This window comes from Streptomyces griseosporeus (assembly GCF_014656055.1).
Taxonomy (GTDB): domain Bacteria; phylum Actinomycetota; class Actinomycetes; order Streptomycetales; family Streptomycetaceae; genus Streptomyces; species Streptomyces griseosporeus.
Map to the genome: position 1 here is coordinate 1,697,807 of NZ_BNBR01000001.1, position 56,549 is coordinate 1,754,355.

At 73.6% G+C, this 56,549-nt stretch carries 51 protein-coding genes and 1 pseudogene (2 of these 52 running past the window's edge); 29 read left to right on the forward strand and 23 right to left on the reverse strand.

Annotated elements, in window-relative coordinates; genetic code table 11:
• From IE308_RS07465 to IE308_RS07535, 15 genes are all read left to right on the forward strand, one after another.
• Positions 1–7: the end of an acyl-CoA dehydrogenase family protein gene (locus IE308_RS07465; protein ID WP_190217087.1), read on the forward strand. The gene continues 1,628 nt to the left of window position 1, outside the view; only the last 7 of its 1,635 coding nucleotides appear in the window; the start codon falls outside the window, past its left edge; it ends in the stop codon at positions 5–7.
• A 286-nt stretch (positions 8–293) separates the two neighbouring features.
• A complete protein-coding gene (locus IE308_RS07470; protein WP_190217088.1) occupies positions 294–1,592 on the forward strand; it encodes a helix-turn-helix domain-containing protein in 1,299 nt (432 codons plus the stop codon).
• A gap of 178 nt (positions 1,593–1,770) precedes the next feature.
• Positions 1,771–3,063, forward strand: a complete 1,293-nt coding sequence (locus IE308_RS07475) for a hypothetical protein (protein WP_190217089.1) — start codon at positions 1,771–1,773, stop codon at positions 3,061–3,063.
• A 17-nt stretch (positions 3,064–3,080) separates the two neighbouring features.
• A complete protein-coding gene (locus IE308_RS07480; protein ID WP_110632199.1) occupies positions 3,081–3,653 on the forward strand; it encodes a GNAT family N-acetyltransferase in 573 nt (190 codons plus the stop codon).
• A 157-nt stretch (positions 3,654–3,810) separates the two neighbouring features.
• Complete coding sequence (locus tag IE308_RS37420; protein ID WP_343234115.1) at positions 3,811–3,894, forward strand: putative leader peptide; 84 nt, start codon at positions 3,811–3,813, stop codon at positions 3,892–3,894.
• Positions 3,895–4,020: 126 nt separating this feature from the next.
• Positions 4,021–5,721: a nitrite/sulfite reductase gene (locus tag IE308_RS07485; protein WP_190217090.1), complete on the forward strand. Its 1,701-nt coding sequence runs from the start codon at positions 4,021–4,023 to the stop codon at positions 5,719–5,721.
• Entirely contained in the window at positions 5,718–5,897 is a 180-nt protein-coding gene (locus tag IE308_RS07490; RefSeq protein ID WP_110632194.1) for a hypothetical protein, read from the forward strand. The genes IE308_RS07485 and IE308_RS07490 overlap by 4 nt, the downstream gene beginning before the upstream one ends.
• Complete coding sequence (locus IE308_RS07495; protein WP_190217091.1) at positions 5,894–6,604, forward strand: phosphoadenylyl-sulfate reductase; 711 nt, start codon at positions 5,894–5,896, stop codon at positions 6,602–6,604. The genes IE308_RS07490 and IE308_RS07495 overlap by 4 nt, the downstream gene beginning before the upstream one ends.
• Entirely contained in the window at positions 6,601–7,173 is a 573-nt protein-coding gene (cysC, locus tag IE308_RS07500) for an adenylyl-sulfate kinase (RefSeq protein WP_190217092.1), read from the forward strand. The genes IE308_RS07495 and cysC overlap by 4 nt, the downstream gene beginning before the upstream one ends.
• Positions 7,170–8,105, forward strand: coding sequence for a sulfate adenylyltransferase subunit CysD (cysD, locus tag IE308_RS07505; RefSeq protein ID WP_110632184.1), 936 nt, complete (start codon positions 7,170–7,172; stop codon positions 8,103–8,105). Before cysC ends, cysD begins: the two co-directional genes overlap by 4 nt.
• A 2-nt stretch (positions 8,106–8,107) precedes the next feature.
• Entirely contained in the window at positions 8,108–9,442 is a 1,335-nt protein-coding gene (locus tag IE308_RS07510; protein ID WP_190217093.1) for a sulfate adenylyltransferase subunit 1, read from the forward strand.
• A gap of 223 nt (positions 9,443–9,665) precedes the next feature.
• Positions 9,666–10,775 carry an aliphatic sulfonate ABC transporter substrate-binding protein gene (locus tag IE308_RS07520; RefSeq protein ID WP_190217094.1) on the forward strand — a complete coding sequence of 370 codons (1,110 nt, stop codon included), beginning with the start codon at positions 9,666–9,668 and terminating at the stop codon, positions 10,773–10,775.
• A gap of 36 nt (positions 10,776–10,811) precedes the next feature.
• Positions 10,812–11,597, forward strand: a complete 786-nt coding sequence (locus tag IE308_RS07525) for an ABC transporter ATP-binding protein (RefSeq protein WP_110632174.1) — start codon at positions 10,812–10,814, stop codon at positions 11,595–11,597.
• Positions 11,584–12,492 (forward strand): ABC transporter permease, encoded by a 909-nt coding sequence (locus IE308_RS07530; RefSeq protein ID WP_110632171.1) that lies wholly within the window; start codon positions 11,584–11,586, stop codon positions 12,490–12,492. The genes IE308_RS07525 and IE308_RS07530 overlap by 14 nt, the downstream gene beginning before the upstream one ends.
• A gap of 5 nt (positions 12,493–12,497) precedes the next feature.
• Positions 12,498–13,238 (forward strand): sirohydrochlorin chelatase, encoded by a 741-nt coding sequence (locus tag IE308_RS07535; RefSeq protein WP_190217095.1) that lies wholly within the window; start codon positions 12,498–12,500, stop codon positions 13,236–13,238.
• A 19-nt stretch (positions 13,239–13,257) separates the two neighbouring features.
• On the opposite strand, the gene IE308_RS07540 is transcribed toward IE308_RS07535, so the two are convergent.
• Positions 13,258–14,241, reverse strand: coding sequence for a helix-turn-helix domain-containing protein (locus IE308_RS07540; protein WP_229908726.1), 984 nt, complete (start codon positions 14,239–14,241; stop codon positions 13,258–13,260).
• A 56-nt stretch (positions 14,242–14,297) separates the two neighbouring features.
• Here IE308_RS07540 and IE308_RS07545 point away from each other — a divergent pair, with 56 nt between their 5' ends.
• Positions 14,298–15,617, forward strand: a complete 1,320-nt coding sequence (locus IE308_RS07545; protein WP_190217096.1) for an MFS transporter — start codon at positions 14,298–14,300, stop codon at positions 15,615–15,617.
• Positions 15,618–15,627: 10 nt separating this feature from the next.
• Here the strand turns inward: IE308_RS07545 and IE308_RS07550 are convergent, their stop codons facing one another.
• The 3 genes from IE308_RS07550 to IE308_RS07560 all read right to left on the reverse strand — a co-directional run bounded on the left by IE308_RS07550 (position 15,628) and on the right by IE308_RS07560 (position 17,514).
• On the reverse strand, positions 15,628–16,251 hold the full coding sequence (locus tag IE308_RS07550) for a mycothiol-dependent nitroreductase Rv2466c family protein (protein WP_190217097.1): 624 nt from the start codon (positions 16,249–16,251) through the stop codon (positions 15,628–15,630).
• 55 nt (positions 16,252–16,306) lie between these two features.
• Positions 16,307–16,903, reverse strand: a complete 597-nt coding sequence (locus IE308_RS07555) for a TIGR03086 family metal-binding protein (protein WP_110632159.1) — start codon at positions 16,901–16,903, stop codon at positions 16,307–16,309.
• A gap of 62 nt (positions 16,904–16,965) precedes the next feature.
• Positions 16,966–17,514: a DUF1697 domain-containing protein gene (locus tag IE308_RS07560; RefSeq protein ID WP_190217098.1), complete on the reverse strand. Its 549-nt coding sequence runs from the start codon at positions 17,512–17,514 to the stop codon at positions 16,966–16,968.
• 230 nt (positions 17,515–17,744) lie between these two features.
• Between IE308_RS07560 and IE308_RS07565 the strand changes: the two genes are divergently transcribed.
• Positions 17,745–19,997 (forward strand): MMPL family transporter, encoded by a 2,253-nt coding sequence (locus IE308_RS07565; protein WP_110632154.1) that lies wholly within the window; start codon positions 17,745–17,747, stop codon positions 19,995–19,997.
• 118 nt (positions 19,998–20,115) lie between these two features.
• Positions 20,116–21,096 (forward strand): hypothetical protein, encoded by a 981-nt coding sequence (locus tag IE308_RS07570; protein ID WP_190217099.1) that lies wholly within the window; start codon positions 20,116–20,118, stop codon positions 21,094–21,096.
• A 6-nt stretch (positions 21,097–21,102) separates the two neighbouring features.
• On the opposite strand, the pseudogene mgt reads toward IE308_RS07570, so the two are convergent.
• The 4 genes and pseudogenes from mgt to IE308_RS07590 all read right to left on the reverse strand — a co-directional run bounded on the left by mgt (position 21,103) and on the right by IE308_RS07590 (position 25,418).
• Positions 21,103–22,336: pseudogene (gene mgt / locus IE308_RS07575) on the reverse strand (macrolide-inactivating glycosyltransferase).
• A 45-nt stretch (positions 22,337–22,381) separates the two neighbouring features.
• Entirely contained in the window at positions 22,382–23,653 is a 1,272-nt protein-coding gene (locus IE308_RS07580; protein ID WP_190217100.1) for an ABC transporter substrate-binding protein, read from the reverse strand.
• The gene (locus tag IE308_RS07585; RefSeq protein ID WP_190217101.1) at positions 23,653–24,486 is read right to left on the reverse strand and encodes a carbohydrate ABC transporter permease; all 834 of its coding nucleotides are present in this window, start codon (positions 24,484–24,486) and stop codon (positions 23,653–23,655) included. Before IE308_RS07585 ends, IE308_RS07580 begins: the two co-directional genes overlap by 1 nt.
• Entirely contained in the window at positions 24,483–25,418 is a 936-nt protein-coding gene (locus IE308_RS07590; RefSeq protein ID WP_190217102.1) for a carbohydrate ABC transporter permease, read from the reverse strand. The genes IE308_RS07585 and IE308_RS07590 overlap by 4 nt, the downstream gene beginning before the upstream one ends.
• Before the next feature lie 167 nt (positions 25,419–25,585).
• On the opposite strand from IE308_RS07590, the gene IE308_RS07595 reads away from it, so the two are divergent.
• The gene (locus tag IE308_RS07595; RefSeq protein WP_190217103.1) at positions 25,586–26,449 is read left to right on the forward strand and encodes a phosphotransferase enzyme family protein; all 864 of its coding nucleotides are present in this window, start codon (positions 25,586–25,588) and stop codon (positions 26,447–26,449) included.
• A gap of 1 nt (position 26,450) precedes the next feature.
• On the opposite strand, the gene IE308_RS07600 is transcribed toward IE308_RS07595, so the two are convergent.
• On the reverse strand, positions 26,451–27,389 hold the full coding sequence (locus tag IE308_RS07600; RefSeq protein ID WP_190217104.1) for a LysR family transcriptional regulator: 939 nt from the start codon (positions 27,387–27,389) through the stop codon (positions 26,451–26,453).
• 94 nt (positions 27,390–27,483) lie between these two features.
• Here IE308_RS07600 and IE308_RS07605 point away from each other — a divergent pair, with 94 nt between their 5' ends.
• Positions 27,484–28,467, forward strand: coding sequence for a DMT family transporter (locus IE308_RS07605; RefSeq protein WP_190217105.1), 984 nt, complete (start codon positions 27,484–27,486; stop codon positions 28,465–28,467).
• Positions 28,468–28,512: 45 nt separating this feature from the next.
• Here the strand turns inward: IE308_RS07605 and IE308_RS07610 are convergent, their stop codons facing one another.
• The 4 genes from IE308_RS07610 to IE308_RS07625 all read right to left on the reverse strand — a co-directional run bounded on the left by IE308_RS07610 (position 28,513) and on the right by IE308_RS07625 (position 32,903).
• Entirely contained in the window at positions 28,513–29,235 is a 723-nt protein-coding gene (locus IE308_RS07610; RefSeq protein WP_190217106.1) for a 3'-5' exonuclease, read from the reverse strand.
• A gap of 107 nt (positions 29,236–29,342) precedes the next feature.
• Positions 29,343–30,581, reverse strand: a complete 1,239-nt coding sequence (locus IE308_RS07615; RefSeq protein ID WP_110632127.1) for a DUF5919 domain-containing protein — start codon at positions 30,579–30,581, stop codon at positions 29,343–29,345.
• 101 nt (positions 30,582–30,682) lie between these two features.
• Positions 30,683–32,002, reverse strand: a complete 1,320-nt coding sequence (locus IE308_RS07620) for a copper amine oxidase (protein WP_190217107.1) — start codon at positions 32,000–32,002, stop codon at positions 30,683–30,685.
• Positions 32,003–32,063: 61 nt separating this feature from the next.
• On the reverse strand, positions 32,064–32,903 hold the full coding sequence (locus tag IE308_RS07625) for a Tat pathway signal sequence domain protein (protein ID WP_190217108.1): 840 nt from the start codon (positions 32,901–32,903) through the stop codon (positions 32,064–32,066).
• Between the two features lie 193 nt (positions 32,904–33,096).
• On the opposite strand from IE308_RS07625, the gene glgX reads away from it, so the two are divergent.
• Positions 33,097–35,205: a glycogen debranching protein GlgX gene (glgX, locus tag IE308_RS07630; RefSeq protein WP_110632118.1), complete on the forward strand. Its 2,109-nt coding sequence runs from the start codon at positions 33,097–33,099 to the stop codon at positions 35,203–35,205.
• Between the two features lie 114 nt (positions 35,206–35,319).
• Positions 35,320–37,683 carry a malto-oligosyltrehalose synthase gene (treY, locus tag IE308_RS07635; protein WP_190217109.1) on the forward strand — a complete coding sequence of 788 codons (2,364 nt, stop codon included), beginning with the start codon at positions 35,320–35,322 and terminating at the stop codon, positions 37,681–37,683.
• Between the two features lie 138 nt (positions 37,684–37,821).
• Here the strand turns inward: treY and IE308_RS07640 are convergent, their stop codons facing one another.
• Positions 37,822–38,721, reverse strand: coding sequence for a LysR family transcriptional regulator (locus tag IE308_RS07640; protein ID WP_190217110.1), 900 nt, complete (start codon positions 38,719–38,721; stop codon positions 37,822–37,824).
• Between the two features lie 94 nt (positions 38,722–38,815).
• Between IE308_RS07640 and lpdA the strand changes: the two genes are divergently transcribed.
• Positions 38,816–40,309, forward strand: a complete 1,494-nt coding sequence (gene lpdA / locus IE308_RS07645; RefSeq protein WP_190217111.1) for a dihydrolipoyl dehydrogenase — start codon at positions 38,816–38,818, stop codon at positions 40,307–40,309.
• A gap of 106 nt (positions 40,310–40,415) precedes the next feature.
• Positions 40,416–41,666 carry a M14 family zinc carboxypeptidase gene (locus IE308_RS07650; RefSeq protein WP_190217112.1) on the forward strand — a complete coding sequence of 417 codons (1,251 nt, stop codon included), beginning with the start codon at positions 40,416–40,418 and terminating at the stop codon, positions 41,664–41,666.
• Positions 41,667–41,697: 31 nt separating this feature from the next.
• Here the strand turns inward: IE308_RS07650 and IE308_RS07655 are convergent, their stop codons facing one another.
• The 3 genes from IE308_RS07655 to IE308_RS07665 all read right to left on the reverse strand — a co-directional run bounded on the left by IE308_RS07655 (position 41,698) and on the right by IE308_RS07665 (position 44,202).
• On the reverse strand, positions 41,698–42,186 hold the full coding sequence (locus tag IE308_RS07655; RefSeq protein ID WP_190217113.1) for an SSI family serine proteinase inhibitor: 489 nt from the start codon (positions 42,184–42,186) through the stop codon (positions 41,698–41,700).
• Positions 42,183–43,505 carry a M14 family zinc carboxypeptidase gene (locus IE308_RS07660; protein ID WP_190217114.1) on the reverse strand — a complete coding sequence of 441 codons (1,323 nt, stop codon included), beginning with the start codon at positions 43,503–43,505 and terminating at the stop codon, positions 42,183–42,185. The genes IE308_RS07655 and IE308_RS07660 overlap by 4 nt, the downstream gene beginning before the upstream one ends.
• Before the next feature lie 145 nt (positions 43,506–43,650).
• Positions 43,651–44,202 (reverse strand): FHA domain-containing protein, encoded by a 552-nt coding sequence (locus IE308_RS07665; RefSeq protein ID WP_110632097.1) that lies wholly within the window; start codon positions 44,200–44,202, stop codon positions 43,651–43,653.
• 174 nt (positions 44,203–44,376) lie between these two features.
• Here IE308_RS07665 and treZ point away from each other — a divergent pair, with 174 nt between their 5' ends.
• On the forward strand, positions 44,377–46,122 hold the full coding sequence (treZ, locus tag IE308_RS07670; RefSeq protein WP_190217115.1) for a malto-oligosyltrehalose trehalohydrolase: 1,746 nt from the start codon (positions 44,377–44,379) through the stop codon (positions 46,120–46,122).
• A 68-nt stretch (positions 46,123–46,190) separates the two neighbouring features.
• Here the strand turns inward: treZ and IE308_RS07675 are convergent, their stop codons facing one another.
• Both IE308_RS07675 and IE308_RS07680 read right to left on the reverse strand, forming a co-directional pair.
• Positions 46,191–47,141, reverse strand: coding sequence for an aminoglycoside phosphotransferase family protein (locus IE308_RS07675; RefSeq protein ID WP_190217116.1), 951 nt, complete (start codon positions 47,139–47,141; stop codon positions 46,191–46,193).
• 47 nt (positions 47,142–47,188) lie between these two features.
• A complete protein-coding gene (locus IE308_RS07680; RefSeq protein WP_190217117.1) occupies positions 47,189–48,316 on the reverse strand; it encodes an aminopeptidase P family protein in 1,128 nt (375 codons plus the stop codon).
• 266 nt (positions 48,317–48,582) lie between these two features.
• Between IE308_RS07680 and IE308_RS07685 the strand changes: the two genes are divergently transcribed.
• Positions 48,583–49,347, forward strand: a complete 765-nt coding sequence (locus tag IE308_RS07685; protein ID WP_190217118.1) for a metallophosphoesterase — start codon at positions 48,583–48,585, stop codon at positions 49,345–49,347.
• Positions 49,348–49,392: 45 nt separating this feature from the next.
• Here the strand turns inward: IE308_RS07685 and IE308_RS07690 are convergent, their stop codons facing one another.
• Together IE308_RS07690 and IE308_RS07695 are read right to left on the reverse strand one after the other, a co-directional pair.
• Entirely contained in the window at positions 49,393–49,974 is a 582-nt protein-coding gene (locus IE308_RS07690) for a PDZ domain-containing protein (protein ID WP_190217119.1), read from the reverse strand.
• Positions 49,975–50,102: 128 nt separating this feature from the next.
• Positions 50,103–50,969, reverse strand: coding sequence for a LysR family transcriptional regulator (locus tag IE308_RS07695; protein WP_190217120.1), 867 nt, complete (start codon positions 50,967–50,969; stop codon positions 50,103–50,105).
• 95 nt (positions 50,970–51,064) lie between these two features.
• Between IE308_RS07695 and IE308_RS07700 the strand changes: the two genes are divergently transcribed.
• Both IE308_RS07700 and IE308_RS07705 read left to right on the forward strand, forming a co-directional pair.
• Positions 51,065–51,799 carry a CTP synthase C-terminal region-related (seleno)protein gene (locus IE308_RS07700; RefSeq protein ID WP_190217121.1) on the forward strand — a complete coding sequence of 245 codons (735 nt, stop codon included), beginning with the start codon at positions 51,065–51,067 and terminating at the stop codon, positions 51,797–51,799.
• The gene (locus tag IE308_RS07705; protein WP_190217122.1) at positions 51,796–51,981 is read left to right on the forward strand and encodes a hypothetical protein; all 186 of its coding nucleotides are present in this window, start codon (positions 51,796–51,798) and stop codon (positions 51,979–51,981) included. Before IE308_RS07700 ends, IE308_RS07705 begins: the two co-directional genes overlap by 4 nt.
• Here IE308_RS07705 and cyc2 read toward each other — a convergent pair.
• A complete protein-coding gene (gene cyc2, locus IE308_RS07710) occupies positions 51,968–54,127 on the reverse strand; it encodes a germacradienol/geosmin synthase Cyc2 (RefSeq protein WP_190217123.1) in 2,160 nt (719 codons plus the stop codon). The two genes, IE308_RS07705 and cyc2, sit on opposite strands and share 14 nt — an antisense overlap.
• Before the next feature lie 151 nt (positions 54,128–54,278).
• Here cyc2 and IE308_RS07715 point away from each other — a divergent pair, with 151 nt between their 5' ends.
• Positions 54,279–55,523 carry a cytochrome P450 gene (locus IE308_RS07715; RefSeq protein WP_190217124.1) on the forward strand — a complete coding sequence of 415 codons (1,245 nt, stop codon included), beginning with the start codon at positions 54,279–54,281 and terminating at the stop codon, positions 55,521–55,523.
• Positions 55,524–55,530: 7 nt separating this feature from the next.
• On the opposite strand, the gene IE308_RS07720 is transcribed toward IE308_RS07715, so the two are convergent.
• On the reverse strand, positions 55,531–56,549 hold the 3' portion of the coding sequence (locus IE308_RS07720) for a damage-control phosphatase ARMT1 family protein (protein ID WP_190217125.1). The gene runs 208 nt beyond the window's last position; 1,019 of the gene's 1,227 nt are visible here — the last part of the coding sequence; its start codon lies beyond the right edge, outside the window; the stop codon is at positions 55,531–55,533.

The following is a 56,549-nucleotide window of genomic DNA, read 5'->3' on the forward strand; positions in this document are numbered from 1 at the left end:
GGAGTGACGCGGGGGTGGTGCTGCGCCGACACGGCACCACCCCCGCCGCGTTGGCCCTTCGAGGCCAGTGACGCCGCTCGGGACGGCGTGCATCAAGTTTCAACCACCGCACGAACGTCCCACCAGGGTTGCAGGGGGTTGCAACTGAACGGTCCGTTGTGACCGGACTGTGCCCCTCCGTCACCAGCGGGCGGCAGTATGGGGGCACACACCGAAACCAGTGGAACAGGACCGGAAAGCGTCGGCCGCAGGGCTTGACATCCGGGTGGTACGGCCCCTCTCGGGAGGACCCAGTGGCGAACCCGCCGATCAACGTGACGCAGCTCGCCGCCGTCGACGCGGCACGCGCCGCGCGGGTGCTCAGCAAGATGCGCGACGCGGCGCTGGCCGGGCGGCGCACACCGATCGCGCCCCGGCCGGTGATCGAGGAGTCCTGGGGGCGGATGCTGCGCAGCGGGGTCGATCCGGACCACGACTTCCGGTCGGGGCTGCTGTCCGACGAGGAGCTGCGCCGGCGGCGGGAGGAGTCGCCGCTGCGCCATGTGCTGCCGGTGCTGCGCCAGGGGCTGCTGTCGGTGGCGGACGTCGCCCAGCACATCATGGTCGTCGCGGACGCCGACGGGCGGGTGCTGTGGCGGGAGGGTTCGCCGACGGTGCTGCGCAAGGCGGACGGCCTCGGTTTCGAGCTGGGCGCGGACTGGCGGGAGGACGTGGTCGGCACCAACGGGGTGGGGACGCCCGCGGTGGTGCGGCGGCCCGTGCAGGTGTTCGCGGCGGAGCACTTCGTGCGCTCGCACGCCTCGTGGACGTGCGCGGGGGCGCCGATCACCGACCCGCGGGACGGCCGGATGCTGGGCGTGGTCGATGTGAGCGGGCCGCTGGAGACAATGCATCCGGCCACGCTGGCCTGGGTGGACACGGTGGCCCGGCTGGCCGAGGCGCGGCTGCGGGAGATGCATGTGCAGTCCCTGGAGCGGCTGCGGGCGACGGCGGCGCCGCTGCTGGCCCGGGTGGGCGGCCGGGCGGTGGCGGTGGACCGGGACGGCTGGACGGCGGCCGTCACGGGGATGCCGTACACGAACCGGGTGGGGCTGCCCAAGTCGCTGGCGCCGGGCCGCCGGTGGCTGCCCTCGCTGGGGGTGTGCGCGGTGGAGCCGCTGGCCGAGGGCTGGCTGCTGCGGCCGGTGGACGCGCCCGACGGGGGACAGCCGGAGGGGGGCACGCGGATCGTGCTGGACGTCTCGCAGCCGCGGCGCTGGACCGTGACGGTGTCCGGCGGCGCGGGCTCGTGGACGCACGAACTGAGCCCGCGGCACGCGGAGTTGCTGTACCTGCTGGCCGTGCACCGGGCGGGGCGCAGCGCGGCCGACCTGGCCGAGGACATGTTCGGGGACCCGGCGCGGACGGTGACCGTACGGGCCGAGATGTCCAGGGTCCGGCGGTACCTCGGGGGGTTTCTGGACCACCGGCCGTATCGTTTCTGCGAGGGTGCGGAGGTCGAGGTGCTCCTTCCGGACCAGCCGGGCGCGCTGCTGCCGCACTCCACCGCGCCCGGGGTGATCAGGCGGCGGAATTCCGCCGTCGTACCGTGACCTGGATCGGACATCTTGCACCGAACGGGCCCTACGGTGGCATCTTCCGCATCTTTGCGGGGTCTTCGTCCCGCGCGGCACCCGACTGCCGTAGCATCCCGTGCTACGGGCCGCCCCATCTGCTCCTGCAGCCAACCTACGGATCACCGGGCGCAGTTGGCTCGCCTCGGGAGGAACGATGAAGCATCGCGGGAGACATCGCCGGCGCAGGCGGGGCAGGGCGCTGCGCGCGTTCCTGGCCGGAACGGCCTTCGCGCTGACCGCGGCCGCCACCATGATCAGCGCCTCCCAGGCCACGGTCACCGATACCCCGGGCCGGCCCATACCCCTCACCTCCGCCGCCGACCTGGCGGAACTGCGGCTGGAGCGGGAGCCGGTCGCCCCGGCCGACCTCGACCGGCTCGCCGCGGCGATGGGCCGGCCCGTGGACGTCGGCGCGGTCCTCGCCGGCGCCGACCACACACTGCGCGGTGCGGACGCGTGCACCGCCGACGAGAAGCGGGCGCTGCCCGCGGCGCCGGCCGCCACACGCGCGTACTGCTTCGGCGCCGCCGACACCGCCTCCCTGCGGCCGGGCGCGGTCACCGCGCCGGGCGACTCCCCCGACGGCCGCTGGCAGGGCGAGCGGGTCCTGCTGTCGGCCTGGTCGGGCCCCCCGTCCGACGGCGACGAGGCGTCCGGCGAGGCCGGAGCGGCCCGGGTCGCCTTCGTCGACGCCGACGACCCCGACCACCTCGCCTACACCTGGGCGCTGCTCGCCGTGCCGGCCGACGGCGGCCGCGACTACCGGGCGCTGGCCTCGGCGGTCACCGGCATGGTCTGGTACGGCAGCACGCTGCTGGTCACCGCTGACGGGGCGGACGGCCGGGCGCTGTACGTGTACGACGTCGGCCGGATCCAGCGCGCGGACGTGGAGAGCGCGGCCGTGGGCCGGGTGCCGGGCGGCTGGTCGGCGGCGGGGGCCCGGTTCGTGCTGCCGGCCGTGGGCGCGTACCGGATGCCCGGTGACGTGCGGATCGGCAGCATCTCGCTGGACCGCAGCACCTTCCCCGACGGCCTGGTGGCGAGCGAGGCGGTGCCCGCCGGCAGCGACCGGCCGACCCGGCTGTGGCGCTACCCGGTCGGCCTCGACGCGGCCCGCACGGGGCTGCCGGCGCTCGACGCGCGAGGGCGCGCGCTGCCGGACGCGGCGTACGAGACGAAGGTCACCGGGGTGCGCGGGGTGCTGGCCCGCGGCTCCGACTGGTACGTCGCCCGGGCGGCGGGCGACGCGGACGGGCGCGGCCTGCTCGGGCGGCTGGGCGACGGCGGCACCGCGTCGGCGAAGTGCGGCCCGGACGGCTCGCACCAGTGCTGGAGCGCCCCGGCCGGCCCGCTGTCCGTCACGGACGGCACCGGGGCGGTGTGGTCGCAGGCAGGGCGGATGCTGTTTTCGCTGGGACTGAACACGATCGACAGGTCGCTGGGGTAGATGGTTCCCTGGCCGGTATGGCCAACATCCCCGTGACCACCTGGTCCCTCGAACAGACGTCCCCGTCCGACCTCCTCCCGGCCGCCGCGCCCGAGGGTGACGTGCGGATCGTCCGCGCCGAGGTGCCCTCCCCCGAGTTCAGCCGTTTTCTGTACGCCTCCGTGGGCGGGGACATCCGCTGGACCGACCGGCTCGGCTGGAGCCACGCCCGCTGGCAGGAGTACCTGGACCGGCCCGGGGTGGAGACGTGGGTGGCCTACGACCGGGGCACGCCCGCCGGGTACGTGGAGCTGGAGCCGCAGGACGACGGTGCGGTCGAGATCGTCTACTTCGGTCTGATCCCGGCCTTCCGCGGCCGGCGGATCGGCGGCCATCTGCTGTCGTACGGCGTCGCCCGCGCCTGGGACCTCGCGGACCGCTGGCCGGGGCTGGCCGGGACCAAGCGGGTGTGGCTGCACACGTGCAGCAAGGACGGCGAGTTCGCCATGGACAACTACCTGCGCCGCGGCTTCAGGCTCTTCGACACCAAGGTCGAGGAGGAGCCCGAGGTGGCCACGCCCGGCCCGTGGCCCGGCGCCTTCCCGGCCTGACCGCTCGCGGTCTCGCCATACCCCGGCTGACCTGCGTCGACAAGGTCCCGTGCGGCGGGTGTGACCGACGACACCCTTGTCCCACATAGCGGGACAAGGGTGTCCGCATGATGGACGAAGCTGGACTGTGTCCAGATCGCCGTGACACGCTTCCGTCATGTCTGGAACTGGAATCGCCTTGGTGAGTCGGCGGCACGTCGACCTCGGCCGCATGTCCAGCGCCATCTGTCCGATGCGCTGACCGCCCGCAGCATCCCCGGTTCCCTCCCCTTCTGTCTGCCCTGCGCAACGACGCGCACGCATGCCCGCACGCGCCCGAAAGCGCAGATCAGAGCCGCATTCCGCCTGTCCGAAGGACGTATCCACCATGGCCGCCACCCCGCAGAACCCTGCCGCCTCAGCGCCCCGCCGCAAGGTGAGCCGTCACCGCGGCGAGGGTCAGTGGGCCGCGGGTCACTTCACCCCGCTCAACGGCAACGAACAGTTCAAGAAGGACGACGACGGTCTCAATGTGCGGACACGCATTGAGACGATCTACTCGAAGCGCGGATTCGACTCGATCGACCCCAACGACCTGCGCGGCCGGATGCGTTGGTGGGGCCTGTACACCCAGCGCAAGCCCGGGATCGACGGCGGCAAGACCGCGATCCTGGAGCCGGAGGAGCTGGACGACAGCTACTTCATGCTGCGCGTGCGCATCGACGGCGGTGCGCTGACGACCCGGCAGCTGCGCGTCATCGGCGAGATCTCGCAGGAGTTCGCGCGCGGCACGGCGGACATCACCGACCGGCAGAACGTGCAGTACCACTGGATCCGGATCGAGGACGTGCCCGAGATCTGGAACCGCCTGGAGGCCGTGGGCCTGTCCACCGTCACCGCCTGCGGTGACACCCCCCGCGTGATGATCGGCTCCCCCGTCGCGGGCATCGCCGAGGACGAGATCATCGACGCGACGCCGGCGCTGGAGGAGATGAAGCGCCGCGTCCTGAACAACCCGGCGTACTCGAACCTCCCCCGCAAGTTCAAGACGGCGATCTCCGGCTCGCCGCTGCTGGACGTGGTGCACGAGATCAACGACGTCGCGTTCGTCGGCGTCCGCCACCCCGAGCACGGCCCCGGCTTCGACGTGTGGGTCGGCGGCGGCCTGTCCACCAACCCCAAGCTGGGCGTGCGGCTCGGCGCCTGGGTGCCGATCGACGAGGTGCCGGACGTCTACGAGGGCGTCATCTCCATCTTCCGCGACTACGGCTACCGCCGGCTGCGCAACCGCGCCCGGCTGAAGTTCCTGGTCGCCGACTGGGGCGCGGAGAAGTTCCGCCAGGTGCTGGAGGACGAGTACCTCGGCGGCCGCAAGCTCGTCGACGGGCCCGCCCCCGAGCAGCCCGTGCAGCAGTGGCGCGACCACATCGGCGTCCACCGCCAGAAGGACGGCCGCTTCTACGTCGGCTTCGCGCCGCGCGTCGGCCGGGTCGACGGTTCCACCCTGACGAAGATCGCCGACCTGGCGGAGGCGCACGGCTCGGGCCGGGTGCGCACCACGGTCGAGCAGAAGATGATCATCCTGGACGTCGAGCAGGACCAGGTCGACTCGCTCGTCGACGGCCTGGAGGCCCTCGACCTCACCGCGCGTCCGTCCTCCTTCCGGCGCGGCACCATGGCCTGCACCGGCATCGAGTTCTGCAAGCTCGCCATCGTCGAGACCAAGCAGCGCGGCTCCACCCTGATCGACGAACTGGAGCGCCGCCTGCCGGAGTTCGACGAGCCGCTCACCATCAACCTCAACGGCTGCCCCAACGCCTGCGCCCGTATCCAGGTCGCGGACATCGGTCTCAAGGGCCAGCTGGTCCTCAACGACCAGGGCGAGCAGGTCGAGGGTTACCAGGTGCACCTGGGCGGCGCGCTCGGCCTGGAGGCCGGCTTCGGCCGCAAGGTGCGCGGTCTGAAGGTCACGGCGGACGAGCTGCCCGACTACATCGAGCGCGTCCTAAAGCGGTTCCAGGCCGAGCGCCAGGACGGCGAGCGGTTCGCCGCCTGGGCGGCCCGCGCCTCCGAGGAGGCCCTGTCGTGAGCGAGCGTGCGGCGCCCTTCTACTGCCCGTACTGCGGCGAGGAGGACCTGCGCCCCAGCGAGGAAGGTCACGGGGCCTGGGAATGCGCGGCCTGCAACCGCGCATTCCAGCTGAAGTTCCTCGGGCTGCTGGCCCGGGGGCTGAAGCAGGCCGACAACGGAGGGGACCCGACATGACGACGGCTCAGCGAGAGCGCACGGCAGACGAGTTGAAGGCACTGGCCGAGCAGGCGGGACGCGACCTGGAGGACGCCTCCGCGCTGGAGATCCTCCAGTGGGCGGTCGACACCTTCGGCAAGGGCTTCTGCGTCACCTCCTCCATGGAGGACGCGGTGGTCGCGCACCTGGCGTCCCGCGTGCTGAAGGGCGTGGACGTCGTCTTCCTCGACACCGGCTACCACTTCGAGGAGACCATCGGCACCCGCGACGCGGTGGAGGCCGTGATGGACGTCAACGTCATCACGCTCACCCCGCGGCAGACGGTCGCCGAGCAGGACGCCCAGTACGGGCCGAAGCTGCACGACCGCGACCCCGACCTGTGCTGCAAGCTGCGCAAGGTGCAGCCGCTGGAGGAGGGCCTGAAGGGCTACCAGGCGTGGGCGACAGGCCTGCGCCGCGACGAGTCCCCGACCCGGGCGAACACCCCGGTCGTCGGCTGGGACGAGAAGCGGCAGAAGGTCAAGATCTCCCCGATCGCCCGCTGGACCCAGGACGACGTGGACGCCTACGTCACCGAGCACGGCGTGCTGACCAACCCGCTGCTCATGGACGGCTACGCCTCCGTCGGCTGCGCCCCCTGCACCCGGCGGGTGCTGGAGGGCGAGGACGCGCGCGCCGGCCGCTGGGCGGGCCGTGCCAAGACCGAGTGCGGGCTGCACGGATGACGACGAACCACCAGGACGATCAGGAGAGCGACGTGACGAGCGGAGCCACCGTCTGGCTCACGGGTCTGCCGAGCGCCGGCAAGACCACCATCGCCTACGAGCTGGCCGGCCGGCTGCGTGCCGAGGGCCAGCGGGTGGAGGTGCTCGACGGCGACGAGATCCGCGAGTTCATCTCCGCGGGCCTCGGCTTCTCCCGCGAGGACCGGCACACCAACGTGCAGCGCATCGGCTTCGTCGCCGAACTGCTCGCCCGCAACGGCGTGAAGGTCCTCGTCCCGGTCATCGCGCCGTACGCCGACAGCCGTGACGCGGTGCGCAAGCGGCACGAGGCGAACGGCACGACGTACCTGGAGATCCACGTGGCCACGCCGGTCGAGGTGTGCTCCGTGCGGGACGTCAAGGGCCTGTACGCCAAGCAGGCCGCGGGCGAGCTGACCGGCCTGACCGGGGTCGACGACCCGTACGAGGAGCCCGAGGCGCCCGATCTTCGGATCGAGTCGCAGAACCAGACCGTGCAGGAGTCCGCGGCCGCCGTGCACAGCCTGCTGACCGAAAGGGGACTGGCATGACGACCGTCGCCACCGCCCAGGAGGGCACGGACACCCCGTACGCCCTCTCCCACCTGGACGCCCTCGAGTCCGAGGCCGTGCACATCTTCCGCGAGGTCGCGGGCGAGTTCGAGAACCCGGTGATCCTGTTCTCCGGTGGCAAGGACTCCATCGTCATGCTGCACCTGGCGCTGAAGGCGTTCCGGCCGGCGCCGGTGCCGTTCGCGCTGCTGCACGTGGACACCGGGCACAACTTCCCCGAGGTCCTGGAGTACCGCGACCGCACGGTGGAGAAGCACGGGCTGCGGCTGCACGTGGCCTCCGTGCAGGACTACATCGACCGTGGTGTCCTCAAGGAGCGCCCGGACGGCACCCGCAACCCGCTGCAGACGCTGCCGCTGACGGAGAAGATCCAGGCGGAGAAGTTCGACGCGGTCTTCGGCGGCGGCCGGCGCGACGAGGAGAAGGCCCGCGCCAAGGAGCGGGTGTTCTCGCTGCGCGACGAGTTCTCCCAGTGGGACCCGCGCCGCCAGCGGCCCGAGCTGTGGAACCTGTACAACGGCCGGCACGCCCCCGGCGAGCACGTGCGCGTCTTCCCGCTGTCCAACTGGACCGAGCTGGACGTGTGGCAGTACATCGCCCGCGAGGGCATCGAGCTGCCCGAGATCTACTACGCGCACGAGCGCGAGGTGTTCCAGCGCTCCGGCATGTGGCTGACCGCCGGCGAGTGGGGCGGCCCCAAGGAGGGCGAGACGGTCGAGAAGCGGATCGTCCGCTACCGGACCGTCGGTGACATGTCCTGCACCGGTGCCGTCGACTCGGACGCCGACACCATCGAGAAGGTGATCGCGGAGATCGCCGCGTCCCGGCTGACCGAGCGGGGCGCCACCCGCGCCGACGACAAGCTGTCCGAGGCCGCGATGGAAGACCGCAAGCGCGAGGGGTACTTCTAGAGATGAGCACGACCACGACCGAGGAGCTCTCGGCCACCACCCTGCTGCGGTTCGCCACGGCCGGTTCCGTCGACGACGGCAAGTCCACGCTGGTGGGCCGGCTGCTGCACGACTCCAAGTCGGTCCTCGCCGACCAGCTGGAGGCCGTGGAGCGCGTCTCCGCGAGCCGCGGCCAGGAGGGCCCGGACCTCGCGCTGCTCACCGACGGCCTGCGGGCCGAGCGGGAGCAGGGCATCACCATCGACGTCGCCTACCGCTACTTCGCCACGCCCCGGCGCCGGTTCATCCTGGCCGACACCCCGGGCCACGTGCAGTACACGCGGAACATGGTCACCGGCGCCTCCACCGCCGAGCTGACGGTGATCCTCGTCGACGCCCGCAACGGCGTCGTGGAGCAGACCCGCCGGCACGCCGCGATCGCCGCGCTGCTGCGCGTCCCGCACGTCGTGCTCGCCGTGAACAAGATGGACCTCGTCGGCTACGCGGAGTCGGTGTTCGCCGCGATCGCCGAGGAGTTCACCGCGTACGCCACCGAGCTGGGCGTGCCCGAGGTGACCGCGATCCCGATCTCGGCGCTCGAGGGCGACAACGTCGTGGAGCCCAGCGCCCACATGGACTGGTACGGCGGGCCGACCGTCCTGGAGCACCTGGAGACCGTCCCGGTCGCCCACGACCTGCGGCACTGCCACGCGCGGCTGCCCGTGCAGTACGTGATCCGGCCGCAGAGCGCCGAGCACCCCGACTACCGCGGCTACGCGGGCCAGATCGCCGCCGGCACCTTCCGCGTCGGCGAGTCCGTGACGGTGCTGCCGTCCGGGCGGGCCACGAAGATCGCCGCAATCGACCTGCTGGGCGAGTCCGTCGACGTGGCCTGGACCCCGCAGTCGGTGACCCTCCTGCTGGAGGACGACATCGACATCTCCCGCGGCGACCTGATCGTGCCCAGCAAGGACGCCCCGCCGACCACGCAGGACATCGAGGCGACGGTCTGCCATGTGGCGGACGAGCCGCTGCGGGTCGGGCACCGGGTGCTGCTCAAGCACGGCACGCGCACGGTCAAGGCGATCGTGAAGGACATCCCGTCCCGGCTCACGCTGGACGACCTGTCGCTGCACCCGCACCCGGGGCAGCTCGCCGCCAACGACATCGGCCGGGTGAAGATCCGCACCGCCGAGCCGCTGCCGGTCGACTCCTACGCCGACTCGCGGCGCACCGGCTCGTTCATCCTGATCGACCCGAACGACGGCACCACCCTGACCGCGGGCATGGTCGGCGAGTCGTTCGCCGCGCCGGAGCCGGTCAAGGACGAGTCCGACGACGACGGCTGGGACTTCTGAGCATGAACTCCAACGGTTTCTACGGCACGTTCGCGAAGGAGGGCGGCCGCGTCGGCAGCGGCGCCCTCGGCAGCGGACAGGGCGGGGTGGCGCGATGTGTGCGCTGACGTACGCGCACTGCCTGCGCGCCCTCACCCCCCACCTGCGTGAACGAAGACCTGCCGACCTCCCGGCCACGGCCTGAGAGACCGTGACCGCCGGGCCAACGAGAGGAACACCTCCCGTGCCTGCCAGCTCCGTGCTTGTCCGCCGCGGCATCGCCGCCGTCGCCGCACTTCCCCTCCTCGCCCTCGCCGCCTGCGGCTACGGCTCCAACGCCAAGGACGACTCGTCCGAGCAGAAGGTCGCCGCCGGCGCCGAGAAGATCGACGGCCTCGACTCCGTCAAGATCGGCTACTTCGGCAACCTCACCCACGCCACCGCCCTGGTCGGCAAGCAGAAGGGCTTCTTCCAGAAGGAGCTGGGCGCCACCCGGGCCAAGTACCAGGTGTTCAACGCCGGCCCCTCGGAGATCGAGGCGCTGAACTCCGGCTCCATCGACATCGGCTGGATCGGCCCCTCCCCCGCGATCAACGGCTACACCAAGTCCGAGGGCAAGAGCCTGCGGATCATCTCCGGGTCGGCCTCCGGCGGCGTGAAGCTCGTCGTGAACCCGGAGAAGATCAAGACGCTGGACGACGTCAAGGGCAAGAAGATCGCGACCCCGCAGCTCGGCAACACCCAGGACGTGGCGTTCCTCAACTGGATCGCCGGCAAGGGCTGGAAGGTCGACGCGCAGAGCGGCAAGGGTGACGTCTCGGTCGTCCGCACCGACAACAAGGTCACCCCGGACGCCTACAAGTCCGGGTCCATCGACGGCGCGTGGGTGCCGGAGCCGACCGCGTCGAAGCTGGTCGCCGAGGGCGCGAAGGTGCTGCTGGACGAGGCCGACCTGTGGCCGGACAAGAAGTTCGTGATCACGAACGTGATCGTGTCGCAGAAGTTCCTCAAGGAGCACCCGAAGGCGGTCGAGGCGGTGCTGCGGGCCTCGGTCGGGGCCAACAAGTGGATCAACGCCAACCCGGAGCAGGCGAAGGCCGCGGCCAACGCGCAGCTGAAGGAGGACTCCGGCAAGGCCCTGCCGGCCAAGGTCCTCGACCCGGCGTGGAAGTCCGTGCAGTTCATCGACGACCCGCTGGCCGCGACGCTGAACACCGAGGCCGAGCACGCGGTGAAGGCGGGGCTGCTGAAGCAGCCGAAGCTGGACGGCATCTACGACCTGACGCTGCTGAACAAGGTCCTCGCCGCGCAGGGCGCGAGCCCGGTCGACGACGCTGGCCTCGGCACCAAGTAAGCCCGTAATCCCGAGAGTTCCCAGGAGGTGACGACCATGGCCACCGCGATCGCCAAGGCCGTAGGCGTCGAGTCGGTCGAGCACGCCGCGCGCATCGAGAACGTCTCGAAGTCCTTCGCCGGGCCCGCCGGGCAGCAGCTCGTCCTGGACGACATCACCCTCGATGTCGCGCCGGGCGAGTTCGTCACCCTCCTGGGTGCCTCGGGCTGCGGCAAGTCCACCCTGCTGAACCTGGTGGCGGGCCTGGACCGGCCCACCGCCGGCAGCATCACCACCGACGGGCGTCCGGCTCTGATGTTCCAGGAGCACGCCCTGTTCCCGTGGCTGACCGCGGGCAAGAACATCGAACTGGCCCTGAAGCTCCGGGGCGTGCCCAAGGGCGAGCGGCGCTCCCGCGCCGAGGAGCTGCTCGAACTGGTCCGGCTGAACGGGTCGTACGGCAAGCGGGTGCACGAGCTGTCCGGCGGTATGCGCCAGCGCGTGGCGATGGCCCGGGCGCTCGCCCAGGACAGCCGGCTGCTGCTGATGGACGAGCCGTTCGCGGCGCTGGACGCGATCACCCGGGACGTGCTGCACGACGAGCTGACCCGGATCTGGGCGGAGACGGGCGTGTCGGTGCTGTTCGTCACGCACAACGTGCGCGAGGCCGTCCGGCTCGCCCAGCGGGTCGTGCTGCTGTCGTCGCGGCCGGGCCGGGTGGCGCGCGAGTGGCGGGTCGACATCCCGCAGCCGCGCCGGATCGAGGACGCCCCGGTGGCGGAACTGTCCCGGGAGATCACCGAAGTACTGCGTGGGGAGATCCGCCGACATGGCCAGCACTGAGACGACCGACACGACGGCGGACACTCCGCCCGTCAAGGACAGCCTCGGCGGGCTGGAGGCCGGGCTCGACGCGCTGGAGACCTCGGCCGCCGGCCGTCCCCCGCTGAAGCAGACGCTGCTCAACAAGGTTCTGCCGCCGGTCGTCGCCGTCGCCGTGGTGCTGGTGATCTGGCAGGCACTGATCTCGTTGAAGATCGTCGACGATCCGACGAAGCTGCCCTCGCCCGCGGACGTCGGCAACGAGTTCAAGGACGCCTGGCTCGCCGGCACCCTGCTCGACTACATCTGGACCAGCGTCTCGCGCGGTCTGCTCGGCTTCCTGTTCGCGCTCGCCATCGGCACGCCGCTGGGGCTGCTGGTGGCGCGGGTGAAGTTCGTGCGGGCGGCGATCGGGCCGATCCTGTCCGGGCTGCAGTCGCTGCCGAGCGTGGCGTGGGTGCCGCCGGCGGTGATCTGGCTGGGTCTGAACAACTCGATGATGTACGCGGTGATCCTGCTCGGCGCGGTGCCGTCGATCGCCAACGGGCTGGTCTCCGGCATCGACCAGGTGCCGCCGCTGTTCCTGCGGGCGGGCCGCACGATGGGCGCGACGGGGCTGCGGGGTGCCTGGCACATCGTCATGCCGGCCGCGCTGCCGGGCTATCTGGCCGGTCTGAAGCAGGGCTGGGCGTTCTCCTGGCGGTCGCTGATGGCCGCCGAGATCATCGCCTCCTCCCCCGACCTGGGCATCGGTCTGGGCGCGCTGCTGGAGAACGGCCGCAACGCCAGCTCCATGTCGATGGTGTTCGAGGCGATCATCCTGATCCTGTTCGTCGGTATCGCGATCGATCTGCTGATCTTCAGCCCGCTGGAGCGGTGGGTGCTGCGCAGCCGCGGTCTGCTGGTGAGGAACTGATCCGTATGTCCCCGAACCCGGTCCTCCTGGTCATCGCCCACGGCAGCCGCGATCCGCGGCATGCCGCGACCGTGCACGCCCTGGTGGAGCGGGTGCGGGCGCTGCGGCCGGGGCTGCGGGTGGAGACCGGGTTCCTGGACTTCAACATCCCGTCCGTGCACGGGGTGCTGGAGTCCCTGGCGGCACAGGGCGTGCGGGACGTCGTCGCCCTGCCGCTGCTGCTGACGCGCGCCTTCCACGCCAAGGCGGACATCCCGGCGGTGCTGCGGGACGCGCCGCCGCGGCTGCGGATCCGGCAGGCCGAGGTGCTCGGCCCGTCCCCGCTGCTGCTGTCCGCGCTGGACCGGCGCCTGTACGAGGCGGGGCTGTCCCCCGCCGACAAGTCCTCGACCGGGGTCGTGCTGGCCTCGGCGGGGTCCTCCGACCCGGAGGCGATCGCAGTGATCGCTGATATCGCGCGGGAGTGGCGGCACACCGGTTGGTGCGCCGTGCGGCCTGCGTTCGCCTCCGCATCCCTTCCCCGCACCGAGGACGCGGTACGCCGGCTGCGCGCCCTCGGCTGCGCGCGCGTCGCCGTCGCCCCGTACGTGCTGGCCCCCGGCTTCCTGCCGGACCGCATCGCCCGGGGCGCGGCGGACGCGGACGTCCTCGCGGACGTCCTCGGCCCGGCGCCGGAGGTGGCGCGGCTGCTGCTGGAACGGTACGACGGGGCGCGGGTGCCGCTGGTCGCGGCGGTGGGGGCCTGACCGTCCCCGGCGGACGGCATCAACGGCACAGTCCGTCGCCGAGTGCCGTGCGGGCGTAGCGGACGATGCGGCCGCTGCGGGTGCGGGTGAGCAGGCCCGCGTCGTAGAGGACCGCCAGGTGCTGGCTGACGGCGCCCGGGGTGACGTCGAGGCGGTGGGCCAGTTCGGTGGTGGAGGCCGGCTCGGCCAGCAGGAGCAGCAGGCGGGCGCGGGGGCGGCCGAGGAGGCGGACGAGGGCCTCGCCGGTGACCGGGGGCGGCTCCTCGGAGAGGGTGGCCCGGCCGCGCGCCGGATACATCATGACCGGGGGCCGGCTGGGGTCGATCAGCGGCTGGGCGCCGCGGGCGAACAGCGTCGGCAGCAACACCATGCCGCGTCCCTCGATGCTGACACCGGTCCAGGGCGCGGGCACGTTGAAGTCCCGGGTGGACAGCCGCAGTCGGCCGTCGGTCCAGCTGAGCCGGTGGTCGAGCCCGGCGAACAGTGCCACGGCGCCCTGCTCGGCCAGGGTCCGGCCGCGGTGGGCGAGGTCGGCCTCCAGGATGGTCCGCACCCTGGGCCACCAGTCGGCGGCCAGGCAGGTGTGCCAGTAGGCGTCCAGGGCGCGGACGATCCGGTCCAGGAAGGCGGCCGGGTCGGCGAGTCCGCGGGCGACGACCGGGGGCAGCGACTGCGGGGTGCGGTAGGTGGCGCGGAAGTCGGCGTCGACGACGTCCGGCGGGGTGGCGGCGAGCCGGTCGAGTTCCTCGGCGAAGCCCGGGCGGGCGCGTTGGGGGCGCGGGGTGAGGAAGTCCGGCACCCACAGCCAGGGCGCGACGAGCGCGGTGAGCAGGTCGCGGTCCAGGCCGTCGAGGTGCGGGCGGATCCGGCGCAGCCAGGGCCGGTGGTGCGGGTAGCGGGCCGGGTCGTGCAGGCAGCGCAGCGAGAACACCGCCTCCTGGAGCGGGGAGTAGGCGAAGGAGGTGGTGGCGAGGTCACCGATGGCGAACCGGAACTCGATCATTGAGCGCCACGCTAAATCATTGTCGGCGCCATGGGGAGGCCGGGTTGGCTTGTCGCATGACCACGACACCCGTGTCCCCCGCCCCCGGCCAGAGCGGCCCCGACACCCCCCGCCCCGACACCCCGCGCCGCGCCACCCGCGCGGCCGGACTGCTTCCCGCCGATCCGGCACTGCGGCTGGCGAGCGTCCTGACGCTCGTCAACGCCCTGGGCAACGGTCTCTACTTCCCGCTGGGCGTCCTGTACTTCACGCGCGTCGTCGGACTGGACGCGACCGCGGTCGGCATCGGCCTGACCGTCGCGGGCCTGACGGGCGTGGCGGCCGGGGTGCCGGCCGGGCGGGCGGCGGACCGGTGGGGCGCGCGGCGGGTGGGGGCGCTGCTGTGGGGCGGCACCGGGGTGGCCACGGCGGCGTACGCGCTGGTGGACTCCTACGCCGGTTTCCTGCTCGCCGTGGTGTGCGCGACGGGGCTGCAGATGGCGAGCCGGGGTGTGCAGGGCGCGCTGTACGCCGATGTGCTGCCGGCGGCGACGCGGGTGGAGGCGCGGGCGTACCTGCGGATGGTGGTGAACGTCGGCATGGGCATCGGCGGCGTGTTCGGCGCGGTCGCGCTGCAGATCGACACCGAGTCGGCGTACGTGACGGTGATCATGGTGAACGCGGTGTCGTTCGCGGGTCCGGCACTGCTGCTGCCGCGGCTGCCGCTGGCACCGCACGTGGCCGAGCGGGCGCCGCTGGACGCGGACGCGCCTGCGGCGGAGCGCTGGCGGGCGGTGCGGGACCTGCCGTTCCTCGCGGTGACCGTCCTCAACGCCGTGCTGGTCGTGCAGTACTCGCTGTCCGAGGTGGGGCTGCCGCTGTGGATCGTGGAGCGCACGGACGCGCCGCGCTGGACGGCGGCCCTGCTGATGATCGTCAACTGTGTGCTGGTGGCGCTGCTGCAGGTGCGGGTGGCCCGCCGCGCCTCGCAAGTCCCCTCCGCGGTACGGGCGATGGGTTGGGCGGGGCTGCTGCTCGCGGCGTCCTGCGCGGTGTACGCGCTGTCGGCCGGCCTGTCCCCGGTGTGGGCGGTGGTGGCGCTGACCGTCGGCGCGGTGGTGCAGGTCTTCGCCGAGGTGCTGTCGGCGGCCGGCGGCTGGACGCTCGGCTACGAACTGGCCGACGCCCGCGCCCACGGCGTCTACCAGGGCGTCTTCGGGGCGGGCATGTCGGCGGGCATGATGTCCGGCCCGGCCCTGGTGACCGTCACCGCGATCGCCCACGGCTCGGTGGGCTGGGCGGCATTGGGCGTGCTGTTCGCGGTGGCGGGCCTGGCGGTGGCCCCGGCGGTGCGGTGGGCCCGCCGGGACGGGGCGTGGCGGGGCGAGCCGGCCTGATCCCGGCCCGTCAGGCGAACGACAGTCCTCCGGTCCGGGTCCGCTTCACCTCGAAGACGTCCGGGTCGGCCGCCAGTACCCGGAAGCCGTCGAAGAGGCGGGCGGCGCGCTCGCCGCGTGGGACGGCCCGCAGCACCGGCCCGAACCAGACCGTGCCGTCGACGTGGAGGGTCGGCGTGCCGACGTAGCCGCCGGATTCCGGCTCGGCGCCGGCCTCGTGGCTGCGGCGCACGGCGTCGTCGTACGCCGGGTCGTGCGCGGCGGCGGCCAGCTCGGCGGGGAGGCCGAGTTCGGCGAGGGACTCGGCGACCACGGTGTCGTAGTCCTCCTGCCGCTGCTCGTGGATGCGGGTGCCGAACGCCGTGTACAGGTCGCGCAGCACCTTCTCCCCGTGGCGTTCGGCGGCGGCCACGGCGACCCGGACCGGGCCGATCGACTTGTCGACCAGCTCGCGGTACCAGTCGGGCAGGTCGTTGCCGGTGTTGTGCAGGTAGAGGCTCATCGCCCGGAAGCGCAGGTCGAGCGGTCGCTGCCGTTCGACCTCCAGCAGCCAGCGGGAAGTGATCCAGGCGAAGGGGCAGGCGGGGTCGAAGTAGAGGTCCACGCGGGTGGGCGAGGTGGTCGGCGTCGTCATACCGCCGACGTTAGGCGGTGATTGGGGCGGTGTCCCGGTCCACTGATGCACCTTTTCATTGGTCCATTCGGGCCGGCTGCCGGGGGTCGCGTCCGCTGGCCGCGAGCGCCCGGGCGAAGGCGGGGGCGTCCTCGGGGACGGGGACCGGGTCGGCGAAGCCGTCGTAGCGGCGGTAGATCTCGGCGTGCCGCTCGACGACGCCGAGGAGGAACCGGGCGGCGTCCTCGGAGACGCGGAACTCCTGGCCGGTTGCGGTGGCCACGTCCCAGCCGTGCACCGCCAGCTCCTTGACGATCAGCGCGGCGATCTCGGCGGCGGGCAGCGCCATGGAGCCGAGGTCGATCTCGCCCTCCCACACGGCCGGATCGCGCCAGGCGTCGAGCGCGCGCTCCAGTTGGCCGGCGTAGGCCTCGGCCCAGTCGGGGTCGGCGGTGAAGTCGCGGGCCGTCAGCTCCTCGGGCAGCGGGATACGGCGGGCGCGGTGCTCCAGGCCGTGGGAGGTGTACAGGACCCAGTGGTTGACCAGGGTGCGCACGTCCCAGCCGGCGCAGTGGGTCGGCTCGTCCAGCCGGCCGGCCGGGACACCGCGCGCGACGCGGGCCGCCTCGGCGGCGCACTCGGTCAGGAGGGGGAAGGTCGTGTCGTACGTCATGCCCCCACGCTAGGCAGCGGCGGCCGCGGGTTCTTGAACAAACGCGACGGCGGCGGCCGGGCTCACTCCTCGGTCAACTCCACCAGTTTCCGTACGGTGTTCCAGTTCCGGCTGGTCGCGATCAGGCCCTTGGTGACGCGGGGCCGGGAGAGCACCTCGGCGAGCTTGGAGCGGCCGAGGCCGTCGGGGACGTACAGGTACAGCGCGCGGTCGCCGAGGCGGAACTCCTCGGGCCGGAAGGCCACCTGGTCGATCTCCGTGAACCGCTCGGGGGTGACGGGCGCGGAGAAGTAGGTGACGTGGAGCTGCTTGGGCTCCAGCGTGTCGGCCGGGAACGGGCAGGCGTCGGCGACCGCCGCGAGGTAGGCGTGGTCGCGCACGAGCACGTCGACGGCGAAGCCGAACCGCTTCTCGATCGCCCGGGCCAGCCCGGCGGCGAGGGACTCCTCGTCACCCCGCTCGGCCCCGAAGGCGGCCTGCCCGCTCTGGAGGTAGGTGCGGACGCGCGTGTGGCCCAGCCCTTCCAGCAGGGCACGCAGGTCGGCCATCGGGACCTTGCGGCTGCCGCCCACGTTGATCCCGCGCAGCAGGGCGGCGTACATCGTCGTCATGTCCCCACCCTAGGCGGTCGACCGTCCCCGATCACCGTCCCCGAGGGCCGCCGGTAGGTGTAGGGGGCAGGGTCCTCCTCAGTGCGGAGGGCGCGGGGGGCCGAGCGGAGGAGCCGGGTCGGCGACAGGTCACCGGGCAGCACGACGAGATGGCTTTATCCGGCCCCTACCGTCGATGTGAAGGGTGGCGGCAGGGGGTCGCCACCGAAGTCAAGGGGGGCAGGCCCGTCATGGCAAGTTCACAGGCGCGGGTACGGGGACTCGCCGCGCGGGCCGGCGGATGGAGCGCCCGGCACCGGTGGGCGGCGGTCGGCATCTGGGTGCTGTTCGTCGTCCTGGCGATGGGGCTGGGCTCGGCGGCGGGCCGGGTGGACGTCAAGGACAGCGACCAGCTGAAGGGCGAGACACACACCGCCGCGAAGATCATCGAGGACGCGGGGATCGAGGAGCCGGCCAGTGAGACGGTCCTGATCCAGGCCAAGGGTACGGGGCTCAAGGCCACCGACGGGGAGTTCCGGCAGGCCGTCGGGGACGTCGTGCGGGCGGTGCGGAAGACCGGCGCGGTCACGGACGTCACCTCGCCGTACGACACCGGAACGGTCTCCAAGGACGGGCGCAGCGCGCTGGTGCAGTTCGACATGCGCGGCGCGTCGGACACCGCCGGGGAGCGCGTGCAGCCGGTCCTGGACGCGGTCGCCGGGGTGCAGAAGGAGCACGCGGGCACGCTGCGGATCGAGGAGATCGGCGGCGCGAGCATGATGAAGACGTTCGACGACGCCTTCGGGGACGACTTCCAGAAGGCCGAGTTCTCGGCCGTGCCGGTGGCCCTCGGCATCCTGCTGATCGCCTTCGGCGCGCTGGTGGCGGCGCTGCTGCCGGTGCTGCTGGCGATCACCGCGATCATGGCGACGATGGGTCTGATGGGCGTCGTCAGCCATGTGATGCCGATGAGCGACACCGCCAACTCCGTGATGCTGCTGGTCGGTATGGCGGTCGGGGTCGACTACTGCCTGTTCTACCTGCGCCGTGAGCGCGAGGAGCGGGCGGCGGGCCGGGACGCGCGGACGGCGCTGCGGATCGCCGCCGCGACCAGCGGCCGGGCGATCGTGGTCTCCGGTGTCACGGTGTGCGTGGCGATGGCGGGCATGCTCTTCACCGGTCTCGCCGAGTTCGAGGCGATGGGCCTGGCGTCGCTGATCGTGGTGGCCGTGGCGATGGTCGGCTCGGTGACGGTGCTGCCCGCGCTGCTGTCCCTGCTGGGCGAGCGGGTCGAGAAGGGCAGGCTGCCGTTCCTGCGCCGGCGGGCGCGCAGGGCGTCCCCGCAGAGCGGCAGCCGGATCTGGAGCACGGTCCTGCGCGGGGTGCTGGCCCGTCCGGTCGTCTCGGTCGTGGTGGCGGTCGGCGCGCTGGCGGCGATCGCGGCGCCCGCGCTCGGCATGAAGACCCAGCAGCTCACGCTGGACCAGGAGTTCGGCGACTCGCTGCCGATCGTGCAGACGTACAACCGGGTCAACGAGGCCTTCCCCGGCGGTTCCGAGCCCGCCGAGGTCGTCGTCCGGGCACGGGACATCGACGATCCGCGGGTGCAGGACGCGCTGGCCGCGTTCAAGGAGCGCGCGGTCTCCTCGGGCGCCTCGCGCGGCCCGGTCGAGATCAAGACGCACGCCGCGCAGAACGTCGCCTTCGTGTACGTCCCCCTGGTGGGCGGTTCCGACCAGGACAAGGCCGGCGCGAGCCTGGAGAAGCTGCGGGACGAGGTGCGTCCCGCCACGCTGGGCCGGGTGGAGGGCGTGCAGGCGCCGATCACCGGGCAGGTCGCCGGGTCGCACGACTTCAACGACCAGCTCGCCGGTTCCGTCGTCCCGGTCTTCGCGTTCGTCGTGGTGTTCGCGTTCCTGCTGATGCTGCTGTCGTTCCGGTCGCTGACCGTCGCGATCACGTCGATCCTGCTGAACCTGCTGTCGGTGGGCGCCGCGTACGGCATCCTCGTCGCCGTCTTCCAGCACGGCTGGGGTGCCTCGCTGGTCGGGGCGGAGGGTGTCGGCGCGATCGTCAGCTGGCTGCCGCTGTTCCTGTTCGTGATCCTGTTCGGCCTGTCGATGGACTACCACGTGTTCGTGGTGTCCCGGGTGCGCGAGGCGCGGCTGCGGGGCCGTACGACCAAGGACGCGATCGCGCACGGCGTGGTCACCACGGCGGGGGTGGTCACCAGTGCCGCCGTCATCATGGTCGCCGTCTTCGCGATCTTCGGGACGCTGTCCATGCAGTCGATGAAGCAGATGGGCGTGGGCCTGGCCGCGGCCGTGCTCATCGACGCGACGGTCATCCGCGGTGTGCTCCTGCCGGCGGTGATGGCGCTGCTCGGTGAGCGCAACTGGTACCTGCCGAAGTGGCTGCACCGGCTGCCGGACCTGACCCACGACGAGGCACCGGAGGCGATCGAGGCGCAGGAGGTGAGCGGGGGCGAGCCCGTCCGGGTCTGAACCCGCGTCCGTTGCGGGGCCCGTCCGGCTCCTTCGGGAACCGGCGGGCCCCGTGGCACGTCCTCATGGCCGACCGGCGCACCACCTGACCATCTGTCACCTCGGGGGGGGACAGCACATGGACGGCACCATGGACCGGCGCGCGCTGCTGCGCGGTGTGCTCGCGGGCGCGGTCGCGGCACCGGCCGCGGGACTGCTGACGGCGGGCACCGCCGAGGCGGCGCCCGCGGCGTTCGACGTACTGCTGGGGGACGTCACCTCGGGCACGATCTACCAGTTCGCCCGGACCAAGCCGTTCACCCGGGCGAACGTGAAGTGGTCGTTCAAGCCCTCCGGCGGGCATCCGATGGAGCACCGGGTCCGCGACACGTCCGCGGACGGCCGGATCCTGCTGGTCGCGACCGGCACCCGGGACAGCGGGGTGGCGAGCATCCGCCGCCGCAGCGACAACAAGCTGCTGTGGTCGGCGTCGCTCGGCACCTATCTGCACTCCGTCGAACGGGCGCCCGGCACCGGTGTCGTGGTGGTGGCGGGCCGCAGCAGGGGCCCGGCGCCGGGCGGTGACGGCGGCGCCACCAAGGGCGGCAGGATCTATGTGTACCGGCCCACCGACCGCTCCAGCCGGTCCCTGGTCAAGGCCCAGCAGTTCGACTTCCACCAGGCGCACGGGCTGCTGTGGGACCCGCAGCTGGAGCGCATGTGGATCATCGGCGGGAGTGTCCTCCAGGCGTACCGGATCGTGACGACGGCGAGTTCGGCCAAGCTCGTCGCCGATCCCGGGCGCCGGGTCAAGGTGACCCGCGGCCACGACCTCCAGCCCGACTACACCAGCCCGGGCCGCCTGCTGTTCACCGACACCAACGGCGTGTACGGCTACGACAAGACCACCAAGAAGGTCACCCTGCTCTACGGCCGCCACCATGTGAAGTCCTTCGTGCGGCACGCCTCCGGCGAGGAGATGTGGACCGGCGCCGCCGACGGGGGCAGCGCCTTCGGCACCAAGTGGGTCCACTTCAACCGGGCGGGGGCCCGCGCCCTGGAGACGGGCGGCGGCCCCGTCGTGTACAAGGCGCGGATCCTCGACCCCGCGTACCTGTAGGCGGGGTCAGCCGGCGGGCAGTTCGGCCTCGATGAGGTCGGCCGCCCGCCGGGTGCCGCCCTCCTCCGCCATCTGCGCCTGGATCTCCTTCAGCCGGCGGGCCACCTCCGGGTCGTCGACGAGGGCGAGGGCCGTCTCGCGCAGCGTCTCGGCGGTCGCCTCGGCCGTCGGCAGGTGCCGGGCGACGCCGAGGCCCTGGAGCACGTCCGCGTTGCCGAACTGGTCCGCGGCCTGCGGTACGGCGATCATCGGGGTGGCGGTGGCCAGCCCCTCCTGGCTGCCGCCGGCGCCGGCGTGGGTGACGAACAGGTCGGCCTGCTTCAGGACCGCCAACTGCGGTACCCAGTCGCGCACTTCGACGCTCGCCGGTACGTCGCCCAGTTCGGCGGGGTCGACGTGCTTGCCGATCTGCAGGACGAGGTGCCAGCCGGGCAGGTCGCCGAAGGCCCGTACGCACTCCCGGTAGAAGGCCGGCTGCCGGGTGAAGGCCGATCCCAGCGAGACCAGGACGACCTTGTCGGCACCGGCGGGGCGCCGCCAGCCGCCCTCCGCCTCGCGGTCGCCCTGGCAGGCGCCGACGAAGGTGTACACGTCCGGGTCGACCCGGTCGGCGTTCCACTGGAGCGCCCTGGGGATGAGGACGAGCGAACGGGCGGGGCGGCCGGCGAAGTCGTCGGGGTGCAGATCGATCCCGTTCTCCTGCAGCCAGGCCTGGAAGCGGGCGTAGTACGCCTTGCCGCGCTCGGTCTTCTTCGGCTCCTCCCACATCGGGGTGGCCACCTCTTCCTCGTACCCCGCCCAGGCCACCATGTGGGGCGCCAGGGAGATCGCGGGGACGCCCCAGCGGTGGGCGAGGACCCGGGCCGGGTAGGAGGCGGTGTCGTGCAGCACGAGGTCGGGCTCGTCGCCCTCGTAGGCCTCGGTCAGCTGGGGCAGCGCCTGCACGGCGTCGTCCAGGAACGGCTCCACGTTGTCGAGGAGGGTGGTCCCCCAGGCCGACGGGTCGTCGTCGGGGGCGGGCAGGATCGAGGTCCAGGGCTTCACCTCGGCACCGGTCTCGGCGACCTTGCCGGCGAGGGCGGGCGGGACGGCGTAGGTGACGCGGTGGCCGCGCGCGACGAGCTCGCGGATCACCTCCAGGCTGGGGTTCACATGGCCGTGGGCGGCGATGGAGAACATGGCGATGTGCGCGCGACGGGTCATGCCCCCGACGCTAGACGAGACGAGACGTCTCGTGCAACTTGTATGACTGGCTCCTCTCAGTGCTGGTTCTGAACGGCTCCTCTCAGCGTTGGTAGCGGGCGAGGACCAGGTTGCCGTCGCGTTCCAGGCGGCGGCGCAGCTCGTCGAGGCCGATCGCGCCGCTGTAGTACTCCTGGAAGGCGGGGGTGGCGACCTTGTCCTTCCACTCGGGATAGCCGCGGACGGACTGGGCGGGCGCCGAGGTGAGGTGGGCGGCGAGGGCGGTGCCGGTCGCCCAGCCGTCGCGGGCGGTGTGCAGGGCGGGGTCCTTCAGCGCCTCGGTGCCGGTGGGCAGCATCCAGTCGCCGAGGGCGAGGCGGACCATGTTGCGCGGCTGGAGCAGGAAGTCCAGGAAGGCGGCGGCCTCCTTCTTGTGCGGGCTGTCCTGGGCGATCGACAGGGTCTGCGGGCTGACGCCCTGGGTGAGCCCGCCGGCGCCGGCCGGGGCGGGCAGTACCTGCCAGCTGAATCCCTTCGGGGCCTGCTGGGCGATCTGCTGCCGGTAGGAGAACCCGAGCGGCACCATGGCGTACCGGCCGCCGAAGAAACCGGGCAGGGTGTCCGAGCCGCCGCTGCCGAGCGTGGTGCGCGGGGCGCTGCCGTCGGCGGCGAGCTGGTCGCGCACGGTGCGGGGCACGATCTCGTCGGCCGCCTCGAAGCGGATGGCGACCTTGCCGTCCGGGCCGCGGTGGAAGAGGCGGCCGCCCGCCGACAGCGACAGGTTGAGCGTCGCGGAGACGGGCTCCTTCAGCGGCCAGGCCACGCCGTACCGGCCGCCGCCGCTCAGCTCCTTCGTCACCTGCCGGAACTCCGGCCAGGTCCAGGGGTGTTCGGGTGTGGGGATGCGCACGCCGGCCTGCCGCAGCCAGGTCGCGTTGGCCACGAGGACGCGCGGCTCCTGGAGGAAGGGCACGCCGTAGACGCGGCCCTCGAAGGTGGCCGTGTCCCAGCTGCGCCGCGGGATGGCCGCCTTCAGGCGGGCCGGGAGCAGGCGGGTGAGGTCGGCGAGGTAGCCGCCGTGGGCGAAGTCGGCGAGGTCGTCGGCTGCGTCGTGGACGATGTCGGGTGCCTCGCCGCCCTCGAAGGAGGTCAGCAGCTGGTCGTGGACGGAGTCCCAGCTGCCCTGCACGTACCGGACGGTGACGCCCGGGTGGGTGGCGTTCCACTCGCGCACCAGCTCCTTGGTGGCGCGGACGGAGTCGTCCTGCCAGGCGAGGGACTGGAAGCGCAGCACGATACGGCCGTCGCCGCCCCCGTCGGGGGAGGCACAGCCGGCGAGCAGCAGGACGAGGATCGCGATGAGGCGCAGGCGCATCAGCTCTTCACCGCCCCGGCGAGCATGCCGCCCGCGATCCGCCGCTGCACGAGGGCGAAGAAGACCAGCGAGGGCAGGGTGGCGAGGACGGCCGCGGCGGCCAGCGGGCCGAGGTCGGCGACGCCCTCGGCGCCGATGAAGCGGGTCAGCACCACCGGCAGGGTCTGTTTCTCCGGCGTCTTGAGCAGGACGAGCGCGAAGAAGAACTCGTTCCACGCGGTGACGAACGCGAACAGCGCCGTCGCCGCGATGCCCGGCGCGAGCAGCGGCGCGGTCACCGACACCAGGGTGCGCAGCCGCCCGGCGCCGTCGACGGCCGCGGCCTCCTCCAGCTCGACGGGCACGGCCCGGACGTACCCGGTGAGCAGCCACAGGGCGAACGGCAGCGCCCACACGACGTACACCATCACCAGCCCGGCCTGGGAGTCGATCAGCCGCAGGCTCCGCAGCACGAGGAACAGCGGGATGATCACCAGGACGAACGGGAAGGCCTGGCTGACCACGACCCAGCCGCTCGCGGCCCGCGCGAGCCGGGTGCGGCGCCGGGCCATGACGTACGCCATCGGCGTCGCGAGGCATACGGCGATCAGCGCGGCGGCGAGCGCGACGAGCAGGGAGTTGAGCGCGGAGCGCAGCAGGGGCTGCTCGTCGAAGGCCTGCCGGAAGTTGGCGAGGGTGGGGTGCTCGGGGATCCACGTGGGGTGCAGACTGCCCAGTTCCCGCGGGGGTTTGAAGGCGGTGGACAGCAGCCAGAGGAAGGGGAAGGAGAGGAAGGCGAGGTAGGCCAGCAGGGCGGCGTACTGGCCGGCGCGGGTGGCGGCGCGGGTCCTCATCGGTCGTCGTCTCCCCTCAGCCGGCCGGCCAGGAACACCGCGAGGCACACGGCGATCACCGCGACCATCACGCAGCCCATCGCCGCGGCGTACCCGAACTGGCCGTACCGGAAGGCCTCTTCGTAGGCGAACAGCATCGGCAGCCGGGTGCGGCCGCCGGGGCCGCCGCCGGTGAGCACGTACACCAGGGCGAAGGCGTTGAAGTTCCAGATCAGGTTGAGCGCGGTGATGGCGAGGGCGACCGGGCGCAGGGCGGGCCAGGTGACGGCGGTGAAGCGGCGCCAGGCTCCGGCACCGTCGAGGGCGGCCGCCTCGTGCAGGTCGCGCGGGGTGTTCTGCAGGCCGGCGAGGAGGGCGACGGTGGTCTGCGGCAGGCCCGCCCAGACGCCGACGACGATGACGGCGGGCAGGGCGGTGCCGAGGGAGCTGAGCCAGTCGCGGCCGCCGCCGAGGCCGAGGTCGCGCAGGGTCTCGTTGAGGACGCCGGCGTCGGGGCTGTAGACCAGCCGCCACATGATGCCGACGACGACCTCCGGCATGGCCCACGGCACGATCGCGAGGGCGCGGGCCAGCCAGCGCAGTCGCAGGTCCTGGTTGAGCAGCAGGGCGAGGCCGAGCGCCAGCAGGAACTGCGGCACGGTCACACCGACGGCCCACACCAGGCCGATCCGGAACGACTCCCAGAACAGCGTGTCGTGCAGCAGGTCCCGGAAGTTCAGCGCGCCGATCCACCGGGTGGGCGCGGCCCGGCCCGACTGGGCGTCGGTGAAGGCGAGCAGGATGCCGTAGAGCAGCGGGCCGACGCTCAGCACGAGGATCGGGATCAGCGCGGGCAGGACCAGGAACCAGGCGCCGCGGTCGAGGGAGCGGGCGGGGCGGTGGGCGGGCGGGGCGGGTAAGGCCGGTCGTTTCACGTCGGCCACTGATGTCACGGAATCAGCCCCTTTGCGATCCGGTTGGCATGGTCATGGTGGTGACCGCATGGGAGTGCGTCAAGGGGCCGCGCACACCGGCCGACCTGTGCGAATGCGAGACTGACCGACGACCGCTCAGCAACGGCACGGATCAGGCCACGGATGAGGACACGGAGGCGGACGGGATGGACGAGGCACGGGCGCGGGAGGTGCTGGCCACGGCGGACGTGCTGCCGGGCCCGGCCGGAGGGGCGCGGCTGCTGGCCCTCGGCGAGAACGCGGTCTTCGCCGCCGGTGACCTCGTCGCCAAGGTCGGCCGCGACGCCGAACTGCTGCCCCGGGCCGCGCGGGAGCTGGACATCGCGCTGTGGCTGGAAGAGGCCGGTGTGCCCGCCGTGCGCGCCGCCCGGCCCGAGCCGCTGCTGGTCGACGGCCACCCGGTGACGGTGTGGCACCGGCTGCCCGATCCGGTTCGGCCCGCCGGGCCGCGGGACCTGGCGGAGCTGCTGCGGATCGTGCACGCGCTGCCCGCACCGCCCGTCGCGCTGCCGCCGCGCGAGCTGCTGGGCGGCGTGGAGCGCTGGCTGCGCCTCGCGGGCGACGCGATCGACCCGGCGGACGCGGCATACCTGCGCGAGCGCCGCGACGGCTTCGCGGCCGCGGCCGCCGCCCTCACCCCGCACCTGCCGCCGGGTCCCATCCACGGCGACGCCCTGCCGCGCAATGTGCACATCGGCCCCGGCGGTCCGGTCCTGGTCGACCTGGAGACCTTCTCCGCCGACTTCCGCGAGCACGACCTGGTCGTCATGGCCCTGTCCCACGATCGCTACGACCTGCCGACGCAGGAGTACGACGCCTTCACCGAGGCCTACGGCTGGGACGTGCGCGCCTGGGAGGGGTGCGCGGTGCTGCGCGGGGCGCGGGAGACCGCCAGCTGCGCCTGGGTGGCCCAGCACGCGCCGGGCAACCCGAAGGCACGGGCGGAGTTCGAACGACGGGTAGCGTCGCTGCGGGACGGGGACGAGACGGTGCGGTGGTATCCGTTCTGAGCTAGTCCCGGGCGTCGATGCTGGTGTCGATGCTTTCGTCGTCCCGGTCCCGGATCACCGTCGCCGCCCGGCGCAGTTCCGTCAGGACCGTGCGGACCGCTCTGCGGGCCGTGCGTTCCGGGCGGTGGAGGGCGTCGATGTGGCGGCGGGCGCGGACCCCGGTGAGGGGGCGCAGGACCAGGTCGGGGTGGCGGGGCATGGTCCAGCGGGGCATCAGGGCGATGCCTCCGCCGGCGGCCACGGCCTCCGCGACGACCGCGAACTCGTTGATGCGGTGGGCGAGGTGGAGCCGGCGTCCCGCCGCCGCGGCGATCGCCTCGATGGTGGCCAGCACCGGGAACCCGTCGTGCACGGTGATCCACGGTTCGTCGGCCACGTCCTTCGGGGTCACCCGCCGCTTGGCCGCCAGCGGGTGACCCGCCGGCATCGCCACGTCCAGCGGCTCCCGCAGCAAGGTCGTGGCCGTGACCGTGCGCGGCCAGGGCGGGGTGTGGTCCAGGCGGTGGGCCAGCACCAGGTCGTACTCCCGGGTGAGCCGGGGGAAGTCCTCCTGCGGCACGTCCTCGTCGGCGAGGGCCACCCGGGGCATGCCCGGGGCGGCGAGCGCGCGCAGCAGCGGCGGGAAGAACGCCGCGCCGGCGCTGTGGAACGCCGCCACCGACACCTCCCCGTCCGGCCTGCCGAGAAACCCTTCGACCGCTCCCCTGGCCCGCGCCAGCGCCGCCTCCACCTCGATCGCCGCGCCGGCCAGCGCCTGCCCGGCGTCGGTGAGCACGAGCCGTCTGCCCTGCCGCTCGGTGAGCGGCACCGGCACGGAACGCTGGAGCAGCCGCAGCTGCTGGGAGATCGCCGAGGGCGTCACCAGCAGCGCCTCGGCGACCGCGGTCACGCTGCCGAGTTCGCCCAGCTCCCGCAGGATCCGCAGCTGCCGTTCGTCCATGTCCGCAGTGTAGGGGCACAGTGAAGGACTGCTAAAAGATCGTTTTAGGAAGTGGTGCTGGGCTTCAGGGTCGTCGCCGGTGCACCGTGAACGGGTGACCGACACCCGCCGTACCGACGCGGTACTCCTGCTTGTCGCGCTCGTCTGGGGCTCCAGCTATCTCTCCGCCCAGACGGCCGCGGCGGCCCTGCCCGTGCTCACCGTCCTGTTCGCCCGCTACGCGCTCTCCGCTCTGGCCTGCCTCGGTCTCGTCGCGGCCGGGCGGAGCCGGTGGTCCCGGGACGAGCTGCGGGCCGGAGTGCCGCTGGGGCTGACCCAGGCCGCGGTGCTGGTGGTGGAGACGTACGGGGTCGCGCACACGACCGCCGCCAACGCGGGCCTGATCATCAGCCTGACCATCGTCCTCACCCCCCTCCTGGACCGGTCCGGGCATCCGGGCGGCCTCCCTCCCGCCTTCTACGCCGCGGCCGGGGTCTGCGTCCTGGCCGTCGGCCTGCTGATGTCGGGCAACGGCTTCCACGCGCCGCGCTCGGGCGACCTGCTGATGCTGGCGGCGGCCGGGGTGCGGGCCGGGCACGTGGCGCTGGTGGGGCGGCTCACCACCCGGCGGGCCGTACGGCCGGTGCACCTGACGGCCGTGCAGACGCTGGTCGGCACCGCGCTGTTCCTGCCGGTGGCCGCGGCCGACCTGCCGGAGCTGGGCCGCGCCTCGGGCGCCACCTGGGCGCAGCTGCTCTATCTCGCCCTGCTGTGCAGCGTGTTCGCCTTCCTCGCGCAGACCTGGGCGGTGCAGCGCACCTCCGCCAGCCGGGCCAGCCTCCTGCTGGGCACGGAACCGGTGTGGGCGGCGCTGGTGGGCGTCACCGTCGCCGGCGACCGCTTCACCCCGCTCACCGCCCTGGGCGCGGCCCTCATGGTCGCCGGCACGTACTGGGGGCAGGCGGTGGAACGCCGCCATCGCGGCGCGGCGGCCGCACGGATGCCGCAGGAACCGTCCCTTCGGCCTGGCATGCCGGCCGAACCCCCGGACGCACCTCGCCGGAACTCCCCCGCGTCCGCCCAGGCGGGCCCCGGGTAGGTCCGGTCGGCCACACGCTCGGTCAGAGGCACCGGTGGCCCCCGGTCAGACCACCCCGGCCGCCAGGTCCCGCAGTGGCCACGCCGCCTCCACCACCGCCGTCGGGTCGCCCTTGCGGCGCAGGAAGGACTGGAAGTCCGCCGCCCACTCGGCGTACCACTCGATCTGGCGGTGGTGCAGCTCCGCCGGGCCGAGGGCCGCGATCTTGGGGTGGCGGCCGGCTATCGCGCGGGCCAGACGGGCGGCCGCGAGGGCGTCCGCGGCGGCGTCGTGGGCGGCGTCCAGGGCGATGCCGTACTCGGCGCAGACCGCTTCGAGGTTGCGCTTGCCGCGGCGGTAGCGGTCGGCCCAGCGGTCGATGGTGTACGGGTCGACGACGGGCGCGGGGTCCAGGCCGCCCAGGCGGTCGCGCAGGGACGGCAGGCCGTACCGGCGCAGTTCGGCGGAGAGCAGGGTCAGGTCGAAGGCCGCGTTGTAGGCGACGACCGGGACACCGGTGCGCCAGTAGCCGGCCAGGACGTCGGCGATGGCGTCGGCCACCTGGTCGGCGGGGCGGCCCTCGGCCGCCGCGCGTTCACTGCTGATGCCGTGCACCGCGACCGCGTCCGGCGGGATCGGCACGCCCGGGTCGGCCAGCCACTCCCGGCGGCCGAGCGGCTGCCCGTCCCTGACCTCGATCACGGCGCCCGTGACGATGCGCGCCTCGCGCGGGTCCGTCCCGGTCGTCTCCAGGTCGAAGCCGATCAGCAGCTCGCGGTGCCAGGCCATGGCGTCCCCCTTCGTGGTGGTGCGTCCCCCAGTGGTCTCCACCTTCGCATGCGCCACTGACAATCCGACGCCGGGATTCCGCTTTCCGCCGCGGACGAGGGGACAGTTCAGGACACCGGCCGCGAATCCGCCCAAGCCAGCTCGAACTCCTCGCGGTAGATGCCGAACAGGCCGCCCTCGTCGGCCTCGCCGGACTTGACGACCCGGTCGCCGTTGCGCAGCACCAGCACCGGCGACTCCATGCCGCGGGCCCGCCGCAGATAGGACTGCACGACCGCGATGCCGTCGGCGCCGTCGCCGTCGACGAGGTAGGCGGTGAACCGGGGCGTCTCGTCGTACACCTGGATCTGGAAGGCGCCCGGGTCGCGCAGCCGGGCCCGCACCCGGCGCATGTGCAGGATGTTCATCTCCACCGAGCGGCTCAGCTCGCCCCGCTTCAGGCCGAGTTCGCGCTCCCGCCGCTTCACCGCGCTGGAGGCGGGGTTGAGGAAGAGCAGCCGCACCCGGCAGCCGCCCTCGGCGAGCCGGACCAGTCGGCGCCCGGAGAAGTTCTGCACGAGCAGGTTGAGCCCGATGCCGAAGGCGTCGAGGCGGCGGGCGCCGCCGAAGATGTCCTCGGCCGGGAACTGGCGCAGCAGCCGCACCCGGTCGGAGTGGACGGCGACGACGTCCGCGTACCGGTCGCCGACGAGGTCCTCGACCGCGTCGGTGGGCAGCCGGCGCGCGGAGGGCACGTCGCCGCCCGCGCCGAGCATCTCCAGCAGCCGGGCGGAGGCCCGCTCGGCCTGGGCGAGGACGGCCTCGGACAGGGCGCGGTTGCGGGAGACGACGTTGCGGGTCACCTCCAGCTCGTCCAGGGCGAGTTCGACGTCCCGGCGGTCCTCCAGGTACGGCTCGAAGCACGGCCAGTGCTGCACCATCAGCTCGCGCAGCTGGGGCAGGGTCAGGAAGCTGATGACATTGTCGTCGGCGGGGTCGAGCAGATAGCCCTTGCGGCGGCTCACCTCGCGTACGGCGACGGCGCGTTGGACCCATTCCTGGCCGGCCGGTCCGGCGGCGGCGACCACCCAGTCGTCGCCGTGCACGGGTTCGTAGACGGGCCGCAGGACGGCGGCGACGACGGCGCGCAGCCGCTGCTCGACCAGGTTCAGCCAGATGTAGGCCCGGCCGGCGCGCTGGGCGCGGGTGCGCACCTCGCGCCAGGCGTCGGCGTCCCAGTCCAGCTCCGGGCCGATGGAGCCGGTCTCCATCGGCCTGGCCAGGGACACCGTGCCGGGCGGGACGTCTGCGGAGTTCCCCTCGTGACCCTCGTCACCAGGGGGCAGCTCCAGCCCTCCCGAGCCCACCCGCGCACCGCCTTCCAGTCCCCCGGACTTCCCGTCTCAACGATCAAGGAAGGGTACTCCGCAAGCGGTCGGGGACGCAGCCGGATGGGCCGGGTCGTTTCTCAACTGCGCGGTCGTGGCTGCCCGTTCTCACCGGCGAGGGCCGGCGGAGTGAGCGGATTCATAGCGGTGACATCGCGCGGTGCGAGGGAGAAACCCTGCCAGTGGACGGGCATCGGCTGCTGGTCCTCGTCGCGCGCGACGTGGTGGAAGCCGACGTTCACCCAGACCACGGGCCGGGTGAGGGTCTGCCCGTCGACGAAGCGGTCCACCGACTGCGGATGCCCGCTCGCGCAGCCGGGGTTGTTGCTGGCGAACTGCTCGCACGGGGTGTACTCGGTGAAGTACACGTCGTGCCGGGTGAAGCCGCGGCCGGGGTACTTGGCGGTCGCGCCCTGGACGATCTCGTACGAACGGGCGTGGCCGTCCTTGTTCTTGCCGGTGTCGCTGACCACCCGCCACCAGCGCATGTTCTTCGCGTCGCCGGCGAGTTCCTTGGTGACGTTGGTCCGCGTGGTCTTGTTCGTGGGTGCCTGCCGGCCGCGGGCGGGCGGGCTGACCTGCGAGTCGTACTGCTCGACGTGGTTCTTGCGGGAGCCGTCGAGGGCGAAGTCGAGCTTCCAGAACACGTTGTGGCTGTGGCTGGTGGCGTAGGAGCGGGCGCCCTTGCCGATGGGCCAGCCGCGGCCGTCGCCGGCGTCGTAGTCGCCGGGCGAGAGGCTGCCGGTGGCGCCGACGTTCATGCTGATCAGGCCGTCGTCCTGGAAGCGCCATTCGGTGATGTACTCGTACCAGCCGACCTTGTTGACGGTGTACAGGAGCAGGTCCTTGCCCTGTTCCTGATATACCCGGTTGCCGGTGTCGGCCTGCATCCGGTACGCGTGTCCACGCGCGCGTGTGGTGGCGCACAGGCCCTTGATGTTCGGGTTGTCGGAGTAGAAGGCGTCCTGGACCTTGACGGTCTTGATGGTGCCTCCGGGGCACTCGGCGGGCGCGAGGTTGACGAGGCCCTGGGCGAAGCCGAAGCCGGTCAGGTCGTCGTACTCGACGCTGCCGTCGTCGTAGGGGACGTCGATCTGGCCGAGGCGGGCACTGGCCAGCACCTTGACGGGCGCGGTCTCGCCCTTGGGCTGGTAGGAGATGTCCTCCAGGACGAGCCCGGCCTTGGTGTCGTAGCGCCAGCACATGCGCCAGGTGGTGCCGGTGGAGAGTTTCTGTTCGATGCGGTAGGCGGCGCTGCACGCGGGGGCGGGGGCCGCGGGCGCCTTGCCCGGCGCGGCGGTGGCGGGTCCCGCGCCGGTGGTCGCGGCGGCGGCGAGCGCGGCCAGGGACAGGCCGAGCGCCGTTCGTCTGCGGGCAGGGCTGGGATGGTTCGCACGCATGCGGAAGTGGCTCCCTTGTGCGGGGTGCGGTCGAAGAGAGGTGCGGGCCGGAGCGGCTGCGTCAGCCGCGGTCGAGTGCGGCGACCTTGCGGGCGCTGAGGTCGATCACCAGGTGGCGGGTGTCGATCCACGGCCCGTTCACGACCTTCGGGAACAGGCGCAGGCAGCGGTGCGTGCCGCAGGCGTCGAGCACGGCGGGCTGGGCGCCCGGCGCGGCCCGGTAGACGGCGCTGTTGAGCAGCAGCTGGTCCGGGGAGGTGAGGTCCTTGCCGGTGGCGTCCTTGAAGTCCGCGCGCAGGCCGGCGCCGAGCGGGTCGGCGATCAGCAGACGGGCCGCCTCGGCGTTCTCGGCGGCGCTCAGCGGCGGCTGGACGCCGTGCTGGGTGGTCGTCGCCTCGATCTTGCCGCTGTCGAGGTCGACCGTCCGGGTGACGAGGGTGTCGGCCCGGTAGTCGTAGAAGGTCACCACCGCGCGCCGGGGGGCATGCGGGTCGTCGAGCTCGTCGGCGGCCGGTTCGGCGAGGTCGACGCCGAGCCGCTGTGGTCCGCGGTCGCCCTCGACGTCCTCGGCGGCGGCCGCCATGCGCCGGTCCACCGCGAGGGACTCGACGCGGGCGATCTCGTCGTCGGTCAGCGGGTCGCGGCCGGTGCCCTTCTTCCCCTCGGCCGGGGCCTGCTCGACGACGCCCGGCGCGACGGCGGCACCCGGGCCCCCCGGCCCGCTCGCCGCCCCCTGGGCGCCTCCTCCGGCGGCCCGCTGCTCCGTCCGCGCCGATCCCCCGGTCTCGTCCGCGCCCGCCGTGCCCGGCAGGGTGATCGCGACCATCGCGGCGGTCCCCACCACCGCGACGGCCGCCCCGGCCACCACCTTGCCCAGGTGGCGGTGGACTATCGTCCGCACATCTCCCCCTGTTCCCCCTCTGTCCCAGGGGCCACGGCAGGCCCCATTGGTACGTCTGGTCGAGGGACGTACCGTTGCTACCGACTGGTCGCCCGGTAAGAGGGACGTGAGACGGAGGTGGTTCCCTCACTTTCGGGGAGACTCGGGCCGAAGGCGCTCCCCGTGCCGTCGTACACCTGAAAGAGTCGTATCCATGCAGGTCTGGCCTGGCGAGGCATATCCACTCGGTGCCACCTATGACGGCGCCGGCACGAACTTCGCGGTCTTCACGGAGGCCGCGGACCGAGTAGAGCTGTGTCTGCTGCACGACGACGGCTCCGAGACAGCGATCGAGCTGCGCGAGAGCGACGCTTTCGTCCGGCACGCGTACGTGCCGGGCGTGATGCCCGGACAGCGCTACGGCTACCGGGTGCACGGCCCGTACGCCCCGGAGCGCGGGCTGCGCTGCAACTCCGCGAAGCTCCTTCTCGATCCGTACGCGCGTGCGATCAGCGGCTCGATCCGCTGGGGTGAGGAGGTCTACGGCTATCACTTCGACGCGCCCGACAAGCGCAACGACCTGGACTCGGCGCCGCACACGATGTCGTCGGTCGTGGTCAACCCGTACTTCGACTGGGGCGACGACCGGCCGCCGCGCATCGAGTACCACCGCACGGTGATCTACGAGGCCCATGTGAAGGGCCTGACGATGCGCCACCCGGGGCTGCCGGAGGAGCTGCGCGGCACGTACGCGGGGCTCGCCCATCCGGCGGTCATCGAGCACCTGACCGAGCTGGGGGTGACGGCGCTGGAGCTGATGCCCGTCCACCAGTTCGTCAACGACCACCGGCTGGTCGACATGGGGCTCAACAACTACTGGGGCTACAACACCATCGGCTTCTTCGCCCCGCACAACGCGTACGCCTCCTGGGGCGACCGCGGGCAGCAGGTGCTGGAGTTCAAGTCGGCGGTGCGGGCGCTGCACGAGGCGGGCATCGAGGTCATCCTCGACGTGGTCTACAACCACACCGCCGAGGGCAACCACCTGGGTCCGACGCTGTCCTTCCGGGGGCTGGACAACCCGCAGTACTACCGGCTGACGGACGACCCGCGCTACTACATGGACACCACGGGCACCGGCAACAGCCTGCTCATGCGGTCCCCGCACGTGCTCCAGCTGATCATGGACTCGCTGCGGTACTGGGTCACCGAGATGCACGTGGACGGGTTCCGCTTCGACCTCGCGGCGACCCTGGCGCGGCAGTTCCACGAGGTGGACCGGCTGTCGTCGTTCTTCGACCTGGTGCAGCAGGACCCGGTGGTCTCCCAGGTGAAGCTGATCGCCGAGCCGTGGGACGTCGGCGAGGGCGGCTACCAGGTGGGCAACTTCCCGCCGATGTGGACGGAGTGGAACGGCAAGTACCGGGACACGGTCCGCGACCTGTGGCGGGGCGAGCCGCGCACGCTCGCCGAGTTCGCCTCCCGGCTGACCGGGTCCTCGGACCTGTACCAGGACGACGGGCGCCGCCCGCTGGCCTCGATCAACTTCGTCACCTGCCACGACGGCTTCACCCTGCACGACCTGGTGTCGTACAACCACAAGCACAACGACGCCAACGGCGAGGACAACCGGGACGGCGAGAGCCACAACCGGTCCTGGAACTGCGGGGAGGAGGGCGAGACCGACGACCCGGAGGTGCTCGCGCTGCGGGCCCGGCAGATGCGCAACTTCATGGCCACGCTGATGCTGTCCCAGGGCGTGCCCATGATCAGCCACGGTGACGAGTTCGCCCGCACCCAGCAGGGCAACAACAACGCCTACTGCCAGGACAACGACCTGTCCTGGGTGCAGTGGCCCGAGGAAGGGCACCCACTGCTGGACTTCACGCGGGCGATGGTGTGGCTGCGCAAGGACCACCCGGTCCTGCGGCGGCGCCGCTTCTTCCACGGGCGGCCGGTGGAGGGCACCCACGACGACCTGTCGGACATCGCCTGGTTCACCCCGGAGGGCCGGGAGATGACGCAGCGGGACTGGGAGTCGGCGCCCGCGTCGGCGCTGACGGTGTTCCTCAACGGCAACGCCATCTCCGAGCCCGGCCCGCGCGGGGAGCGCATCACGGACGACTCGTTCCTGCTGATGTTCAACGCCTCGCCCAAGGCGCTGGAGTTCGTCGTGCCGGTCGACCACGGACGGCAGTGGCAGGTGGTCGTCGACACCTCCCTGGAGGAGGGCGTCCCGACGGGCACGGGCGTCAAGGTGGACGCCGGGGACCGGCTGACGCTGGTGGACCGCAGCATGACCGTGCTGATGCGGCCGGCATAGCCCCGCTGCCCGGGGTGCCTCGGCGCCCCGGGCCTGTCCGGACGGCCACGCGCGCGTGCGCGGGTGGCCGAGCCGGATGACACGAAAAGCGGCCGGGCGGGTACGTACGGTGTCATGACACCTGAGCGATCCGCCCCCGGGGTTCCCACGGCCACCTACCGGCTGCAGCTGCAGCCGGCGTTCCCGTTCGCCGCCGCCGCGGCCGCCGTGCCGTACCTGGCCTCGCTCGGCGTCTCCCATCTGCACCTGTCCCCCGTCCTGGAGGCCGTCCCCGGCTCGCTGCACGGCTACGACGTCGTCGACCACGCGCGCGTACGCGAGGAGCTGGGCGGCGAGGAGGGGCTGCGGGCGCTGGCGCGCACCGCGCGGGAGCACGGTCTCGGCCTGGTCGTGGACATCGTGCCGAACCACATGGCGATGTCACCGCGCCACAACCGCGCTCTGTGGGAGGTGCTGCGCGACGGCCCGCAGTCGCCGTACGCGCGCTGGTTCGACATCGACTGGGAGGCACAGGGTGGCCAGGTGCTGCTGCCGGTGCTCGGCGCCCCGCTCGGCGAGGTGATCGGCGAGCTGCGGGCCGAGGACGGCGAGCTGCGCTACTGGGACCACGCCTTCCCGCTGCGCGAGGGCACCGAGGACCTGCCGCTGCCGCAGCTGCTGGACGCGCAGTGGTACCGCCCGGTGTGGTGGCGGCTGGCCCGCACCGAACTCAACTACCGGCGGTTCTTCAGCATCTCGGAGCTGATCGGCGTGCGCGTGGAGGACCCGGAGGTCTTCGAGGCCACGCACGCCACGATCCTGCGGCTGCTGCACGAGGGCGTGATCGACGGGCTGCGGGTGGACCACCCGGACGGGCTCGCCGACCCCGACGGCTACCTGCGGCGGCTGCACGAGGCGAGCGGCGGCCGCTGGACCGTCGTGGAGAAGATTCTCGCCGACCACGAACACCTGCCGCCGTCCTGGCCGGTCGCGGGCACCACCGGCTACGACGCCCTGCGCCGCGTCGACGGCGTGTTCGCCGACCCGGCGGGGGCCGGGGAGCTGACCGGCCTGTACCGGCGGTTCGCGGCCCCGCAGACGGACCGGGGCGGGGAATGGGCGGCCACCGCGCGGCGGGCGGCCTACAAGGTGCTCACCCACGAGCTGGCGACCGAGGTGGAGCGGCTGGTCCGGGTGGCGCACAAGGTCTGCGCCACGTCACCGGACCCTGCGCTGCGCGACCGTGCGCCGTGGGCGCTGCGCACCGCGCTGCAGGAACTGCTGGTGCGGATGGAGGTCTACCGCCCCTACGCCTCCGTGGACCCGGCGTCCGTCGTCACCGAGGAGGCCGCGGCCGAGGCGCGGCTGGCGTTCGTGGTGCCGGAGGAGGGCGGCGCGGTGGACGTCGTGCGCGGCCTGCTGCTCGGGCGGTACGGCGACGGGCCCGACCAGGTCGAGCTGCGGACGCGGTTCGCGCAGACGGCGTCGGCGCTGCGCGCCAAGTCGCTGGAGGACACGGCGTTCTACCGCTATGTGCCGCTGCTGTCGGCGAACGAGGTGGGCGGCGATCCGGGCAGCCCGGCGGTGTCGCCGGAGGACTTCCACGCGTACTGCGCGCGCGTGCAGCGCGACTGGCCGGCCGGCGGGGTCGTGGTGTCCACGCACGACACCAAGCGCAGCGCCGATGTGCGGGCGGCGCTCGCGGTGCTCACCGAGTGCCCGCAGCGGTGGGCCGACACGCTGGCGGAGGCGACCCGCAGCGGCGAGGGCGGCCCCGACGCGCAGCTGGCGTGGGCGGCCTGGCAGACGGTGTTCGGGCTGGGCCCGGCCGACCCCGAGCGGGTGCAGGGCGCCCTACTGAAGCACGTGCGCGAGGCGGGCCTGTACACGAGCTGGACGGAGCAGGAGCCGCCGTACGAGGAGGCGGTGGCGGCGTTCGTGGCGGCGGGGCCGTGCGGGGCGCCCGGCGAGCACGTGCGGGCGCTGCGGGCCGCGCTGGAGCCGCACATCCGGGCGAACGTGCTCGGCACGGCGCTGCTCCATCTGACGATGCCGGGCGTGCCGGACGTCTACCAGGGCACGGAGGCCGAGTACCGGGCGCTGGTCGACCCGGACAACCGGCGGCCGGTGCGGTTCCCTCCCGAGGCCCCCGGCGTCAAGGACGCGGTGACCGAGGCGGCGCTGCGGCTGCGCCGGCGGCTGCCCGAGGTCTTCGGCGACGCGGCGACGTACGCCCCACTGACCGCGGAGGGGCCCGCCGCGGCGCACTGCCTGGCCTTCGCGCGCTCCGGCGAGGTCGTCACGGCCGTGACGCGGCTGTCACTGCGGCTGGCGGAGGCGGGCGGCTGGCGGGAGACGGTGCTGCCGCTGCCGCCGGGCCGGTGGGCCGACGCGCTCGCCCCGGAACGGGAGTTCACCGGGCACGCGCGCGTGGCGGAACTGTTCGCGGAGCTGCCGGTGGCGCTGCTGGAGCGGGTCGGGGAGGCGGACCGGGGCTGACGCGGGCGGTCAGCGGGTGCCGGGCGGCCCGTCGCGCGCGCCAGGTGTCGGTCAACCGTGGGGGGCGCGCCGACCGTCGTGCCAGGCGTCGGTCAGCGGATGGCGGGGCTGCCCCGCGCCTGGCGCGCCACGTGGCTGTCAGCGGATGGCGGGCTGCCCGTCCCGCCACGTGGTCGTCAGCAGGTCGACGAACGCCCCGGCGGCGCCGGTGGGCGGCACGCGTGTGAAGACGCTCAGGGCGCGCCGCCACGCGGGGTCGGGCGAGAGGACCGCGCAGTCCTCGCCGACCGCGCCGCGGACCACGTGAGTGGGGGCGACGCACACCCCGACGCCGGCGGCGGCCATCCGTACGGCGGTGGAGGTGTGCTCGGTCCACACCGCCGTGCGCGGGGTGAAACCCGCCCGCTCGCACGCCCAGTCGAGGAAGCGGACGCCGTGCACGACGGGCTCCATCGCGCAGCGGACCCAGGGCCGGTCGGCGAGTTCGGGCAGCGTCACCGTCGCACGGCCCGCGAACCGGTCGTCGAAGGGCACCACCAGGGCCAGTTCCTCCTCGCCGAACTCCACGACGGTGCCGGGCCAGCCGGCGGGGACGGGGCCGACGGCCAGGTCGGCGGTGCCGCGTTCGACCTCCTCCTGGAGGGCCTCCGGCGTGGCGTACTCGTGCAGGCGCAGCAGCACCTGCGGATGGGCCCGGCGCCACTGGGCGAAGACGTCCGGCAGGACGCCGACGGCGAGCGAGTGCAGCGCGGCGACGTGCAGTTCGCCGCCGTCGGCCCCGGCGGCGGCGCGGGCGGCGCGGCGGGCCTGGGCGGCGCTGCGGACGGCGCGTTCGGCGTGCGGGCGGAAGGCGCGGCCCATGGGGGTGAGGCGCACGCCGCGCGGCATGCGCTCCAGCAGCGCGCCCCCGACGGACTTCTCCAGGGCCTTGATCTGGTGCGACAGGGCGGGCTGGGTGACGTGCAGGGCCTCCGCCGCGCGGGTGAAGGACGCCTCCTCGACGACCGTGAGGAAGTACTCCATCTGCCGCAGGCTCATCCCCGACCCACTCCCCTGCCATGAACACCGTGCATCGGATCCACAAGAACATTGCCTTGGACTCATGGCAAGGGGCGGGCGGAGGGTGGTGGTCATGAACACACCTCAGGCCGTGGACACCACGGACGTCATCGTCGTCGGCGGGGGCACCGGCGGCTACAGCACCGCGCTGCGCGCCGCCGCCCTGGGGCTCGACGTGGTGCTCGTCGAGCGCGACAAGGTCGGCGGCACCTGTCTGCACCGCGGCTGCATCCCCAGCAAGGCGATGCTGCACGCCGCCGAACTCGTCGACGGCATCGCCGAGGCCCGTGAACGCTGGGGCGTGAAGGCGACGCTGGACTCGGTGGACTGGGCGGCGCTGGTCGCCACCCGCGACGACATCGTGACCCGCAACCACCGGGGCGTGGAGGGGCATCTGGCGCACGCGGGCGTGCGGGTCGTACGGGGCAGCGCGCGGCTCACGGGACCGCGTTCGGTGCGCGTGGAGGGCGTACGGGAGGACAGCGCGCCCGGCGCGAGCGGTGCACCCGTGCCCGGGACGCGCCGTGGACCCGCGCCCGGCGTGCGCGACCTGTCCGCGCGCCGCGGCATCGTGCTGGCGACCGGTTCGCGCCCGCGCACGCTCCCCGGGCTCACGCCGGACGGCCGCCGCGTGGTGACGAGCGACGACGCCCTGTTCGCGCCCGGGCTGCCGGCGTCCGTCCTGGTCCTCGGCGGCGGCGCGATCGGCGTGGAGTACGCCTCCTTCCATCGGTCGATGGGCGCGCGGGTCACGCTGGTGGAGGCGGCCGACCGGCTCGTGCCGCTGGAGGACGCCGATGTCTCCCGCCATCTGACGCGGGGTCTGAAGAAGCGGGGCATCGACGTGCAGGCGGGCGCCCGGCTGCTGGACGCCGAGGTGCTGGACGACGGCGTCCGCGCCCAGGTGCGCACCGCGCGCGGCGAGGTGCGCACGGTCGAGGCGGAGCGGCTGCTGGTGGCCGTCGGCCGGGTCCCGGTCACCGACGGCCTCGACCTGGCCGCGGCGGGCCTCGCGACCGACGAGCGCGGTTTCGTCGCACCGGCCGACTGGCGCCGGCTGGAGACGGCCGTGCCCGGCGTCCATGTCGTCGGGGACCTGCTGCCGCCGCCGTCGCCGGGGCTCGCCCACGCGTCGTTCGCGGAGGGCCTGCTGGTGGCCGAGACGCTGGCGGGCGTCGTCTCGGCGCCGGTCGACTACGCGGCCGTGCCCCGGGTGACGTACTCCTCGCCGCAGACGGCGGCGGTCGGACTGAGCGAGGCGGAGGCACGCGCGCGTGGGCACGAGGTGGAGGTCAACAGCATGCCGCTGACCGCCGTCGCGAAGGGCATGGTGCACGGGCAGGGCGGCACGGTGAAGGTGGTCGCGGAGGCGGGCGGCGGGCAGGTGCTCGGCGTGCACCTGGTCGGCCCGCACGTGTCGGAGATGATCGCGGAGAGCCAGCTGATCGTCGGCTGGGACGCCCAGCCCGACGACGTGGCCCGCCACATCCACGCCCACCCCACGCTGTCGGAAGCGGTCGGCGAGGCGTTCCTGACGCTGGCGGGACGGGGCCTGCACCAGCAGTGAGCGCGACGGCCCACCGGGCGCCCCGGGGTCCGCCCCACCGCACGCTTGACAGGTGCTCCCCCGCGTGGGGTACTGCGGGTGCGAAGCCGGGCGGACGGGTCGGGGGGTGAGTCTCCTGCCGGAGCTGCGCTACCCCACGGTCCCCGAACTGGTCGCCGCCGCACGCGCGCTGACCGGCCGGCGGCCCGGCCTGTGCACGCTGAGACAGGTGGGCGTCTCCCGGGCGGGCAGGCCCCTGCACCTGCTGTCGGTCGGCCGGTCCCCGCGGGCGGTGCTGGTCGTCGCGGGCGCCCACGCCAACGAACCCGCCGGGGGTTCCTCGCTGCTGGCGCTCGCCGAACGGACGGCGGCGGAGCGCGCGTTGCGGGACGGCGTCTCCTGGCACTTCCTGCTGTGCGCCGACCCCGACGGGGCGAGCCTGCACACCACCCCCGCGCCGCGCAGCCTGTTCGACTACCACCTGGGCTTCTACCGGCCCGCCGGCCCGGAGCAGCCGGAGTGGTCGCCGTCCGTGCTGCCACCGGACCGGCTGCCGCCCGAGACGCTCGCCCTGACCGCCGTCATCGACGAGCTGCGCCCCTACCTCCAGGTCAGCCTGCACGCCACCGATCTGGGCGGCACCTGGGTGCAGTTGACGAAGGACGTGCCCGGTCTCGCCGAGCCGTTCGCGAAGTCCGCGGCCCGGCTGCACATCCCGGTGGAGGCGGGCGCCTCCGACGCGGCGGGCTGGCCGGCCGCCGGTCCGGGCGTGCACGTCATGCCCGCTCCCGGCGCGGGCGCCGCCTACCCGAGCATGCCGGACGACGCCCGGCACAGCACCTGGTACCACGCGCACCGGCACGGTGGGCTGACCGCGATCGTCGAGGTGCCGATGTGGGCGAGCGACCTGGTGGGCGACCCGGCCCCGCACCCCGCCCCGGAGGCGGCGCTGCGCGGGATCGCCGGCCGGCTGCGGCGGGACGCCGCGCGCGTGGAGGGGGTGCTCGCCGAGGCCGGCCCGCGGCTGGAGGGCGCCGACGGGCCGCTGCTGCGGGCCGCCCGCTGGGCGCTCGACCTGGTGCCGGGGCTGGCGGAGGACTGGGCGCGCACCCCGCCGGCCGACACGAGCCGGGCGTACGTCGGCAGCGTGGAGGCCTTCGCCCGGCGGCTGCCGCTGCGCGCGGCGGCGATGCTGCTGAGGGTGCTGCGGCAGTACGACGACCGTGCCGCGCCGCCGCTGACGGGGCTCGTGGCGGACTGGAGCGACGCCTTCGCGCGGCGCTTCCAGGCGCGCTGGGTGCCCCTGGAGCACCAGATCGAGCACCAGTCCGACACGGCGATCGCGGCGGCACGGCACGCGCGGGACGCGGTGACGTGAGGGAGCGCAGGCACCCCGCCCCTGTCGTCCCTCACCCGTCGAGCGCGAACACCGCCCCCGTCCGGGCCGCCATCACACACCCGTTCGGAAACGTCTCTGTGTACGTGACGGGCCGTCCGCCCCACTCCCCCTGCGCCCGTACTGTCACCGGGGCGTACACCATGGGGCAGTAGACGTCCTTCAGCGGCAGCGCGGCGATGTCGCCGTCCGCCGCCGCGAGTTCCGCGCAGGCCTGCGCCGCACGGGCGTGCCCCTGCGGCGGCGCGCAGAGCAGCAGGGCGCCCCGGGCGTCGCCCGCGGACGCGTCACCCCGGGTCACGGTGAGGTACAGCCAGTCGTCGAGCGGCACGACGGGCGTGGGCAGGTCAGCGGTGGCCGGCCGCTCGACCGGCCCGGGGACGGCTGCGGTGGCCGGCAGCCCGCCCGGCACGGCCAGGGCCGCGGCGGCCGGCTGCGCGGCGACGGTGAGGAGGGCGGCCGACAGCAGGCCGCCGACGATCGATCGTGCGAGGTACGTCATTCCTGGTGCATCGGCACGGCGGTGCCCGAGCACCACCCCGGCTCACCCGAACGAGCCCCCTCCGGCGCGCGGTGCGCCGCCAGTTCGAACGCGGCGAGCACCACCCGCGCCTGGTACTCCACCTGCCGCGCGACCGGGATCCAGCGCGCCCCGCAGCCGTCGCGGTAGTCGGCGCACCAGGCGTCGATGAGCCGGTCCAGCTCGGGCAGCGCACCGGCCGCGACCGCCCCGGCGCCCGTGACGAGCTGGTGGAGCAGTCCCGCGGTGCGCAGGGCGAGGCGCCGGCCGGCGATGCGCAGGGCGGCCAGGTGGGCGGTCATCAGGGGCGGCAGCGGCCGGTCCTGGACGCCCCGGTCGGGGTCCCAGGCGTCGGCCAGGCCGGGGCAGACCAGTAAATAGTCGCCGACCGGGGCGAGCAGGCGGGCGGCGTCGGGCACCGCCGCGAGCAGCGGACGGATCCGGGCCAGCAGCAGCTCCAGGGTGCGGGCGTCGTGGCGCAGGGTCCTGCTGATCGTGCGCAGGACGGCGTCCCGGTCGGCGGGCGGCGAGCCGTCCTCCACGGCCGCCACGCCCCACATGGGCGCCTCGACGATCGCGGTGACGGTGCCGTAGCGGTGCGGGTGGTACCAGGTGGACTCGACCGCCGCCTCGGTGATGGCCGCGGCCAGGTCGCCGCGCTGCGGTGGCGGGATCAGATGGACGGCGGGGCCGAGGACCGGCCAGTACAGGGTGTCGTACGGGCCCAGCTCGCGCGGCACGCCCAGGCGGCGGGCGATCCCGGCCATCCGGTCGGCGAGTCCGGGCAGGTCATGGGTGAGTTCGACGAAGCCGCCGCCGACGTCGACCCCGTGCAGGGACGCCTGGAAGAAAGGTTTCAGTTCGTCCTGGAGGGCGAGCAGCGTCCGCGTCTCCGGCAGGACGGCCGCCGCGGCGCCGTCGGGCAGCCACTCGGGCTGCTCCAGGAAGCCGGGCCGGAAGAAGTGCCGGAAGTAGTGGCCGAGGGTGTACGGGCCGGACAGCCAGTCCTCGTTGCGGCGCAGCCCGTCGGGGTCGAGGCACAGCAGCAGGTTCCAGGTGGCGTCGGCGCCCTCGGTGAGGCTGGGGTCGGCGAGGACGCGTTCGGCGAGCCGCAGGGCGGTGGCGCCGCCGACGGGTTCGTTGGCGTGCGGTCCGGCGACGACGAGGGCCTGCCGGCTGCCGTGGCCGACGGACAGCAGCCACAGGGGCGCGCCCGCGCGGGAGGTGCCGACGCGCCGCAGCCGGGCGTGGCGGGGGCGGCGGGCGACGAGTGCGGCGGCCTTGTCGGCCAGCTCGTCCACGCTCGGGTAGCGGAGGAGTGGCGGCAGGGCACACCTCCACGTGCGGGGCCGTCGGTTCACCTGGTGTCCATGGTGTACGCACAGTCAGTCACGGCTCGTCGGCCACGTCAACACCGCGACGACCACGGAAACTTGGTGACCCGGTTCAGTGCGCGGAGAGCCGGTACGCCACGCTGCCGAAGCCCACCTGGTCGCCTTCGCGGACGACGGCGGCGCCGATGACGCGGCGGCCGTTGACGGTGGTGCCGTTGGTGGAGCCGAGGTCGCGCAGCACCCACAGGCCGCCCTGGCGGCTGAGTTCGGCGTGCATGCGGGAGACCGTCTCGTGGGTGAGCCGCAGCCCGTTGCCCGGGTCGCGGCCGATGCGCAGCGGGTGGCCGGTGCCGGGGTGCGGCAGCAGCAGCTTGGGCAGCCGCTCGGCCTGCCAGGCCCTGCGCAGCCGTACGGTGAAGCCGGAGACGGCCTCGACGGCGCCGAACAGCGCGCGGGAGACGCGGTTGTCCTGGGGCAGGTCGGCGGTGAGGGCGGCCAGCTCGTCCGAGCGGCGGGCGGCGAGCGCCAGCTCCATCCGGCGGATGAACGTGTCGTGGGACAGGCGGCCCAGGGCGACGCCGTCACGGAGCACCTTCAGCGCCCGGTCGCGCTCCGCGTCGGAGAGCCGCGCGGGGTAGGTATGGAACTCGAAGGACGACGTCACGCGTGTGATTGTCGGTCAGCGGAGTGCGGGTGTCCAGAAAGCGGAGAAACGGGGCCACGCGCGCGTACCTGTGCCGACACCCGCCGCAAAAGGAATGATTCAAAAGCGGATTGATCTCGTTTGACGCAGGATGGACGGGCTACATCACGGTGAGCAGACGAAGGGGAACCGTCCGTGCAGTTCGAGGTGTGGGCACCACAGGCCGATCGGGTGTCGCTGGAGTGCGACGGCGTCACGCGCGCGTTGGAGCGCGATCCGCAGCGGGCGGGGTGGTGGACGGGGGAGGCCGAGGCGCGGGACGGCTCGCGGTACGGCTTCGCGGTGGACGACGGCCCGCTGCGGCCGGATCCCCGCTCGCGGCGCCAGCCGGACGGTCCGGACGGGCTGAGCGCCGTCGTGGACCACGGGCGGTACGAGTGGCGCACGGAGTGGGCGGGCCGCCCGCTGCCGGGCGCGGTGCTGTACGAGCTGCACGTGGGCACGTACACCCCTGAGGGCACGCTGGACGCGGCGGCTGACCGGCTCGGGCATCTGGTCGAACTGGGTGTGACGCACGTGGAGTTGATGCCGCTGTGTCCGTTCCCGGGGCGGCACGGCTGGGGGTACGAGGGGGTGTCGCTGTGGGCGGTGCACGAGCCGTACGGCGGCCCCGAGGCGCTGAAGCGGTTCGTGGACCGGGCGCACGAGCTGGGGCTCGGCGTGGTCCTGGACGTGGTCCACAACCACCTCGGTCCGTCCGGCAACTACCTGCCGGTCTTCGGGCCGTACTTCACCGACCGGCACCAGACGCCGTGGGGTTCGGCGGTGAACCTGGACGCGCCGGGCTCGGACGAGGTGCGCGCGTACCTCGTGGGCAGTGCGCTGGCGTGGCTGCGGGACTACCGGATCGACGGGCTGCGGCTGGACGCGGTGCACGCGCTGGTCGACACGCGCGCGTGCCACTTCCTGGAGGAGTTGTCGGCGGCGGTGGACACGCTGGCCGCGGAGACCGGGCGGCCGCTGTTCCTGATCGCCGAGTCCGATCTGAACGACCCGCGGCTGATCACCCCGCGCGAGGAGCACGGCCTCGGTCTGCACGCCCAGTGGAACGACGACTTCCACCACGCCCTGCACACGGCGCTGACCGGTGAGTCGCAGGGCTACTACGCCGATTTCGCGCGCGCCCCCTTCGCCGCCCTGGCCAAGACCCTGACGGGCGGTTACTTCCACGACGGGTCGTACTCCAGTTTCCGGGGCCGGAGCCACGGGCGCCCGCTGGACCGGGGCCGGGTCGGCGGGCACCGGCTGCTCGGCTACAGCCAGACCCACGACCAGGTCGGCAACCGGGCGCAGGGCGACCGGCTGTCGGCGTCCCTGTCGCCCGGCCTGCTGGCGTGCGCGGCGGCGCTGACGCTGACGGCGCCGTTCACGCCGATGCTGTTCATGGGCGAGGAGTGGGCGGCGGGCACGCCCTGGCAGTTCTTCACCGACCACACCGACCCGGTGCTGGCCGACGCGGTACGGCGGGGCAGGCGGCGGGAGTTCGCGGCGCACGGGTGGGCGGAGGACGAGGTTCCGGACCCGCAGGACCCGGCGACGCGGGAGCGGTCCTGCCTGGACTGGTCGGAGCCGGAGCGTGAGCCGCACGCGCGCGTGCTGGCCTGGTACCGCCGGCTGATCGCCCTGCGGCACACCCAGCCCGATCTGACCGACCCCGACCTCGCCGACCTGAAGGTGGCCTACGACGAGGAGGCCCGCTGGCTGGCCTTCCGGCGCGGGGACGTGCGGGTGGCCGTGAACCTGTCCAAGGAGCCCGCCGCGATCCCGCTGGGCACGCGCCCGGCGCGGGTCCTGGCCGCGTGGGACGAGGTGAGCGGGCCCGGGGAGGACGGGATGCTGCGGCTGCCCGGGGAGTCGTGCGTGGTGCTGGAGCAGGACTGACGGACTGACGGGGGCTGGGGTCGGGGCCGCGTCTGGATCCGGGTCCAGGTCCAGGTCCAGGCTCAGGCCTAGGCCTCGTCCTCCGGGCCGCCCTCCCTCAGCTCCGTCACCCGTTCCAGCAGGATCGCCTCCCAGGCGCGGCGCAGCTGGGTGCGCAGCAGGGGCAGGGGGGCGGTGTCGCGGCCGTCGAGGCGGGCGGCAAGGTGCAGGACCGTGTCGCAGCGGGCGAGCCACAGGCCGCGCAGGCAGGGGCGGGCGCCGTACCCGGCGAGGGTGGCGGCGCGCACGGCGGCGCCGGAGCCGACGGCGAGGGCGAGGCCCGCGATGTCCTCGGCCGGGTCGCCGAGGACCGCCTGCGTCCAGTCCAGGACGCCGCGGACGCGGCCGTCGGCGCTGACGACGAGGTGTTCGCCGCGCAGCGCGTGGTGGACGAGGACCGCGGCGCCGGGCTGGGCGGCGAGCTGGGCCGCGCCGGGCGGGGTGAGCTGGCTCAGCCGGGCCGGGTCGAACTCGTCGGCGTCGCCGAGGCCGCGCGCGGCGGAGACGGCCATCCGGCGCAGCGCCTCCAGGGAGCGCGGGGCGGCGCGCGGCACGCCGAGCGCCTCGGCCTGACGGGCGGGCACCTCGCGCAGTCCGGTGAGGAGTCCGGCCAGGTCGGCCTCGCCGACGGCGGAGACGTCGTGGTCCTCGGCGGTGGCGCCGGGCACCTTGGTGTCGAGGGTGTAGGTGAGCCCGGGGGTCCACTCGCCGTGGGCGACGCTGGTCGGCACGGCGACCGGGACGTGCGGGCGGACCAGGTCGCGCAGGCGCAGCTCGCGCCGCTGGCGGACGGCGGCCTCGCGGTCGGGGGCGAGGCGCAGCACATGGCGGGTGCCGACCCACCAGGTGGAGTGCTCGCCGTCGCCGGCGACGGGCCGTACGTCGGGGCCGGCGGTGCCGTCCGCGCCCTTGCCTTCCTTCAGCAGGGTACGGACCAGTCGGCGGACGGTGTCCGCGGTGGGTGTCGGTGCCTGGGTCATGGTCGCGCCGTCGTCGTCGGTGTGGGTGCTGGGGCTGCCGGGGCTGCTCAGTCCACTATGACCATCTCGCGGGTGGTGTTGTTCAGGCGGCGCCCGCCGTCCCCGGTGACCGTCACGATGTCCTCGATGCGCACGCCGAACCGGCCGGGCAGGTAGATGCCGGGTTCCACGGAGAAGCACATGCCGGGCACGAGGGGCTGTTCCTCGCCCTCGATCATGTACGGCGGCTCGTGGGTGGTGACGCCGATGCCGTGGCCGGTGCGGTGGATGAAGTACTCGCCGTACCCGGCGTCGGTGATGACGGCGCGGGCGGCCCGGTCGACGTCCTGGCAGGCGGCGCCGGGGCGGACGGCGGCGACGCCGGCCTCCTGGGCGGCGCGCACGATGTCGTGGACGCGGCGCTCCTCCTCGGTGGGTTCGCCGACGTGGACGGTGCGGGTGGTGTCGGAGCCGTAGCCGTCCTTGAGGCCGCCGAAGTCGAGGACGACCATGTCGCCGGGTTCGATGACCCGGTCGCCGACCTCGTGGTGCGGGTTGGCGCCGTTGGGGCCGGAGCCGACGATGGTGAAGTCGACCTGGGAGTGGCCGAAGCGGCGCAGCAGGTCGGCGAGGTCGGCGCCGACCTCCGTCTCGCGGCGGCCGGCGAAGCGCATGGTGCGGATCTCCTCGAAGGCCCGGTCGGCCGCTGCGCCCGCGGCGGCGAGCAGGCCGAGTTCGGCGGCGTCCTTGACGGCCCGCAGCATCGGCAGGGCGTCGGTGAGGGAGGCGTAGCCGCTGTCGGGCAGGGCGCGTTGCAGGGCGAGCAGGTGCAGGGCCCAGGTGGTGTCGCTGATGCCGTACCGGCCGCGGGCGTCGAGGAGGGCGGCGGTGGCGGCGTAGGGGTCCTTGCCGTCGGTCCAGTCCCGCAGGGTCAGCGCGGACGCTCCGGCGGCCTTGGCGGCGTCCGGGGCCTCCAGGGCGGGGACGACGAGGACGGGGTCGCGGTCGGGGGTGAGCACCAGCAGGGTGAGCCGTTCGGTGACGGCGGTGGGCGCGTAGCCGGTGAGCCACACCAGGTCGGGGCCCGGGGCGACGAGGAGTCCGGCGAGTCCCGCGTCGGCGGCGGCCGTGACGGCGCGCTCCATGCGGGCGCGGTAGTCGTCGGCGGTGAACGGCGCGGCTGCGGTGCCGGTCATGCGGTCCTCCCTGGGCGGGTGCGGGGACTGACGGGTGTCCCTCCGCGTCGGTCCGTTGCCTGCCAGCATCCTGCCCGCAGCGTGGGGGCGGCGCGAGCCGATGGGCGGTTTGTCCTGGGCCATCGTGCCGGTGCGGCGGACGCCGGACCACTGGTTTCGCACACGGCGATCACGGGCCCGGGTCGAGCCGCCCTTGCCCGGCCCGTGTTGCTAATGCTTGGATGCGCCGTAAACGTTAACCACGATCAGGGGGAGGGCGCGACACCGTGCTCGTACTCGCACACATCAGCGATCTGCATCTGGACGGAAGCGCGCGGGCCACGGAGCGTGCCGAGCGGGTGCGCGACCATCTGTGGGGGCTGCCGGGGCCGGTCGACGCCCTGCTGGTGACGGGCGACATCGCCGACCACGCCGCCGAGCCGGAGTACGAGGAGGCCGCCCGGCTGCTCGGCCTGCGCGAGGACGGCGGGTCCGCGCCGGCCCCCTTCCCCGTCCTGACCTGCCCGGGCAACCACGACAGCCGCGCCCCCTACCGCAAGGCCCTGCTCGGGCAGGAGCCGTCCGGTGCGCCGGTGAACAGCGTGCGGGTCTTCGAGGGCGGTGCCGTCCTGATGTGCGACTCCAGCGTTCCGGGCGAGGACGACGGGGCGCTGGAGGAGGAGACGTACGCCTGGATCGAGGCGACGCTCGACGACCTGGGCGGCCGGCTGCCGGTCCTCCTCGCCTTCCACCACCCGCCCGTCGCCCTGCACCACCCGCTGCCGGACTCCTACCGGCTGGGCCGGCCCGAGGCGCTCGCGGCGCTGATGGAACGGCGCCCGGAGATCGCCGGGCTGATCACCGGGCACGCGCACACGCCCGCCGCGACCTCGTTCGCCGGGCGCCCGCTCGTCGTGGGGCCGGGGGTGACCTGGACGCTGCGCCTGCCCTGGGAGGGCGAGCAGATCGCCGACCGGGACGCGCCGGTCGGGCTGGCCTTCCACATCCTGACCGACGACGGGCGGCTGACCAGCCACTTCCGGGTGGTCTGAGACACCGGGCCGACGCCCCCGCGTGTCCCTGGGCCCCGCCTGTTCCTAGACGACGACGCCCAGTACGGCCGTCAACTGCTGGTAGCCCCCGCTGCGGTGCCGCACCGTCAGCGTCACCTCGCTGCCGGGGCGGGCGTGGGCCACCGCGCGGGCGAGGTCCGCGGCCGAGTCGATGCGGGTGTGGTCGAAGGCGAGCAGGATGTCGCCGCGGACCAGGCCGGCCGCGTAACCGGGACCGGGGACGTGGACGCCGACGACCAGGGCGCCCGCCTTCTCGGCGTCCATGGCCTCCACGCCGAGTCCGGCCCGGACGGGCGGCGTCGGCGAGGGGCTCGCGGACGGCGGGGCGGGCGCGGGCCGGTCCGGCGCGTGCGCCGCGTGCGGGGCCTGCGGGGTGTGGGACGCCTGCCGCTGGAGGTCGGCGAGCTTGCTCATGCCGATGACCGTGGCCCCCACCGTGCCGAGGCCGACCCCGGCGAGCAGCAGGACCAGGCCGAGGAGCAGGGTGGACAGCCGCCGGCCGCGGCGCCGCGCGGCGTGCGGGCGGCGGGGTGCCGGGCCGCCGGAGCGGGGCCCGCCGGGTTCCTGGCCGGGCATCGGCTTGGGACGCAACGCAGTCGGTTCCATGGATCGCCTCCGGCTGGTGCTCTACCCTGCGCGCCGGCGCACGACGTGCCACGAACGAGTGAGACTGACCCGGCGTCATCCACGGGAAGGGGCCCGTGTGACGTTCCCGGGATCCCCTCCGTCCGGGGTCAGGAGGCCCCGGTGAGCGTGTCCGCCAGCGCGGCCGCGGCCCCGCGCGGCACGCTCGCGTACACGAGTTCGACGCGGTGGACGACGCGGGGCTCCGTCACCGGCACCGCGACCGCGCCCGGCACCCCGGCGGCGGCCGAGGCGGGCAGCAGGGCGAGGCCGTGGCCCGCGGCGGCCAGCGCGGTCAGCGTGCGCAGGTCGGTGCCGTCATAGCGCAGGGACGGCCGGAAGCCGCGGCCGCCGTCCGTCGCACGCAGCTGCGCCAGCGGCAGGCCGGCCCCGGGGGCGTCCAGCCAGCGCGCGTCGGCGAGGTCGCCGAGACGCAGCGCCGGGCGGCGGGCCAGCGGATGCCCGGCCGGGAGCAGGACGCTGACCGGTTCCTCGGTCACGCCGCGCGTGGTCAGCGGTGCCACGTCGGGCAGCCGCAGCGGGTCGCTGGGCGCGGCAAGCCCGTCGACCAGGCCCAGCTCCACGGCGCCCGTGGCGACGGCCGCCGGGATCTCGTCGCGGGCCAGGACGCGCAGGGTCGTACCGGCCGGGGGCAGGGCGGCGAGCACGCCGGGGGCGAGCGCGGTGGGGGCGGCGGCGAGGGTCAGGCCCTGCTGGGGCGCCGCCGCCATGCGCGCGACGTCGGCGCGGGCCGCGTCCAGGCGCAGCAGCAGCGGGCCCGCGTGCTCCAGCAGCCGCTCGCCGGCCGCGGTGGGGGCGACCGGGCGGCGGGTGAGCAGCGGGGCGCCGAGGTCCTGCTCCAGCGCGGCGATGTGCTGGGAGACCGCGGACTGGGTGTAGCCCAGCTCGCGGGCGGCCTCCGAGAAGGAGGCGAGGCGGGCCACGGTGACGTACGTGCGCAGCAGGTGCGGGTCCATGCCCGACAGCATCCCACCCCGTATAAGGAACGCTGATCGACCGTGCAGGAATCATCGTTGGACGTGAAGTCGCCGGCGCGCCGAGGATGGCTCGCATGACGCACACCGCATCTCCCGCCGCGCGGATCGCCCTGGTCGGCGACCGCTCCCCCAACGTCGTCTCGCACACGCGGATCCCGCTGCTGCTGGACGCCCTCGCCGAGCGTGACCGGCTCGTCCTCGACGCCTACTGGATTCCGAGCGAGGACGCCGCCGCCGAGGGCGCGGTGCGCGGCTTCGACGCCGTGTGGGTGCTGCCCGGCAGCCCGTACCGCAGCGAGGAGGGGGTCCTCGCCGCGGTCCGCGCCGCCCGCGAGGACGGGGTGCCCTTCCTCGGCACGTGCGGCGGTTTCCAGCACGCGCTGCTTGAGTACGCCCGCCATGTGTGCGGTCTGACCCGGGTGGCGCACGCCGAGAACGACCCCGATGCCGAGGACTTCCTGATCGAGCCGCTGGCCTGCTCGCTCGTCGGCCACGAGGCGGCCGTGGTGATCGAGCCGGGCAGCCTCGCCCAGTCGGTGATCGGCGCGGAGCGGACCGTCGAGCGCTACTTCTGCGCCTACGGCCCCTCCCGCCACCTCGACACGCTGCGCGCCCACGGCATGCGCTTCTCCGGGCACGACGAGGAGGGCCACGTCCGCGTCGCCGAACTGCCCGGCCACCCCTTCTTCCTGGCGACGCTCTTCCAGCCGGAGCTGTACGGCGACGGCTCGCGCCCCCACCCGGTGGTGCGGGCCCTGGCCCGAGCCGCCGTCGCGCACGCGCGCGGTGAGGCGCCTCAGCCGGTGTGACCTACGACGAGCACTACCGGCTCACCCTCGCTCTGACCGATGCGGACCTGCCGGAGGAGGCCCGCGCCCTGCGCACCGCCGCCGCCTCCCTGCTCGGCGAGCTCTCCGAGGACGCCGCCGCGGGCGTTCGGGAACTCGCCAGGGAGGCGGCGGCACACATAGGGCAGGTCAGCCGAGGCTGAGGACCGGCGCCGGGGGCCGGTCCGGCAGGAAGCCGTGGGCGCGGCGGGCCAGCCACTCGGCCCGGTAACGGTCCACGCTGCGGTGCCAGTTGAGGATGCCGGCCAGCCAGTTCCGCAGGTCCGCGACATAGCCGTGCATCGCCGCGCGCGCCTCCGCGGACAGCCCCAGGTCGTCGTAGAGCACCGGCAGTTCGTGTGCGACGACGTGCTCGAACTGCTGCATGCGCTGGGTCGTCAGGTCGTGGACCACGCCGAGGGCCTGCGGATAGTCGCAGCCGAAGAAGTTCTGCACGACGAGGATCGCGTTGTGGATCTCGCCCTCGTACTCGATCTCCTTCTGGTAGGAGAAGATGTCGTTGAGCAGGCAGGCGTAGTCCATGGCGGCCGTCTCCAGGGAGGTCACCGGTCCGCTCGCGTACACCTCGGGCGGCACATCGGGGCCGTGTCCCATGCGGCACAGGCTGAGGGTGAGGTCGGAGCCGAAGGTCTGGCGGCGCATCTCCAGGTAGTCGACCGGGTCGGGGATGCGGTTCTGGATCTGGTTGGACAGCTCCCACACCCAGCTCTCGGTCATCACGTCGACCGAGGCCTTCACCGAGCGCCGCTGCTCCAGGGTCATCGACGCGGTGGTGCGCTCCCACAGGTCGATCAGGGCGCGTTCCATCGCGTTGGCCGGGGCGATCGGCTCCTCGCCGTCCAGGGGCATGCACGCGGACAGCCGGGCCGTGGTCAGGCGGGCGGCGGCCAGGTCGCGCCGGTGTCCGTAGACGAGCGGGTAGTAGTCGTCGCCGTACGTGCCGAAGGCGAGCCAGCAGGCGCTGAGGTCGAGGGCCTCCCGGGTGGCGTCCGGGTCGAGGCCGGCGGAGCACAGGGCGAGGTCGTAGGCGCGGAGCTTGTCCTCGTCCCAGACGCCCTCCTGGAGGATGCCCATGGCCCGGCACCAGTCGGCCAGACGCGCCCGGGTACCGTCCAGGTGCGGGCTGAGCTGCAGCTCGAAGGGCATGTAGAAGTCGGGGATGCGGGACGGGCCCACCTTCTGGAAGGGCACGTGCCGGTAGGCGCGCAGCCGGTCCTGGGCGGCCCCGGCGAGCAGCGCGCCGACGTCGGCGGCGGAGGTGCCGCGCCCCCCGATGACCTGCCACGGGGAGGAGGACCGCGCGCCCTCGTTCATGTAGCGGCTGGAGCGCAGATGCCACTCGTGGCCGCCGGACTGCCAGTCCTGCAGCCCCTTGGTGTACGCGGCGACGGCGGCGACCTCCGCCGGGCCGAGACCCTTCTCCACGGCCAGCGCGGGCACCTCGGTGAGCGCGGTGTGCTCGAACTGGTGCAGGCGCGAGGTGAGGATGTCGTTGACGGTGTCCGCGGCCTGCTGGGTGGTGCAGCCGAAGAACGTCTCCAGCACGAGCACGCCGTTGCTGTTCTCGCCCTCGTCCTCCACCTCCCGCTGGTAGGAGAACAGGTCGTTGCGCAGGTGCACGGCGTCGGAGAAGGTCTCCATCAGCACCCGCAGCGGCCTCGCCCCCGCGACGGACGCCGGGACCTCGGCGGTGGCGTACTCCACCAGCCCCGCCGACCAGGGCGCGCCGCCGACCTTGCGGCGCATCTCGATGTACTCGACCGGGTTGGCGATCCGCCCCTCGTTGATGTTGGACAGCTCCCACATCGACTCGTTGAGCAGGTGCTCGGTGGCGACGGCGAACCGGCGACGCCAGTCCACCGACATCGCCGGCACGGTCCGCGCCCACAGATCGGCGAGGCCCGCCTCGACCGGGTTGCGCGGCTCCGGCACCGGCGTGGCCAGGTCCAGCGGCATGAACAGCGGGAGCCGGTCCAGGTGGGCCTTGCCGGCGGCGCGGTCCTGGGTGCGCTTGAACATGTCGAGGAAGTGGTCGTCGAAGAAGAACACCCACACGTACCAGTCGGTGATCAGCGAGAGGGCGGGGCCGTCGCAGTCGGGGTGGGTGTAGGCGCAGAGCAGGCCGTAGTCGTGCGCGTCGAGGTCGGCCTGCTCCCAGATCCCGGACCCCTCCAGCATGCCCATGTCGCGGGCCCACTGCGTGGAGTGGGCCCGCGCCTCGTCCACATGCGGGTTGAGCCGCGCGGGATACGGCATGTAGAAGTGCGGGAGTTCGAACGGCTGCGTCATGGCCGGGCCCTACCCATGCCTTTCCGGGATCATCCGGACGGCGGGACATGATCACACCATCGCGTGAACCGGGCCCGAACACGTGACCTGCGCGGAACGCGCCGGTGCCGCGCTCTTGCCGGGCCGGCGACCCACGGGTCACGGTGGCCGCATGACTGTGCCGGACGTCTTCGACCCGCGCCGGTACGCCGCCGGGGTGCCGTACGCCGACTACCGCGCCCTGCGCGACCACCACCCGGTGGCCTGGCAGGAGGAGCCTGAGGTGCTGGGCTGGCCCGCCGGGCCCGGCTTCTGGGCGGTGACCCGGCACGCGGACGTGGTCCGGGTCCTCAAGGACGCGGCGACGTACTCCTCGCATCTCGGCGCGACGCAGATCCGTGACCCGGACCCGGACGATCTGCCGTTCATCCGCCGCATGATGCTCAACCAGGACCCGCCGGCGCACGGCCGGCTGCGGCGGCTGGTCAGCCGGGCCTTCACGCCCGGCCGGGTGGAGCGGTTCACGGCGGTGGCCGAGGAGCGGGCGCGCACCCTGCTCGGGGACGCGCTGGCGCGAGCCCGCGCCGGGGACGGCACCGTCGACGTCGTCGCCGCCGTCACCGACGACTACGCCCTGCTCAACCTCGCGGACCTGCTGGGCGTACCGGAGAGCGACCGCGGGCTGCTGCTGCACTGGACGCGGCGGGTGATCGGCTACCAGGACCCGGACGAGGCGGGCCCCGAGGTACGGGACACGGCGGGGAGACCGGTCGATCCGCGGTCGCCGGCGATGCTGCGCGACATGTTCGCGTACGCGCACCGGCTCGCCGCGCACAAGAGACGGCACCCCGGCGACGACGTGCTGACCACCCTCGCCCAGGAGCGCGAACTCGCCGACGGCGAGCTGGAGATGTTCTTCTTCCTGCTCACCGTGGCGGGCAACGACACCGTGCGCAGCGCGGCCCCGGGCGGTCTGCTGGAGCTGGCGGGGCACCCGGAGGCGTACCGGCGGCTGCGGACCGGTCAAGCCGAACTGGGCGCGGCCGTGGAGGAGTTGCTGCGCAGGCATCCGCCCGTGCTGACGTTCCGCCGTACCGCCGCCCGGGACACCGAGCTGGCGGGGCGGCGGATCCGGGCCGGGGACAAGGTGGTCGTCTTCCACGCCTCCGCCAACCGCGACGAGCGGGTCTTCGCCGACCCGGACGGGCTGGACCTCGGCCGGTCGCCCAACCCGCACGTGTCCTTCGGCGACGGCCCGCACGTGTGCCTGGGCGCCCACTTCGCCCGGCTGCAACTGCGGGTGCTGTACCGGCAGGTGCTGCTCGCCCTGCCGGAACTGCGGACGGCGGCACCGCCGAGGCGACTGGTGTCGAACTTCATCAACGGCATCAAGTCGCTGGAGCTCCAGGTCACTTGACCTGCGGTTACTTCTCCCGCACCTGGATCAGCGCGTGCGTGCCGCCGGTGCGCCAGCGCTGCCCCTCGGCGGCGACGAGCGCGGCCTCGGTGGCCGCGTCGAGGCCGGTGATCACGTCGGACTTCAGGGTGCGCAGGGCGGCGACCGGACCCGGGAAATGGGCGGTGACGTCGGCGAAGGAGGTGGTCGGGGGCCACAGCCGGTCCCCCACCAGGCGGCGGTAGTTGAGGTCGCCCTTGAGGACGGTGAGCGTGTACCCGGCGAACTCCGCGCGCAGGTCGCCGGGCATCGCGGCGTACGGCAGCGGGCCCGCGGAGAAGGGGTGCGCCCGCACGGTGAGGGTGCCGTCGCTCAGCGCCTCCCACAGGCGCCGCCCGTACGCCCGGGCCGCACCCGGGGCCGCGGCCAGCCGGCGCAGGGCGTCGAGGAGGTCGGCGGTGGTGGCGTCGGAGACGTAGTAGGGCTGCGGTTTCAGGTGCAGGACCGCCCGTGCCACGCGTCCGGCGTCCAGCAGATGGGCGAGGAGCAGCAGGTCGGGGATGAGTTCGCGCCCCGCGTTGTCGGCGACCAGGCACAGGGTGCCGGCGCCGCCGGGCGGGAGCAGCGCCCACAGGGCCGCGCTGTCGTCGGCGACGAGGGCGGGCGCGACGGGGGTCCGCGGGGCGTCGGCGCCGGTGCCCGGTCCGGCGGCCCCAGCGGCGCCGGCGGACAGCCGGAATCCGAGGTCGGCCCTGTTCCCCCACAGCGAGCCGTGCAGCAGGGCCTGGGCCCGCTCGTCGGACGGGCGGGAGGTGAGGTCGTCCAGTGCGGCCAGTTCCTCCTCCGTCTCGGCGGAGTCGAGTTCGGCGAGCTTGGACGGGCGGAACGGGTCGATGCCCTGCCAGGGGCCGGGCGTGAAGTAGCCGGTCGCTTCGAGGAGCCGGCGGTAGAAGTAGCTCTCCGCCCACAGCCAGGGCACCTCGAACCAGGACCGGCCGGTGTGCTCCCCGAGTCCCCAGGTGTGCCAGCGGTCCCGGTCGGGGGCTT

Coding starts and splice junctions, on each gene's coding strand:
- glgX (WP_110632118.1), top strand. CDS start 33,097: ATGCAGGTCTGGCCTGGCGAGGCATATCCACTCGGTGCCACCTATGAC.
- treY (WP_190217109.1), top strand. CDS start 35,320: ATGACACCTGAGCGATCCGCCCCCGGGGTTCCCACGGCCACCTACCGG.
- IE308_RS07570 (WP_190217099.1), top strand. CDS start 20,116: ATGGACGGCACCATGGACCGGCGCGCGCTGCTGCGCGGTGTGCTCGCG.
- IE308_RS07555 (WP_110632159.1), bottom strand. CDS start 16,903: ATGACGTACGACACGACCTTCCCCCTCCTGACCGAGTGCGCCGCCGAG.
- IE308_RS07610 (WP_190217106.1), bottom strand. CDS start 29,235: ATGGCCTGGCACCGCGAGCTGCTGATCGGCTTCGACCTGGAGACGACC.
- cysD (WP_110632184.1), top strand. CDS start 7,170: ATGACGACCGTCGCCACCGCCCAGGAGGGCACGGACACCCCGTACGCC.
- IE308_RS07540 (WP_229908726.1), bottom strand. CDS start 14,241: ATGATCGAGTTCCGGTTCGCCATCGGTGACCTCGCCACCACCTCCTTC.
- IE308_RS07695 (WP_190217120.1), bottom strand. CDS start 50,969: ATGGACCCGCACCTGCTGCGCACGTACGTCACCGTGGCCCGCCTCGCC.
- IE308_RS07525 (WP_110632174.1), top strand. CDS start 10,812: ATGGCCACCGCGATCGCCAAGGCCGTAGGCGTCGAGTCGGTCGAGCAC.
- IE308_RS07495 (WP_190217091.1), top strand. CDS start 5,894: ATGACGACGGCTCAGCGAGAGCGCACGGCAGACGAGTTGAAGGCACTG.
- IE308_RS07675 (WP_190217116.1), bottom strand. CDS start 47,141: ATGACCCAGGCACCGACACCCACCGCGGACACCGTCCGCCGACTGGTC.
- IE308_RS07480 (WP_110632199.1), top strand. CDS start 3,081: ATGGCCAACATCCCCGTGACCACCTGGTCCCTCGAACAGACGTCCCCG.
- IE308_RS07640 (WP_190217110.1), bottom strand. CDS start 38,721: ATGAGCCTGCGGCAGATGGAGTACTTCCTCACGGTCGTCGAGGAGGCG.
- IE308_RS07565 (WP_110632154.1), top strand. CDS start 17,745: ATGGCAAGTTCACAGGCGCGGGTACGGGGACTCGCCGCGCGGGCCGGC.
- IE308_RS07530 (WP_110632171.1), top strand. CDS start 11,584: ATGGCCAGCACTGAGACGACCGACACGACGGCGGACACTCCGCCCGTC.
- IE308_RS07545 (WP_190217096.1), top strand. CDS start 14,298: ATGACCACGACACCCGTGTCCCCCGCCCCCGGCCAGAGCGGCCCCGAC.
- cysC (WP_190217092.1), top strand. CDS start 6,601: ATGACGACGAACCACCAGGACGATCAGGAGAGCGACGTGACGAGCGGA.
- IE308_RS07655 (WP_190217113.1), bottom strand. CDS start 42,186: ATGACGTACCTCGCACGATCGATCGTCGGCGGCCTGCTGTCGGCCGCC.
- IE308_RS07595 (WP_190217103.1), top strand. CDS start 25,586: ATGGACGAGGCACGGGCGCGGGAGGTGCTGGCCACGGCGGACGTGCTG.
- IE308_RS07715 (WP_190217124.1), top strand. CDS start 54,279: ATGACTGTGCCGGACGTCTTCGACCCGCGCCGGTACGCCGCCGGGGTG.
- IE308_RS07550 (WP_190217097.1), bottom strand. CDS start 16,251: ATGACGACGCCGACCACCTCGCCCACCCGCGTGGACCTCTACTTCGAC.
- IE308_RS07580 (WP_190217100.1), bottom strand. CDS start 23,653: ATGCGCCTGCGCCTCATCGCGATCCTCGTCCTGCTGCTCGCCGGCTGT.
- IE308_RS07690 (WP_190217119.1), bottom strand. CDS start 49,974: ATGGAACCGACTGCGTTGCGTCCCAAGCCGATGCCCGGCCAGGAACCC.
- IE308_RS07560 (WP_190217098.1), bottom strand. CDS start 17,514: ATGACGACGATGTACGCCGCCCTGCTGCGCGGGATCAACGTGGGCGGC.
- IE308_RS07680 (WP_190217117.1), bottom strand. CDS start 48,316: ATGACCGGCACCGCAGCCGCGCCGTTCACCGCCGACGACTACCGCGCC.
- IE308_RS07585 (WP_190217101.1), bottom strand. CDS start 24,486: ATGAGGACCCGCGCCGCCACCCGCGCCGGCCAGTACGCCGCCCTGCTG.
- IE308_RS07485 (WP_190217090.1), top strand. CDS start 4,021: ATGGCCGCCACCCCGCAGAACCCTGCCGCCTCAGCGCCCCGCCGCAAG.
- IE308_RS07620 (WP_190217107.1), bottom strand. CDS start 32,002: ATGCGTGCGAACCATCCCAGCCCTGCCCGCAGACGAACGGCGCTCGGC.
- lpdA (WP_190217111.1), top strand. CDS start 38,816: ATGAACACACCTCAGGCCGTGGACACCACGGACGTCATCGTCGTCGGC.
- IE308_RS07475 (WP_190217089.1), top strand. CDS start 1,771: ATGAAGCATCGCGGGAGACATCGCCGGCGCAGGCGGGGCAGGGCGCTG.
- IE308_RS07535 (WP_190217095.1), top strand. CDS start 12,498: ATGTCCCCGAACCCGGTCCTCCTGGTCATCGCCCACGGCAGCCGCGAT.
- IE308_RS07600 (WP_190217104.1), bottom strand. CDS start 27,389: ATGGACGAACGGCAGCTGCGGATCCTGCGGGAGCTGGGCGAACTCGGC.
- IE308_RS37420 (WP_343234115.1), top strand. CDS start 3,811: ATGTCTGGAACTGGAATCGCCTTGGTGAGTCGGCGGCACGTCGACCTC.
- IE308_RS07700 (WP_190217121.1), top strand. CDS start 51,065: ATGACGCACACCGCATCTCCCGCCGCGCGGATCGCCCTGGTCGGCGAC.
- IE308_RS07510 (WP_190217093.1), top strand. CDS start 8,108: ATGAGCACGACCACGACCGAGGAGCTCTCGGCCACCACCCTGCTGCGG.
- cyc2 (WP_190217123.1), bottom strand. CDS start 54,127: ATGACGCAGCCGTTCGAACTCCCGCACTTCTACATGCCGTATCCCGCG.